Annotated in this window: 35 protein-coding genes and 1 pseudogene; 16 read left to right on the top strand and 20 right to left on the bottom strand. The window is 73.7% G+C overall.

The genetic code is table 11. The features are described from left to right. Positions 1–90 precede the first annotated feature (90 nt). On the bottom strand, positions 91–1,185 hold the full coding sequence (locus tag ABZ340_RS31370; protein WP_358785254.1) for a mechanosensitive ion channel family protein: 1,095 nt from the start codon (positions 1,183–1,185) through the stop codon (positions 91–93). A 305-nt stretch (positions 1,186–1,490) separates the two neighbouring features. Here ABZ340_RS31370 and ABZ340_RS31365 point away from each other — a divergent pair, with 305 nt between their 5' ends. Further along, a complete protein-coding gene (locus ABZ340_RS31365) occupies positions 1,491–2,027 on the top strand; it encodes an HNH endonuclease (RefSeq protein WP_358785253.1) in 537 nt (178 codons plus the stop codon). Positions 2,028–2,116: 89 nt separating this feature from the next. Here ABZ340_RS31365 and ABZ340_RS31360 read toward each other — a convergent pair whose 3' ends face one another. The 5 genes from ABZ340_RS31360 to ABZ340_RS31340 all read right to left on the bottom strand — a co-directional run bounded on the left by ABZ340_RS31360 (position 2,117) and on the right by ABZ340_RS31340 (position 8,653). Next, positions 2,117–2,701 carry a Uma2 family endonuclease gene (locus ABZ340_RS31360; protein ID WP_358785252.1) on the bottom strand — a complete coding sequence of 195 codons (585 nt, stop codon included), beginning with the start codon at positions 2,699–2,701 and terminating at the stop codon, positions 2,117–2,119. A gap of 81 nt (positions 2,702–2,782) precedes the next feature. Then, entirely contained in the window at positions 2,783–4,153 is a 1,371-nt protein-coding gene (locus ABZ340_RS31355; protein WP_358785251.1) for an FtsX-like permease family protein, read from the bottom strand. Beyond that, on the bottom strand, positions 4,150–4,848 hold the full coding sequence (locus tag ABZ340_RS31350) for an ATP-binding cassette domain-containing protein (RefSeq protein ID WP_358785250.1): 699 nt from the start codon (positions 4,846–4,848) through the stop codon (positions 4,150–4,152). Before ABZ340_RS31350 ends, ABZ340_RS31355 begins: the two co-directional genes overlap by 4 nt. A gap of 49 nt (positions 4,849–4,897) precedes the next feature. Beyond that, positions 4,898–5,431, bottom strand: coding sequence for a PadR family transcriptional regulator (locus ABZ340_RS31345; protein WP_358785249.1), 534 nt, complete (start codon positions 5,429–5,431; stop codon positions 4,898–4,900). Positions 5,432–5,572: 141 nt separating this feature from the next. After that, positions 5,573–8,653, bottom strand: a complete 3,081-nt coding sequence (locus tag ABZ340_RS31340) for a beta-N-acetylglucosaminidase domain-containing protein (protein WP_358785248.1) — start codon at positions 8,651–8,653, stop codon at positions 5,573–5,575. 461 nt (positions 8,654–9,114) lie between these two features. On the opposite strand from ABZ340_RS31340, the gene ABZ340_RS31335 reads away from it, so the two are divergent. From ABZ340_RS31335 to ABZ340_RS31325, 3 genes are all read left to right on the top strand, one after another. Continuing rightward, positions 9,115–9,399 carry a hypothetical protein gene (locus ABZ340_RS31335; protein ID WP_358785247.1) on the top strand — a complete coding sequence of 95 codons (285 nt, stop codon included), beginning with the start codon at positions 9,115–9,117 and terminating at the stop codon, positions 9,397–9,399. Further along, on the top strand, positions 9,400–11,520 hold the full coding sequence (malQ, locus tag ABZ340_RS31330) for a 4-alpha-glucanotransferase (RefSeq protein ID WP_358785246.1): 2,121 nt from the start codon (positions 9,400–9,402) through the stop codon (positions 11,518–11,520). It abuts the gene before it with no gap. Positions 11,521–11,634: 114 nt separating this feature from the next. Further along, a complete protein-coding gene (locus ABZ340_RS31325; protein WP_358785245.1) occupies positions 11,635–11,910 on the top strand; it encodes a hypothetical protein in 276 nt (91 codons plus the stop codon). 301 nt (positions 11,911–12,211) lie between these two features. On the opposite strand, the gene ABZ340_RS31320 is transcribed toward ABZ340_RS31325, so the two are convergent. Beyond that, positions 12,212–12,823, bottom strand: coding sequence for a TetR family transcriptional regulator (locus tag ABZ340_RS31320; protein WP_358785244.1), 612 nt, complete (start codon positions 12,821–12,823; stop codon positions 12,212–12,214). A gap of 328 nt (positions 12,824–13,151) precedes the next feature. Between ABZ340_RS31320 and ABZ340_RS31315 the strand changes: the two genes are divergently transcribed. After that, positions 13,152–14,705, top strand: coding sequence for an FAD-dependent monooxygenase (locus ABZ340_RS31315; RefSeq protein ID WP_358785243.1), 1,554 nt, complete (start codon positions 13,152–13,154; stop codon positions 14,703–14,705). 145 nt (positions 14,706–14,850) lie between these two features. Here ABZ340_RS31315 and ABZ340_RS31310 read toward each other — a convergent pair whose 3' ends face one another. Beyond that, a complete protein-coding gene (locus ABZ340_RS31310) occupies positions 14,851–15,360 on the bottom strand; it encodes a MarR family transcriptional regulator (RefSeq protein ID WP_358785242.1) in 510 nt (169 codons plus the stop codon). Between the two features lie 156 nt (positions 15,361–15,516). On the opposite strand from ABZ340_RS31310, the gene ABZ340_RS31305 reads away from it, so the two are divergent. From ABZ340_RS31305 to ABZ340_RS31295, 3 genes are all read left to right on the top strand, one after another. Continuing rightward, the gene (locus ABZ340_RS31305) at positions 15,517–16,518 is read left to right on the top strand and encodes an EamA family transporter (protein ID WP_358785241.1); all 1,002 of its coding nucleotides are present in this window, start codon (positions 15,517–15,519) and stop codon (positions 16,516–16,518) included. Between the two features lie 38 nt (positions 16,519–16,556). Further along, a complete protein-coding gene (locus tag ABZ340_RS31300; RefSeq protein WP_358785240.1) occupies positions 16,557–17,489 on the top strand; it encodes a DMT family transporter in 933 nt (310 codons plus the stop codon). A gap of 148 nt (positions 17,490–17,637) precedes the next feature. Beyond that, the gene (locus tag ABZ340_RS31295) at positions 17,638–18,582 is read left to right on the top strand and encodes a LysR family transcriptional regulator (RefSeq protein ID WP_358785239.1); all 945 of its coding nucleotides are present in this window, start codon (positions 17,638–17,640) and stop codon (positions 18,580–18,582) included. Here ABZ340_RS31295 and ABZ340_RS31290 read toward each other — a convergent pair. The 3 genes from ABZ340_RS31290 to ABZ340_RS31280 form a co-directional block, all read right to left on the bottom strand. Continuing rightward, positions 18,558–18,842, bottom strand: coding sequence for a putative quinol monooxygenase (locus ABZ340_RS31290; protein WP_358785255.1), 285 nt, complete (start codon positions 18,840–18,842; stop codon positions 18,558–18,560). The genes ABZ340_RS31295 and ABZ340_RS31290 overlap by 25 nt on opposite strands. 201 nt (positions 18,843–19,043) lie before the next feature. After that, complete coding sequence (locus ABZ340_RS31285; protein WP_358785238.1) at positions 19,044–19,331, bottom strand: winged helix-turn-helix domain-containing protein; 288 nt, start codon at positions 19,329–19,331, stop codon at positions 19,044–19,046. Between the two features lie 12 nt (positions 19,332–19,343). Next, entirely contained in the window at positions 19,344–19,649 is a 306-nt protein-coding gene (locus ABZ340_RS31280) for a helix-turn-helix domain-containing protein (protein ID WP_358785237.1), read from the bottom strand. Between the two features lie 51 nt (positions 19,650–19,700). On the opposite strand from ABZ340_RS31280, the pseudogene ABZ340_RS31275 reads away from it, so the two are divergent. Then, positions 19,701–20,029, top strand: a pseudogene (locus ABZ340_RS31275) (DUF4158 domain-containing protein); the annotation flags it as partial. 1,137 nt (positions 20,030–21,166) lie between these two features. On the opposite strand, the gene pepN (ABZ340_RS31270) reads toward ABZ340_RS31275, so the two are convergent. Continuing rightward, on the bottom strand, positions 21,167–23,743 hold the full coding sequence (pepN, locus tag ABZ340_RS31270) for an aminopeptidase N (protein ID WP_358785236.1): 2,577 nt from the start codon (positions 23,741–23,743) through the stop codon (positions 21,167–21,169). Between the two features lie 272 nt (positions 23,744–24,015). Continuing rightward, positions 24,016–24,882 (bottom strand): LysR family transcriptional regulator, encoded by an 867-nt coding sequence (locus ABZ340_RS31265; protein WP_358785235.1) that lies wholly within the window; start codon positions 24,880–24,882, stop codon positions 24,016–24,018. Positions 24,883–24,987: 105 nt separating this feature from the next. Between ABZ340_RS31265 and ABZ340_RS31260 the strand changes: the two genes are divergently transcribed. After that, positions 24,988–26,202 carry an MFS transporter gene (locus ABZ340_RS31260; protein ID WP_358785234.1) on the top strand — a complete coding sequence of 405 codons (1,215 nt, stop codon included), beginning with the start codon at positions 24,988–24,990 and terminating at the stop codon, positions 26,200–26,202. Between the two features lie 22 nt (positions 26,203–26,224). Here the strand turns inward: ABZ340_RS31260 and ABZ340_RS31255 are convergent, their stop codons facing one another. Then, positions 26,225–27,244 (bottom strand): aspartate-semialdehyde dehydrogenase, encoded by a 1,020-nt coding sequence (locus ABZ340_RS31255; RefSeq protein WP_358785233.1) that lies wholly within the window; start codon positions 27,242–27,244, stop codon positions 26,225–26,227. A 340-nt stretch (positions 27,245–27,584) separates the two neighbouring features. Here ABZ340_RS31255 and ABZ340_RS31250 point away from each other — a divergent pair, with 340 nt between their 5' ends. Continuing rightward, positions 27,585–28,118 carry a sigma-70 family RNA polymerase sigma factor gene (locus tag ABZ340_RS31250; RefSeq protein WP_358785232.1) on the top strand — a complete coding sequence of 178 codons (534 nt, stop codon included), beginning with the start codon at positions 27,585–27,587 and terminating at the stop codon, positions 28,116–28,118. A 1-nt stretch (position 28,119) separates the two neighbouring features. Continuing rightward, positions 28,120–29,031 (top strand): hypothetical protein, encoded by a 912-nt coding sequence (locus ABZ340_RS31245; RefSeq protein ID WP_358785231.1) that lies wholly within the window; start codon positions 28,120–28,122, stop codon positions 29,029–29,031. Between the two features lie 143 nt (positions 29,032–29,174). On the opposite strand, the gene ABZ340_RS31240 is transcribed toward ABZ340_RS31245, so the two are convergent. Further along, positions 29,175–32,498, bottom strand: a complete 3,324-nt coding sequence (locus ABZ340_RS31240; RefSeq protein ID WP_358785230.1) for a S8 family serine peptidase — start codon at positions 32,496–32,498, stop codon at positions 29,175–29,177. Between the two features lie 253 nt (positions 32,499–32,751). Here ABZ340_RS31240 and ABZ340_RS31235 point away from each other — a divergent pair, with 253 nt between their 5' ends. Continuing rightward, positions 32,752–32,883 carry a hypothetical protein gene (locus ABZ340_RS31235; protein ID WP_358785229.1) on the top strand — a complete coding sequence of 44 codons (132 nt, stop codon included), beginning with the start codon at positions 32,752–32,754 and terminating at the stop codon, positions 32,881–32,883. A 178-nt stretch (positions 32,884–33,061) separates the two neighbouring features. Beyond that, entirely contained in the window at positions 33,062–34,210 is a 1,149-nt protein-coding gene (locus ABZ340_RS31230; protein WP_358785228.1) for a serine hydrolase domain-containing protein, read from the top strand. Positions 34,211–34,291: 81 nt separating this feature from the next. Here the strand turns inward: ABZ340_RS31230 and ABZ340_RS31225 are convergent, their stop codons facing one another. Together ABZ340_RS31225 and pepN (ABZ340_RS31220) are read right to left on the bottom strand one after the other, a co-directional pair. Continuing rightward, complete coding sequence (locus ABZ340_RS31225) at positions 34,292–35,341, bottom strand: hypothetical protein (protein WP_358785227.1); 1,050 nt, start codon at positions 35,339–35,341, stop codon at positions 34,292–34,294. Between the two features lie 195 nt (positions 35,342–35,536). Then, positions 35,537–38,113 (bottom strand): aminopeptidase N, encoded by a 2,577-nt coding sequence (pepN, locus tag ABZ340_RS31220; RefSeq protein ID WP_358785226.1) that lies wholly within the window; start codon positions 38,111–38,113, stop codon positions 35,537–35,539. A gap of 149 nt (positions 38,114–38,262) precedes the next feature. Here pepN (ABZ340_RS31220) and ABZ340_RS31215 point away from each other — a divergent pair, with 149 nt between their 5' ends. Then, positions 38,263–38,895 (top strand): DsbA family protein, encoded by a 633-nt coding sequence (locus ABZ340_RS31215; protein ID WP_358785225.1) that lies wholly within the window; start codon positions 38,263–38,265, stop codon positions 38,893–38,895. Between the two features lie 30 nt (positions 38,896–38,925). Here the strand turns inward: ABZ340_RS31215 and ABZ340_RS31210 are convergent, their stop codons facing one another. From ABZ340_RS31210 to ABZ340_RS31200, 3 genes are all read right to left on the bottom strand, one after another. Next, positions 38,926–39,147, bottom strand: coding sequence for a hypothetical protein (locus ABZ340_RS31210; protein WP_358785224.1), 222 nt, complete (start codon positions 39,145–39,147; stop codon positions 38,926–38,928). Between the two features lie 355 nt (positions 39,148–39,502). After that, entirely contained in the window at positions 39,503–40,150 is a 648-nt protein-coding gene (locus ABZ340_RS31205; protein WP_358785223.1) for a superoxide dismutase, read from the bottom strand. 155 nt (positions 40,151–40,305) lie between these two features. Beyond that, positions 40,306–41,685, bottom strand: a complete 1,380-nt coding sequence (locus ABZ340_RS31200) for an amino acid permease (RefSeq protein ID WP_358785222.1) — start codon at positions 41,683–41,685, stop codon at positions 40,306–40,308. Positions 41,686–42,093: 408 nt separating this feature from the next. On the opposite strand from ABZ340_RS31200, the gene ABZ340_RS31195 reads away from it, so the two are divergent. Further along, entirely contained in the window at positions 42,094–42,678 is a 585-nt protein-coding gene (locus tag ABZ340_RS31195) for a biotin transporter BioY (RefSeq protein WP_358785221.1), read from the top strand. Positions 42,679–42,801 lie beyond the last annotated feature (123 nt).

The following is a 42,801-nucleotide window of genomic DNA, read 5'->3' as shown; positions in this document are numbered from 1 at the left end:
GGCGGGGCGCGCCGGGGCCGCACGGGCGTCACGGGCGGGGACGGGCGGGAGGGGACAAGCGGGCGGGAGGGAGCGGGCGGGAGGGGACGGTTACTTGGTCGTGCTCGGCGGCGACAGGGGGGAGGCCGTCAGCGACTGCGGGGACGTCGTGCTGGCGTAGGCCGACGGGGGCGCGACCGCCGCCGCCGGGTCGGCGGCCGGGGTCTCCTCGGCGGGGGCCGTGGCGCCGCCGACGATGGGGATGTCGGCCGCGTCGAAGGCGCGCTTGATGCGCCAGCGCAGTTCGCGTTCGACGGTCAGGGACTTGCCCGGCATCGTCCTGGCGGAGACGCGGACCACCATGGAGTCGAGCAGGACGCTGTCCAGGCCGAGGACCTCGATCGGGCCCCACAGCATCTCGTTCCAGGGCTCCTCCTTGCCCATGCGCTCGCCGACGGCGCCGATGGTCTCCTTGACCTTGTCCAGGTCCTCGCCGGAGCGGACGGTGACGTCCACGCCGGCCGTCGACCAGCCCTGGGAGAGGTTGCCTATGCGCTTGACCTCGCCGTTGCGGACGTACCAGATCTCGCCGTTCTCGCCGCGCAGCTTGGTCACGCGCAGACCGACCTCGATGACCTCGCCGGTGGCCACGCCCGCGTCGATGGTGTCGCCGACGCCGTACTGGTCCTCCAGGATCATGAAGACGCCGGAGAGGAAGTCGGTGACCAGGTTGCGGGCGCCGAAACCGATCGCGACGCCCGCGACACCGGCGGAGGCCAGCAGCGGGGCCAGATTGATCTGGAACGTGGCCAGGACCATCAGGGCGGCGGTGCCCAGGATCACGAAGCTCGCCACCGAGCGCAGGACCGAGCCGATGGCCTGCGAGCGCTGGCGGCGGCGCTCGGCGTTGACCAGCAGGCCGCCCAGCGCGGTGCCGTCCACCGCCTGGACCGTGCGGTTCATGCGGTCTATCAGCTTGGTGATCCCCCGCCGCACCACCGCGCGGAGCACGGCGGCGATCACGACGATCAGCAGGACGCGGAGACCGATCGCGAGCCACGTCGACCAGTTCTCCTCCACCCAGCTCGCGGCGTTCGTCGCGCTCTCCTGGGCGTCCTGGAACGTGGGGACCGACGGGCCCGTCGTCCCGGAGGGCGACGGCGACGGCGACGGCCCGGCGGCCGAGAGGACGGCGGACAGGGACACGGCGGATACCTCCAGGTACGGCGGTCTGCCTCCGGCTCGGAAGCCGAGATCACGAAAAGGTCACCGGAAGGGCAGAAACACCACACTAACGGGGCATCGTGCGCGGGTCGGCCGGTCCGGAGAAGGAGAGACACTGCTCACGCGCGCTTGAACGGGGCGGGGCGCGGGGGATGAATGCGGGTGTGGTCGAAAACACTCTCAGCCCGTTACCGGGACGTGGTGGCGCGTTCACCAGGCATGAGGGGAGACTGACTACGGATCGTCCCGGCGCGAGCCACGCGCCGCCGGCGTACAAGGAGGCACCCGTGCCGCATGTCCTGGTCCTCAACGCGTCGTACGAGCCGCTCGGCGTCGTACCGCTCCGCCGCGCGCTCGTCCTCGTCCTCGAGAACAAGGCCGTCTGCCTCGAGGAGACCGGCGCCTATCTGCACAGCGCGACCGTCACCGTCCCCGCACCCAGCGTGGTCCGGCTCAAGCGTTTCGTGCGGGTCCCCTACCGGGGCCCCGTCCCCCTGACCCGGCGGGCGCTCTTCGCACGCGACGGAGGCCGGTGCATGTACTGCGGGGGCGTCGCGACCAGCGTCGACCACGTCGTCCCGCGCAGTCGCGGGGGCAAGCACGTCTGGGACAACGTGGTGGCCTCCTGCCGCCGCTGCAACCACGTGAAGGCCGACCGCCACCTCGGTGAGATCGGCTGGCGGCTGCGCCACAAACCGGCCCCGCCCACCGGCCTGGCCTGGCGCATCATCGGGACCGGCCACAGGGACCCGCGCTGGCTGCCGTACTTGCAGCCCTACGGCGCGGACGACGCCCTGGCCCGGATCGACGGCATCTCAGCCTGACGGTCCGGGCCTTCGTACGTCCGGGCGGGAGCCAGGGAGCCAGGGAGCCAGGGAGCCAGGGAGGCGGGGGCGGGGGACCGGGTCCGGTGTCAGCGGACCCAGTTCTTCAGCGGTTCGGTGTCGAGGGTGATGCCGACCGGGTCGGGCAGGGCGACCTCCTTGCCGAAGGGCAGCGTCTGCACGGTTTCGTAGCGGACGCCGTCCGGGCGGCTGTGCACCTTGACCTCGCAGGTGTCGCGGTCGATCAGGAGGTAGACCGGGATGCCGGTCTCGGCGTAGACCCGGGGCTTGTCGACGCGGTCGCGCCGGTCGGTGTCGGAGTCGTAGGAGGTGACTTCGACGACCATGAGGACGGGGGTGGGGTCGGCCCATTCGCCCTGTGCCACGAACGCGTCGGCGGGTGCCAGGGAGCCGTCCGGGCGCGCGCGGCCTTCCCGGTACGTCTCGATCCGCAGCCCCTGCGTCGGGTCCAGCCACAGGTCGGGCCGGTGCTGCATGCAGATGCGTGTGAGCCACTGGATGACACGTCCGTGATCGCCGTCGGGCACGGCCTTCCCCCCCAGATGTCCGTTGATGAACTCCAGCCGCGCGCCTTCTATGGTCCGGGCGGCGTGCCGGGCGAGTTCCTCGAACTCGGTGACGAGCATCTGGGGCCGGTCGGCGGTCACGGTCACAGGGTCCTCCTGCTCTTGCGGGGGTCCACGAACCTCAGCGTAGGGGAAGGCCGTCTCGCGGGGGACGGCTTCGGAGCCGGGTCAGGCGTACCGCAGCTCCGCGGGGCCCGCCGTGCGGCGCAGCAGGGGCAGGGCCGTGGCCGCGGCCAGCAGGGAGCAGGCGTAGACCGCCGGCGGGACCAGCAGGGCCCCGTACGGTACGGCGAAGGCGGCGCCGTCGGCGGTGAGCGTGCCGTACCAGACGCCGACCGCCATTCCCCCGGTGCCCGCGAGCAGCAGGGCGGGGGCGAGGGGCAGGGCCGTCTCCAGCAGCAGGGCCCGGTTCAGCACCGCGCGGGGCACTCCGGCGGTGGCCTGGGTGGCGAGGGTGCGGCGACGGGTGGCCAGCGACTCGGCGGTGCCCACGGCCAGGCCGGACAGGGTGACCGCGAGGGCGACGAGGACGGCGCCGCCGGCCAGGTTCAGGCCGGTGGTGTAGTAGGCCATGTCGGCGGCCGGGTACTGCTTGCCGCGCAGGTCGGCGAGCAGGGCCTGCCGGATGCCGGCGAAGCCGGTGCCGGCGACCGTCACCAGCAGGACGGCGGCATGGGTGCGGGCCGCCGCCCACGGGTCGTCGCGCAGCCGTTCCGCCGCGATCAGCACCGCCGCCGTGCGGGCCCGCCGCGCCAGCAGCCGCCCGGTGCGGCGGGCGGTCGCCCCGGCCAGCCACACCGCGCCCGCGCCGACCGCCAGGACCAGGCCGAACACGGTCAGCGGCCCCTGCCAGTGGTTCCGGCCGCCCGAGCCGGCGGCGGTGGCGGTCACGGCCGCCGGGGCCGCCACCGCCACCAGCAGCAGGGCGCCCAGGAACAGCAGTCCCGGGCCGCGTCCCGTGCGCGGGTGCGTCCGCCGTACCCAGCCCAGCGGGGAGGCCACCACCCGGCGCAGCGCGAGCGCGCCCGCCGCCGCGCCCAGCACCGGCACGCCGACGGCGACCAGGGCGATGCCCGCCCAGGCCAGGGCGGTGGGCCGGCTCCACAGGCGCAGCAGGAACAGGACCGCGCCCACGGTGGCGACCGCCGAACCGAGCAGACAGGCCAGCCCGGTCTCCAGCGCGGCGATCCGCCGTACCTGCCAGGGTGCGGCACCGGCCAGCCGGAGTCCGGCCAGGCGCCGGTCGCGGTGCACGGCGCCGATGCGGGTGCACTGGCCGAGGAAGCCCAGCACCGGGACCAGCAGGAGCAGCAGGCCGACGATGACCCCGGAGCGGGTGCCGGGCTCGTCCAGCAGGCCGTGGGCGACGGGGATGGCGTAACCGCCCTGGAGCGAGGCCAGTGCCGCGGCGGGCAGGGCGAGCCCGGTCGCCAGGGCCGCGCCGGCCGCGGTGAGCGCGATCCGCCACCGCTCCCGGCGGTCGGAGCCGCGGGTGAGCTGCCAGGCCAGCCGCAGGTCGGTCTGTACGGGCACGCTCATGCCTCCACCCCCAGCGGGGCCACGGCGCCGTCCCGCACCTGCACCTCGCGGTCCGCGTACGCCGCCACCCGGGCGTCGTGCGTGACCAGCAGGACCGCCGTGCCCGCCTCGCGGGCCGTGTGGGCGAGGGCCGTCATCACCTGTTCGCCCGCCAGTGAGTCCAGCGCCCCGGTCGGCTCGTCCGCGAAGACCACCTTCGGCCCGGTGACCAGAGCCCTGGCCAGCGCGGCCCGCTGCGCCTGGCCGCCGCTCATCTCGCCCGGCCGCGACTCCTCCTGCCCGCGCACCCCAAACCGCTCCAGCCACTCGGCGGCCCTTCGGCGGGCGTCGGCGCGGGCGGTGCCGGCCAGCATCAGCGGCAGCGCCACATTGTCCAGGGCCGTCAGTTCCGGGATCAGCTGCCCGAACTGGAACACCACCCCGAAGTCGGTCCGGCGCAGCTCGCTCAGCCGCTTCTCGGGCAGCTCGTCCAGCCGCTGCCCGCCGTAGGTCACCGACCCGCCGTCGGGGCGGACGATCCCGGCCAGGCAGTGCAGCAGCGTCGACTTCCCGCTGCCGCTGGCGCCGGTGACGGCGAGGATCTCACCGGCGCGCAGCTCCACCGAGGCGCCGCGCAGGGCCTGGGTCCTGCCGTGCGCCTTGGTGAGGTCGCGGGCCGTGAGAAGCGGCTCCGCGGTGTCCCTTGGGCGGGTCATCGGTCTCCCTTGGTGGGCGTCGGTCTTCTTCGGGCGCTCGGCGGGGTCTTCATGCCGCGTCGACCTCCGCGGTCAGGGTGGTGAGCCGGGCCGCCGTCGTGGTCATCCAGCGCAGGTCGGCGTCGAGATGGCTGAGGGCGTAGTCGGCCGAGAGGACGGTCGCCAGGTCCGTGCCCGGGGCCGTCTTGACGGCCGTGAGCTCCCGCATCCGCTCCATGTGGGCGGCGCGCTGGGCGCGCAGGTAGGCCGCCGGGTCGCCGCCTGACAGGATCGCGACGACGACCTTGGCGAAGATCTCGTTGGTGACGAACGGCGCCGGCGGCGCGATCTCGGCGGCCCACCGGGCCAGTTCGCGGGAGCCGTCGTCCGTCATGCGGTACGTCGTCCGCTCGGGGCCGCCGTCGGAGTCGGTGCCCTCGACCTGCGCCAGGCCGTCCCGGACCAGGCGCTGGAGGGTCGTGTAGACCTGCCCGTAGGCCAGCGGACGGGCCTGCGGGAAACGTTCGTCGTGGCGTCGCTTGAGGTCGTAGCCGTGGCTCGGCCCGGAGGCGAGCAGTCCCAGCAGGATGTGGCGGGTGCTCATGGAGATCAGTATGCACTGGCTACATGTACTGAGTGAATAGTGGAGGGCGGGAAAGTACGGGGACTTTTTGGGGGCGTGCGGGGGAGCAGTGGGGGCGTGTGGGGACTTTCGGGGGCGTGGGGGGACGTGCGGGCCGGCCGGTCAGTCCGCGACCGCGTACGCCTCCACCGACCACAGCGAGTATCCGTACCGCGTGGCCCGCTTCTCGCCCTCCACGCGCACGTACCGCACGTCCCGCTCGTCCATGCGGACGGTCTCCCGCCCGCCGCGGCCGTCCCGCACCGTCGCCGCCGTGCGCCAGCGGCGGCCGTCCGCCGAGACCTGGACGCGGTACGCCGACGCGTACGCGTCCTGCCAGTGCAGCACGACCCGCCCCAGACGCACCGGGCGGTCCAGCTCCACCTGCCACCAGGCGCCGTCGTCCGCCGGGGACGACCAGCGCGTCCGGGGGTCGCCGTCGTTGGCGGCCGGTGCCGGGAAGTCGGGTGTCTCGTCGCCGGAGGAGCTCGCCGTGCCGGTGCGGGCCAGGTCGGGCCCGGCGGTGCGCGGGAAGGCGCGGACGGTGAGGGTGCGGCTCGTCCCGCCGAAGGCGAGCCGCACGTCGTACGACCGGGAGGGCGTCCCCGGCGCGACGCTCACCTCGACCGGGACCTCCAGCGCCTGGCCGCGGTGGAGGACCAGCGGGGCCTGCGGGACGCGGACCCGGACGCCCTCGGGGGCGTCGGCGGTGAGCGTGCCCCGGACGTCGGACGGCCGCAGCGCGCCCAGCCGGACCGTCAGGCGCCCGGTGCCGCCGATCTCGGCGTCCGTCTGTGCGCGGTCCAGGTCCAGGGAGGCGTCGGCCACGTCACCGAACCAGGGGACGACGTGACGTACCCGGGACGCGTCCGGGCCGGTGACGCGGACGGCGTCGGCCCGGGTGGCGGAGGTGAGCGGGGCGCCGGCGGGGCGGGCGGGCGCGGTGCCCGGCGTCCGGCCGGGGCCGGGCGGGGTGAGTTCCGTGGCGCCGCTCGGGTGCAGGGGACCGAGGCGCCGCCAGCCCTGGCCGGGGACGTGGACCTCCACGTCGCCGCCGGTGCCGGGGTCGGCGAGCACCGTCACGGCGGCCAGGGGGCGGGCGTGGGGGAAGCGGACGGACGTGCGATCGTCCGTGCGGTCGTCGGCCTGGCCGTCCGTGGGGTCGTCCGCCCGGTCGTCCGCGCGGCCATCGGCTTGGTTGTCCGTCTGGTCGTCCGCACGGCCGCCGGATCGGCCGTCCGCCCGGTCGTCCGCGCGGGCGGCGGGATCGCGGTCCAGGCCCGCCCACGCCTCGTACGCCTGCTGCGCCCGCCGCAGGAACACGTCCAGCACGCCCTTGCCGACCGTCACCCGGGCCGCCGACAGCCGCTCGCGCAGGCCGGCCAGGTCCCGGTACGCCGTCCAGGCCGCAGCCGCGTCGCCCGCGCGTTGCGCGCGCAGCATGTCCAGCGCCCTCGTGCCCGCCTCGCCGTAACGGGCCAGCTGCTGCGACCAGGGGGCGATCTCGCTGCCCAGGCCGCCCCGCCCGAGCCGGCGCGGCAGCTCGCGCAGCAGCGCGAACTCCTCGCGCAGGCGCACGGCGGACCCGTCGTCCGTCCCGGCGGCGGCGTGGGCCCGCCAGAAGCCGTCGATCAGCGGGCGCAGGTACGCCGACTCCTCGGTGCCCAGGACGGAGGACGCGTCGTTGCCGGCGAGGGCGGACAGGGCCTTCTCGCGGGCCGCGTTCCCGCCCGCGAGGTCGCCGATCGCCGCCCGCCAGGACTGCGCGGGGCGGTAGGCGCGCGGGTTCCAGGCGTAGTCGGCGGCGGTGAACAGCGGGATCCGGGACGCCTCCGCCTGCTCCATCGCGTTGGCCAGCAGGGCGGCCGAGCCGGTGGCGACGGCCGGTTCGCGGCCCTGGTAGGGGCCGAGGAAGACCCGGCCGGGCGCGTAGTCGTTGACGGGGTAGTTGTCCATCGTGACCAGCGGATGCCCGAACACGTCCCGGGTCCGCGCCAGTTCGCGGCCGGTGATGGTCCGGGGGACCACGCCGACGCCGGTCCACGCCACCTGCACGTCCGCGTCCAGGGCCGAGGCCAGCGCCCGGCGGTAGGCGGTGGAGCCGTCCTGGTAGTACTCGGTCGGCATCACCGCCAAGGCGGCGGCCCCGGGGTGGCGCTCCGTCAGGTGCCGGGCCACCGCGTTCACCACGTGCGCCTGCGCGCGCGCCGCCGCCTCGGGGCCGGAGCCGAACCGCTCCGCGTCCACCTCGCAGTGCCACTCGCTGTAGCTGACGTCCTGGAACTGGAGCTGGAAGGCGCGGAAGCCCAGCGCCCACATCGCGTCCAGCTTGCGCGTCAGCGCCCGCACGTCCTCGTCCGACGCGAAGCACATCGCCTGTCCCGGCGCCACCGCCCAGGCGAGCGTGACGTGGTTGCGCCGGGCCCGCTCGGCCAGCTCCCGGAACTCCGCGCGCTGCGCGGCCGGGTAGGGCTCGCGCCAGCGGGCCTGCCGGTAGAGGTCGTCACCGGGGGCGTACAGGTAACGGTTCTGCTTGGTGCGGCCCATGAAGTCGAGCTGGGCCAGCCGCTGCGCGTGCGTCCACGGGGTGCCGTAGAAGCCCTCGGTGACGCCGCGCACGGCGGTGCCGGGCCAGTCGCGGACGTCGACGGCCGTGATCGTGCCGTCGGCGCGCACCAGCTGGCGCAGCGTCTGCACGGCGTGGAACAGGCCGTCCTCGCCGGTGCCGGTGAGCGTGACGGCGCCGCGGCCGACGGTCAGGCGGTAGCCGCCGGAGGGCAGGCCGTGCCGGGTGCCGTCGCCGGACGGCTCCGTCCGCGCGCGCACCACCAGGGCCCCGGCGGGGGGCTTCTCGCCGGCGTGGAGAGAGGTGACCGTGCGCGCCCCGGCCCGGCGCAGCAGTGTGCTCAGGGCGGTGAGGGCGTACGGGTCCGCCGCCGGGTCGGCGATCAGGGCGACTTCGTCGGTTACGGGGACGGGCGTGCCGTTCGCCCGCAGGGACTGCGGGCGCGGCCAGACCGCGACGCCGCCGGACTCGGACGCGTCGGGCGTGCCTGGTGTATCCGGCGTGTCGGGCGTGTCGGGTGACGTGGTCGCCGTACCCGGGGACGGCGGGGCCGCCACGGCGGCGGGCGCGGCCCCCAGGGTTCCGGCGAGGACGGCGAACGCGAGGGCGGCCGCCCCCTTTCTGCGCCGTGGCTGCACGGGCCCCCTCCTGGTCGCTGGTCCTCCGCTCCGCTGGTGGAGCACACCGGTGTCGTACGTCCGTCGTATCGAGGGATCGAGCCCACCATCCCTGCGGTGAACGTGTCAACGACAGTGGCCGCAGTGACTGAATTGCCGGGAAACATTGCCGGGTGCCCGACAGGGCTCACGAGGTCCCGGGCCGGGAATCCGTGCCGGGTGTGGCGGTCGGGTGGGACGGCCGGGGGTGACGGTCGGGCAGGACGGTCGGGCAGGACGGCGGGGCGGGACAGCCGGGTGGGACAGCCGGGTGTGACCAGGAGCACGTTGTCCGTTCGGGGGCGTCTGGCCGCGCGCCCACTGGGTAGGGCTGCCGTAACCCGCAAAGTCACGCCGACACACGCTCAGCCGTGAGACACAGGACACGTCCAGCCGTACGACACGCCCAGGCACGCCCCGCCGTGCCCGACAAGGAGGCCCCCGTGGCTGCACCGGCACACCTCAGGCTCCCGTCCCCGTCCAAACCCGTGGCGGAGCCCTCCGCCGAACCCGGCATCCCCCACCTGTGCGCCTTCGGCGCGGAAGGCGGCTGCGCCGAGCCCCCGCTGACCAGCGAGCCGCCGCTGCCCGACGCCGAGCCCCTCACCAGTGAGCCGCCGTTCGCCGACGCCACGCCGCTGACCAGCGAGTCCTCGCCCGAGCTCACGGCCTTCGTGCCCGAGCAGGGCGGCCCGTCCTTCGCCGTCCCGGAACCCATGGGGCGCTAGATGACCGCGCCCCGGCCGGCCGAACCCCCCACCGAGGACCTGTCGCGCCTCGCCGAACTGCACGGCGTCGCCCCCTCCTACAGCCCCTCACCGGGCCGTACGGTCACCGCCTCGGCCACCGCCGTCACCCTCGCCCTGGCCGCCCTCGGCGTCGACGCGGGCACGCCCGGGGCCGTACGCGCCGCGCTCACCGCCCGCGAACGGCACCTGCGCGAACGGCTGCTGCCGCCGACGGTGGTGTGGTGGCACGGCGGCGGCACACCGGCCGCCCTGGCCGCGCTGCCCGAGGGCACCCGGCTGCGCGTCACCACCGAGCAGGGCGAGACCCGCGCCGGCCCCGAGGGGCTCCCGCCCGGCGTCCACCGGCTGACCGCCACCGCCCCCGACGGGCGGACGGCCGACGTCCACCTGATCGTCGCCCCGGCCCGGCTGCCCCTGCCCGAACACCGTTCGTACGGGCTGCTCGTCCAGCTCTACTCCCTCCTGTCCCGCCGCTCCTGGGGCATGGGCGACCTGGGCGACCTCGCCGAGCTGGCCTCCTGGGCCGGACGCGCCCTCGGCGCCGGGTTCGTCCAGGTCAACCCGCTGCACGCGGCCGTGCCCGGCGCCCCCACCGACCCCTCCCCCTACCGGCCCTCCTCCCGCCGCTTCCCCGACCCGGTCCACCTGCGGATCGAGGACGTCCACGAGTTCGCCCATGTCACCGGCGACGAGGCGGCGCGGTCGCTGGGGGCGCTGCGGGAGCGGGCCGCACGGCTGCGGGAGGCCGTGCTGGACAAGGGCGCCCTGATCGACCGGGACGCGGTGTGGGAGCTGAAGCGGCAGGCGCTGGAACTGCTGGACGAGGTGCCCCTCGGGCCGGGCCGGCGCGCGGCCTACCGCGACTTCCTCGCCGAGCAGGGCCAGGCGCTGGAGGACCACGCCACCTGGTGCGCCCTCGCCGAGGTGCACGGCTCCGACTGGCACCACTGGCCGGCCGCCCTGCGCGACCCCCGTTCGAGTGAGACGGCCCGTGCCCGCGCCGAGCTGCAAGGCCGCGTCGACTTCCACCGCCGGCTGGCCTGGCTCACCGACGCCCAACTGCGCGCCGCCCAGCGCGCCGCCCGGGAGGCGGGGATGCCGGTCGGCGTCGTGCACGACCTCGCGGTGGGCGTGCACCCCCAGGGAGCCGACGCCTGGGCCCAGCAGGACCACTTCGCCGCCGGGATGTCGGTGGGCGCCCCGCCGGACGCCTTCAACGCCCGCGGCCAGGACTGGGGGCTGCCGCCCTGGCGCCCGGACCGGCTGGCCGCCTCCGGCTACGCGCCCTTCCGGCAGCTCCTGCGCGCCCTGTTCCGCTACGCCGGCGCCCTGCGCATCGACCACGTGATGGGCCTGTTCCGGCTGTGGTGGGTGCCGCGCGGCCACCCGCCGACGGAGGGCGCCTACGTCCGCTACGACGCCGAGGCCATGCTCGCCGTCCTGGTGCTGGAGGCCACCCGCGCCGGGGCCGTGGTGATCGGCGAGGACCTGGGGACGGTGGAGCCCGGCGTGCGCGAGGCGCTGCGCGAGCGCGGGGTGCTCGGCACGTCGGTGCTGTGGTTCGAGCGGGACTGGACGGGCGACGGCCGCCCCCTGCCCCCGGAGCGCTGGCGCGCCGACTGCCTGGCCACCGCCACCACCCACGACCTGCCGCCCACCGCCGCCCGCCTCACCGGCGAGCACGTCGAACTCCGCGACCGCCTCGGCCTGCTGGCCCGCCCCCGGGAACGGGAGGCGGCGGAGGCCGCCGCCGACACGGGGGAGTGGCTGGCGCTGCTCGCCCGGCTCGGCCTGCTGCACGGCACCGGCGGGGACGCCGGGGCCGCCTCGGAGGAGGCCGGGATCCAGGCCGTCCACCGCTTCCTGGCGCGCACCCCCGCCCGGATGGTCGGCGTCTGGCTCCCGGACGGGGTCGGCGACCGCCGCCCGCAGAACCTGCCCGGCACCTGGGACCAGTACCCGAACTGGCGCCTGCCGGTCGCCGACGCCGAGGGGCGCCCCGTGACGCTGGAGGAACTGGCGGCGTCCCCGAGGCTGCGGGCGCTGATCGGCGCCGTCCGGGAGGACGCCGGCGGCTCCGCCGGCCCGTCCGGTGGCTGAGATGCCGCCGCCCGGTCCGGAGCGGTGCGTTCCGGGGGCGGCGGCACCACGGCACGGTCCCCGTACGGCACCCCGGGCGCGCGGCCCGTCCGGCCGTTCGCTAACTTGGGCACCGTGGACAAGAAGAACGCCCTGCGCGCCGGCACCCTGGCCGCCGGTACGACGCTGATGATGCTGCTCATGTCGTCCCCCGCGCTCGCGCTGACCCGCGACGACGGTGACGACCCCGGCACGGGCCTGAGCGTCATCGAGACGCTGGGCCTGTTCGTCTTCGCCCCCATCGTGCTCTTCCTGGTCATCGCGGGCCTGGTCATGGTCCTGGACCGGTCGCAGGAGAAGCACCGGGTGACCAGCCGGAACGTCAAGACCAAGGCCACCGCCAAGGCCTGACCGGTTCTCACCGGTCCTCATCGGTCCTCATCGGTTCTTATAGGTCTTTACCGGTTCTCATCGGTCCTTACCGGCTCTCACCGGGACGTTCCGCGCCGGGCCGCCCGCCACCCGCGGATTCCGCCGAGGGCGCCGGCCTCGCCGCACGTACATGCATCCGCCGTACGGTGACGAGGCCGGCGCCCTCGGCGTGTTCGCGTCCGGTCGGGTCAGGGGTCCGGAGCCGGTCGTGTGAGGAGTCCGGCGCGAGTCGTGTCAGGTGGCCGGCGTGAGTCGTGTCAGGTGACCGGAGCGGGGCGTGTCAGGGGCTCGGAGAGGTCAGGTAGCGCTGCAGGGTGGGCGCCAGCCACGCCACCACCTCCTCGCGGGCCAGCGCGACGGTCGGCGGGAGCCGCAGCACGTAGCGGGTGAGCGCCAGCCCGAGCAACTGCGAGGCGACCAGCGCCGCACGCGCCGGCGCCTGCTCGGGGTCCGGGCACGCCTGGCGGGCGACCGGCAGCAACTGGTCCCGGAAGACGCCCTGCATGCGCTCGGCCCCCGCCTGGTTGGTGACACCGACCCGGAGCAGGGCCGTGAAGACCTCGTTGTTCCGCTCCCACAGGCTCAGGAAGTGCGTCACGAGGGCGTGGCCGACCTCGTGCCGGGGGAGAGGGGCCAGATCGGGCAGCTTCAGGTCGACGGCGACGGCCGCCGCGAAGAGGCCCTCCTTGCTGCCGTAGTAGCGCATCACCATCGACGGGTCGATCCGCGCGTCCTTGGCGATGGCGCGGATGGTGGCCCGCTCGTAGCCATCGGTGGCGAAGCGCTCGCGGGCGGCGTCGAGGATGGCGGCGCGGGTGGCGCCGGAGCGCTGGGTGGGCGCCGGTCGGGCGGGAGCTGGTCGGGCGGTAGCTGGAGGCTTGGCATCGGGCATGGCGACAAGCCTAGGTGAGTCTGCCAACGGGTGTGGGCCAACATTGGTGGGCCAACGCCGGTAGGTCAACGTCGACAGGCCCACACCGGTAGGCCAACGTCAGTCGGCCAACGCTTGCAGGCCAACACCGGTAGGCCAACGTCGACAGGCCCACATCGGTAGACCAACGCTCGCAGGCCCACATCGGTAGGCCAACGCTCGCAGGCCAACAGTGGTATGCCAACGCCCGCGGGCCAACAACCGTTGACCTCTTCCCCCGGCACTCCCTACCCTTGTCTACAAGCGTTGGCAAACACCTGTTGGCGCGCTGGGACCCAGGGAGGCCACCATGAACGGCACCACCCACCCCGTCCTCGTCGTCGGCGCCGGCCCCACCGGTCTGCTCCTGGCCGGCGACCTCGCCGCCGCGGGCGTACCCGTCACCGTCCTCGAAAAGCGCCCCCGCAAGATCAGCAACCTCTCCCGCGCCTTCGTCCTGCACGCCCGCACCCTCGAACAGCTCGACGTCCGTGGCCTGGCCGACGGCCTGGAAGTCGTGGGCCGCCCCCTCGACCGGCTCCGCCTCTTCGGCCGGCTCACCGTCGACCTCACCGCCCTCCCCTCCCGCTTCAACCACCTCCTCGTCATCCCGCAGTACGAGGTCGAACGGGCTCTGGCGCGGCGCGCGGCGGACGCGGGTGCGCGGTTCCGGTACGAGACCGAGGTGACCGGGCTGGCCCAGGACGCCGACGGCGTGACCGTGGTGGTCCGCGGGCCCGGCGGGCAGCGGGCCGAGGAGCTGCGGGCGGCGTACGTCGTCGGCGCCGACGGGATGCGCAGCACCGTGCGTACGGCCGTCGGCCTGTCCTTCCCCGGCCGTCCGGTCATCCGCTCCGTCGTCCTGGCCGACGTACGGCTCGCCGAGGAGCCCGGGTCGCTGCTCACCGCCGACGCCGTGGGCGACGCCTTCGCCTTCCTCGCGCCCTTCGGCGACGGTTACCACCGGGTGATCGGCTGGCACCGCGGCCGGAACGTCCCCGACGGCGAGCCGCTCGACCTGGCGGAGGTCAAGGAGATCACCCGGCTCGCCCTCGGCCGTGACTTCGGCATGCACGACGCCCGCTGGATGTCCCGCTTCCACAGCGACGAGCGCCAGGCGCCCGCCTACCGCGTGGGCCGGGTCTTCCTCGCCGGGGACGCGGCGCACGTCCACACCCCGGCCGGCGGGCAGGGAATGAACACCGGCCTGCAGGACGCGGCCAACCTGAGCTGGAAGCTGGCGGCCGTCCTCCACGGGCACGCGTCCGACGGGCTCCTCGACACCTACCAGGCCGAACGCCACCCCGCCGGCAGGACGGTACTCCGCAGCAGCGGCGGCATCATCCGCCTCGCCATGGCCAAACGCCCCTGGACGCTGGCGCTGCGCGCGGCGCTCACCACCGCCTTGGACCACGTCGGCCCGGTCCGCCGCGCGGTGGCCGCCCAGGTCACCGGCATCGGCTACAAGTACGCCGCTCCCCGGGGCTCCCACCCCCTGACCGGCCGGCGCGTCCCGGACGTCGCCCTCGCCGCCGGCGGCCGGCTCCACGAGGCCCTGCGGGGCGGGCGGTTCGTGCTCATCACCCCGAAGTCGCACGGGTCGCTTGGATCACGCGAGGCGCAGAAGTCGCACGAGCCGCACGAATCACACGGGCCACACGAGTCGCACGAGTCGCACGAGTCGCACGAGCCGCACGGGCCGTACGAGGAGTGGGGCGGGCGCGAGGGGCGGCTGGCCGTGGCGCGCTGGGCGAGCGACCGCCGTACGGCCGTCCTGGTGCGGCCCGACGGATACGTGGCCTGGGCGGCGGAGGCCCCCGACGCGCGGTCGGTCGAGGCGGCGGTCGCCGCCCACGTGGGCTGAGCGGTCACACGGATCGAGTGGCCGAGCGGATCGAGTGGCCGAGCGGATCGAGTGGCCGAGCGGATCGAATGGCCGGGCGGATCGAGTGGCCGGGCGGATCGAATGGCCGGGCGGATCGAGTGGTCACGCGGGCTGAGTGGCCCGGCTACCGCTCCGTCGCGGCCAGCAGTTCGCGCAGCAGTGCGGCCAGCTGGTCCGCCTTCTCCTCCTCCAGGGCGGACAGGGCTTCCGTCTGCACGGCGAGCCCCGTGCCGACCGCCTCGTCGACCAGCTCCAGCCCTCGCCCGGTGAGCGTGACCTGGAGTCCGCGCCGGTCGTGCGGGTCGGGGGAGCGCCGCAGCAGTCCCGCCCGCTCCAGCTTGTCCAGACGCCCCGTCATGCCGCCGGTGGTGAGCATGAGCGTCGCCGAGAGTTGCCGGGGAGAGAGCGTGTACGGCTCACCCGAGCGGCGCAGCGTCGCCAGGACGTCGAACTCCCCGCGCGAGATCCCGTAGCGGGCGTATGCCTTCTCGATCCGGTCCCCCATCGCGCGGGAGAGCCGGTGGATGCGGCCGAAGACCTCCATGGCGGCGGTGTCCAGATCGGGGCGTACGGCCGCCCACTGGCCGACGATCGCGTCGACCGGGTCCCTGTGCCGTTCGGGGCGTTCGCTCATGGCACGAGTATCGGCCGCGTCCCGGTCGGCCGCAAGAAAGTAGCTTGACGGAAACTTGCTTAGAACTAAGCTACTTAATGCCGACCTTCCTGGTCGGCCCTCTGTCCGGACGCCGGGCACGGACACCTGCCGCTTCGGATCCCGAAGGGTGCCCCCATGGCCACCGCCCGCACCGCCCGCACCGCCCGCACCGACCGTGCCGCCCTCATCGCCCTGACCGCCCTCGCCCCGGTCTCCTGGGGCACCACCTACGCCGTCACCACCGAGTTCCTCCCGCCCGGCCGCCCCCTGTTCACCGGCCTCATGCGCGCCCTGCCCGCCGGTCTGCTGCTCCTCGCCCTGGCCCGGGTGCTGCCGCGCGGCGCCTGGTGGTGGAAGACGGCGGTCCTGGGTGCGCTCAACATCGGCGCCTTCTTCCCGCTGCTGTTCCTGTCCGCCTACCGGTTGCCGGGCGGCATGGCCGCCGCCGTCGGCTCGGCCGGGCCGCTGTTCGTGGTGGGCCTGTCGGCCGTACTGCTGGGCCGGCGGCCGACCCTCCGTTCCGTCCTCACCGGCGTCACCGCCGCGTTCGGCGTCAGCCTCGTCGTGCTCCGGGCGGCCGGGGAGCTGGACGCGCTCGGCCTGCTGGCGGCCCTCGCCTCCACCGCGTCCATGTCCACGGGCACCGTGCTCACCCAGCGGTGGGGCCGCCCCGACGGCGTCGGCCCGCTGGCGCTCACCGGCTGGCAGCTGACCGCCGGCGGCCTGCTCATCGCCCCGCTCGCCCTCCTGGCCGAGGGTGCGCCGCCCGCGCTGGACGGCCGGGCGGCCGGCGGCTACCTCTACCTGGCGCTGGTGAACACGGCGGTCGCGTACTGGCTGTGGTTCCGCGGCATCGGCCGGCTCACCGCCACGCAGGTCACCTTCCTCGGCCCGCTGTCGCCGCTGACCGCCGCGGCCGTCGGCTGGGCGGCCCTCGGCCAGGCCCTCACCCCGGCGCAACTGGTGGGCATGGCACTGGCGTTCGGGGCGACGGTGGCCGGACAGCTCACGCCGCGCGCGGTGCCACCCGCGACGGCACCCGTGGTGCCGGTACGGGAGGCCCCATCTTTCAGTTCCAGTGAAAGAAATGATCGAAAAGATTCGATGGACGTGACAGATCCGGCGCTGCGACGGTAGGGACACCGCTTTCCCCGCCTTCCAGTGAAAGGACATCCGTGGCCGTCGTCGCCGACCGGACACCCGCCCCTGCTTCCCCCGCCGTACCCGCCGCGCGGGCGTCGGCCCCCCTTCTCGGCATCGCGCTCGCCGCGCTCGCCACCCTCGTCTGGTCCGGCAGCTTCGTCACCTCCCGCGCCCTGGCCGACGACGTGCCGCCCATCCAGCACGCGTTCTGGCGCTGGGTGGTGGCGCTCGCCGCCGTGGCCCCGTTCGGCGCCCGCCAGGCCTGGCGGCAGCGGGAACTGATCCGCCGCCACCTCGGCTTCGTGCTCCTCGCCTCCCTCCTCGGCGTCGCCGCCTACAACACCCTCGTCAACCAGGCCGGACTCACCACCCCCGCCGCCAACATGGGCATGATCATGGCCGCGTCACCCGTGCTGATGGCGGTGTTCGAGCGGGCGGGCGGCGTACGGCTCGGCGGCCGTCGCGTCGCCGGGCTGCTGATCGCCTGCGGGGGCGTGCTGCTGCTGGTCGGCGGGGGAGGAGGCCGGGCCGCGTTCGGCGCCGGGGACCTGTGGATGCTCGTCGCCGCCTGCTGCTTCGGCTCCTACAGCGCGCTGCTGCGCCACCGGCCCGCCGAACTCGGCGGCGCCGCCTTCCTCTTCACCACCTTCCTCACCGGCGCCCTCATGCTGCTGCCCGTCCAGGGCGTCAGCCTCGCCGTCCAGGGCGGCTTCACACCCACGCCCGGCACGGTGCTGCCGCTGCTGTACGTCGGTGTCGCCTCCTCGGCGGTCGCCTTCTTCGCCTGGAACAAGGCGATCGCCCTCGTCGGGCCGACCCGCGCGGGCGTCGTCTACTACCTCCAGCCGGTCTGCGTGTCCCTGCTGTCCTGGGCGCTGCTGGCCGAGCCCACCGGCTGGGCGCAGGCGCTGTGCATGGCGCTGATCCTGGGCGGAGTGATGCTGGGGGCCGGATCCCGCCGGTGAGCCGGGTCCGCCGGTGAGCCGGGTCTGCCCGTGAGCCGGGCCTGACGGTGAGCCGGGCCCCACCACCGCCCGGGCCCCATCACCGCCCGGAGCGGGCCACCGCCCAGGGCGGGCCACCGGCGGGATGCGGCACCGATAGGTTGCGGCCATGCCGTCACGAAGGCCCGAGTGGGACATCCGGAAGCTGCACATCCTGCGGACGCTGCGGGAGCGGGGGACCGTGACCGCGACGGCCGAGGCGCTGCGCATGACCCCGTCGGCCGTCTCCCAGCAACTGACGAACCTCTCCCGGCAGCTCGGGGTCGAACTCCTGCGGGCCCAGGGCCGCCGGGTGCTGCTGACGGACGCCGCCCGGCTGGTGCTGCGGCACGCCGAGGCCGTGTTCGAGCAACTGGAACGCGCGGACGCCGCGTTGGCGGCCTACGTCGACGGCGAGGCCGGCGAGGTCCGGGTGGGCGCCTTCTCCACCGCCGTACCCGCCCTCGTCGTACCGGCCGTGACCGCGCTGCGGGCCACGTACCCCGGCATCGAGGTGCGGGTGCGCGAGGCGGAGGCGCAGGAGGCGTACGAGCTGCTGGCCGCCGGGGAGGCGGACCTCGCCCTGTCCCTGGCGGCCCAGGCGCCCAGCGCCGCCGACCCGCGCTTCAGCCGGGTGGTGCTGCTCGCCGATCCCCTGGACGTCGCCCTGCCCCACGACCACCCGCTGGCCCGCGCGGAGCGGCTGCGGCTGGCCGACCTCGCCACCGAGCCGTGGATCTTCGGCGGCAGCGGGCCCTGGTCGGACATCACCCGCGCGGCGTGCGAGGCGGCCGGGTTCCGGCCGTACCAGGGGCACGCGGCGGTCGGCTGGACGGCGATCCTGGCGATGGTCGAGGCGGGCATGGGCGTGGCGCTGGTGCCGCGGATGGCGGCCGAGCGGCGGGACGGCGTGGTGATGCGGGAACTGTCCGCGGACCGCCCGGTCCGGCACGTGGTCGCGGCGGTCCGCAAGGGGGCCGGGGAGGGCACGGCGGTGGGGAGGGTGGTGGCGGCGCTGCGGACGGCCGCGGCCTCCGCCCGGGGCGGCCCTCAGGCCCCGCCGGCCGCGGGGTAAGGGCTCAGCATGGTGTCGAAGTAACCCTCGGGAGCGCCTTCGAGGTAGTCCGGCAGACGGTCCAGGAAGGCCCGCAGGTGCGGGAGCGCGTTGTGCCGGTCCAGGTCCTCCTGGGAGCGCCAGACCTCGTAGAGGAAGAACCGGCCGTCCTCGTGCTCGTGCAGGTGGTACTGGAGGTTCCCCTCCTCCCGCCGGGTGGGTTCCACGAAGGAGGAGAGGATCCGCCTGACCTCGTCGGCGCGCTCCGGCCGGGGGCGCAGGAACGGGTAGAGGGAGACGGCCTACTGGTGGGCCCGCGTATTCGACTGTCGCCAGTTCTCGACCTGGGCTGGGGTGGGTGACGCTCCGTGGCTGAAAAGGTCTACCTCTTCGGAAGACGCCTCGACGGCGTGAGCGCTGCTGTTTAGGATCATGCGCACGCATCGCGTGTCGGTCACCGGCTGAGTGAGGCATGGAGATCATTACCCTCGATTCGTCAGCGGGTTTCGGTTGCTGAATGGTGCGACTGTTCGCCCGTAATGTCCTCTGTCAGCGGAGGGCGGGCCGTCGCGTGACGCCGCGGGGTGCGCCGGGTTCCACGGGCCCGGAGACTGCGGGTTCTCCTCCTTCCTGGCGGTCACAGCCTGCTCGTCGCGTTCGGCGACCCGCCGCGCGGGGACCTGCAGGCTGAAGCCGAGCCGGTGCATCAGCCTCGTCGCGCCCGAGACGCTGGAGGAGAGGTGGAACGTCCTGCCGGTCAGCGTGGCCACCTCAGCGGCGGTTCACACCTGGTCCTCCACCCAGCCGTGCGCGGCCGGGCCCTGCTCGAGATACCCGGCGAGCTTTTCCAGGCAGCGCGGCGACAGACGGCACCGCGACCCGCTCGGGCCACGGGAGGCCAGAGCCTGGCGGCCGCCGTCCCGCCACGACTGGCGCCACTGGCAGGCCGGTATCAGGCTCACCCGCAGACGCCTTGCGGCCTCCGGCGGCTTGATCTCCTGCTCGGACAGCTCGGCCGCCGGCATCCGTACCGCTTCCCGGCGCTGCCGCCCCGCAGAGGTCAGCCCGCCCCCATTCGCATACCTCACACAGCACGGGATGCAGCCACCACTCCAGGCCCTTCAGGGATTTCGCCAAAGATTCATCCTGACGAGCCGAAGTCAGTAACTGATGAGCAGGCTGAGGCATACGGGAGGTTCGCCGAGGAGTCACGCGTCCGGAGCTGGAGCGGTCCTTCTGCCTAGACGACGCCGACCGTGACCTGATCGCGCCGCGGCGTACGAAGTACCACCAACTTGGCTTCTCCCCCCAGATGCGCACGGTGCGGTACATCGGGCTGTTCCTGGAGGACCCGCTCGTGGTGCCGTGGCCGGTGGCCGAGCACCTGACCGCACAGCTCGGTCTCGAGGGCCCGTCGCGCGTGAAGCAGTACACGGAGCGGCGGCAGACGCTGTACGGCCACGCCTTCCCGACCGCCCTCGCTGCCATCGAGTACTTCGCCGGCCAGAGCCCGAACGGGCTGGTCCCCCTTACCTGCAACGAGCTCCAGCACCTGTTCACGACCCTCACCGCGAAGCCGCGCACCGGCTCTGCTGGTCCCTCTGGCGACGACGCCAGGCCGCAGCCCGGACCTGCCGCTACCAACGGCAGACCCCCGATCGACATGAAGACCAAGATCTACGGCCGGAATACCAAAGTCAGCCAGAGATTGGCTGACTTCTTATCGGACTGGGCGATCACTCCCGCTGTAGAGTCGGAGCGATATTTGCCGGGTCAACTAGCCAGGGGGACAGTGTGAAGAAATCGGTAGCATCCGTACTTTCTGTGGTAGCCGCTTCCGCTGCTCTTGTCGCAGTTTCCGTAGCTCCGGCTCAAGCAGACGAAGGTAACTGGCGCCTGACGGGCAGCGGGCTCTTTTTCGATACGGGTAACGGGGACCGGAAGAGCCCGTACGGATATTCCTATGGTGGCGACTTCCGAACCTGCGTCACAACCAGCTCGAACACTGCCAAGACGTATAAGTTGTACGAGTGGGACTCGACTAACACGGACGACTTGGTGGACTCGGTCTTCACCAACCTTGGCGATTCTACTAACTGCATCGTCTGGTCAAACATCGGCGGGTTCGTGGATGGATCAGACGGCACAGCGGAATTCTATCTAGTCGCAGTGGACAGTGGTGCAGATTCAGCCAGGCTCTACGACTGACACTCAGCCCGAATCCACCGTCCTGATTCACGGGTGACCGTTTCGGTCTCCCGGGTGCCGGTAGTCGGCACGAGGGCGTGCGGCATCTGCTGGTCTGCCCAGCTCTTCCGCGGTCGCACGAAGGAGGAAAAACCTCCCGGCCACGCGCCCAGGGGTTCAGCGGGGCTCAGCGGAACTCACGGGATGCCGCAGAAGAGGGGCGTTCGCGGTGTCGTCATGCTCCGACGCCAGGAGCTGCCACCCGTGTGAGGTTCAAGCCCGCCGCGCGTGAGGCACGTCACGCAGGGCCCGTGAGCCGGCGCGGTGACGGGCGGGTGCCTCCGGGACCCGCTGCGGCGGCCTCCCGGACGCGAGCGGGGGCGCCCGGCACGACACCGGACGCCCCCGCTCCAGGCATCTACTCGGCCGCAGCCGCCGCGTCCGCCGCCTGCGCCTTCAGCGCGCGCTCCACGCCCGCGCGGGACTCGGAGACGAGCCGCCGCAGGGCTGCGTTCGGCTCGGCGGCGGCCAGCCAGGCGTCCGTCCGGTCCAGCGTGTCCCGCGTGACCTGCACCGACGGATACAGGCCGACCGCGATCTGCTGGGCGATCTCGTGGGACCGGGACTCCCAGACACCCTTGAGCACCTCGAAGTACCGCTCCGTGTACGGCGCCAGCAGCTCGCGCTGGTCGGTCTGGACGAAGCCGGAGATGACCGCCTCCTGGACGGCGTTGGGCAGCTTGTCGGAGTCCACGACCGACGCCCACGCCTCCGCCTTGGCCTCGGGCGTCGGACGGGCCGCCCGTGCGGTGGCCGCGTGCCGCTCACCGGCGGCCGTCCTGTCCCGCTCGTACTCGGCGGCGATGTCCTCCTCGCCGAACCGGCCCACCGCGGCGAGCCGCTGCACGAACGCCCAGCGCAGCTCGGTGTCGACGGCCAGGCCCTCCACCGACTGCGACCCGTCCAGCAGGCCCTCCAGCAGATCGAGCTGCTCCGGCGTGCGGGCCGTCGCCGCGAAGGCGCGCGCCCACGCCAGCTGGTGGTCGCCGCCCGGGGCGGCGGCGCGCAGATGGGCCAGCGTCGCCTCCGTCCAGCGGGCGAGCAGCGTCTCGCGGGCGGAGGGGTCGGCGTACAGGTCGATCGCCAGCTTCACCTGGCGGTGCAGCGACTGCACGACGCCGATGTCGGACTCCTTGCCGATGCCGGACAGCACCAGGGAGAGGTAGTCGCGGGTGGCGAGTTCCCCGTCCCGGGTCATGTCCCAGGCCGACGCCCAGCACAGGGCGCGCGGCAGCGACTCCGTGAAGTCGCCGAGGTGTTCGGTGACGGCGGCCAGCGACCGCTCGTCCAGGCGCACCTTGGCGTAGGACAGGTCGTCGTCGTTGAGCAGCACCACGGCCGGGCGGCGCTTGCCGGCGAGCTGCGGTACGGCCGTCAGCTCGCCGTCGACGTCCAGCTCGACCCGCTCGGTGCGCACCAGCTTGCCGCTCGCGTCGAGGTCGTAGCAGCCGACCGCGATCCGGTGCGGGCGCAGCGTCGGCTCGCCCTTGGCACCCGCCGGGAGCGCCGGGGCCTCCTGGCGGATCGCGAAGGAGGTGACGACACCGTCGGCGTCCGTCTCGATCTGCGGGCGCAGCACGTTGATGCCGGCCGTCTCCAGCCACGCCTTCGACCAGGTCTTCAGATCACGCCCGGAGGTCTCCTCCAGGGCGCCCAGCAGGTCCGACAGGCGCGTGTTGCCGAACGCATGGCGCTTGAAGTACGCCTGCACGCCCCGGAAGAACTCGTCCTCGCCGACGTAGGCGACGAGCTGCTTGAGCACGGAGGCGCCCTTGGCGTACGTGATGCCGTCGAAGTTGACGAGCACGTCGTCCAGGTCGCGGATGTCCGCCATGATCGGGTGCGTGGACGGGAGCTGGTCCTGCCGGTACGCCCAGGTCTTCATGGAGTTGGCGAACGTGGTCCACGAGTGCGGCCAGCGCGAGCCGGGCGCGGCGGCCTGGCAGGCGATCGACGTGTAGGTGGCGAACGACTCGTTCAGCCACAGGTCGTTCCACCACTCCATGGTGACCAGGTCGCCGAACCACATGTGGGCCAGCTCGTGCAGGATGGTCTCCGCCCGCATCTCGTACGCCGCGTCCGTCACCTTCGACCGGAACACGTACTGGTCGCGGATGGTCACCGCACCGGCATTCTCCATCGCGCCCGCGTTGAACTCCGGCACGAAGAGCTGGTCGTACTTCTCGAACGGGTACGCGTAGTCGAACTTCTCCTGGAACCAGTCGAAGCCCTGCCGGGTCACCTCGAAGATCGCGTCCGAGTCCAGGAACTCCGCGAGCGAGGGACGGCAGTAGATGCCCAGCGGGACGCTCTGGCCGTCCTTCTCGTACACGCTGTGCACCGAGTGGTACGGGCCGGCGATCAGCGCCGTGATGTACGTCGAGATGCGCGGCGTCGGCGCGAACTCCCAGACGTTGTCCTTGGGCTCGGGGGTGGGCGAGTTGGAGACGACCGTCCAGCCCTCCGGCGCCCTCACGGTGAACCGGAAGGTCGCCTTCAGGTCCGGCTGCTCGAAGCTCGCGAAGACCCGGCGGGCGTCCGGCACCTCGAACTGCGTGTACAGGTAAGCCTGGTCGTCGACCGGGTCGACGAACTTGTGCAGGCCCTCACCGGTGTTGGTGTACGCGCAGTCGGCGACCACGCGCAGGATGTTGCGGCCCTGGAGCAGGCCCGGCAGGGCGATCCGGGAGTCCCGGAAGACCTCGGCGGGGTCGAGGGAGTCCCCGTTGAGGGTCACCTCCCGCACGGCCGGTGCCACCAGGTCGATGAACGACTCCGCACCTCCCTCGGCGACGTCGAAGCGCACGGTGGTCACGGACCGGAAGGTGTCCCCCTCCTGCGCGCCGGAGAGATCGAGCTCGATCTCGTACGAGTCCACGGTGAGCAGCTTCGCCCGCTGCTGCGCCTCTTCGCGAGTCAGGTTTGTGCCAGGCACGCGGTCATCTCCTCGTTATGGGTGGGTCTGCGTCATCCTTCCACGGCAGGGGCGCGCGACGCGATGTCCGTCTCCGCCACGGGAGCGCCCACGCGGGCGAGCGGTGCGGCGCCCGTCCGATACGGCGCCCGCCCGATACGGCGCCCGCCCGATACGGCGCCCGCCCGATACGGCGCCCGCCCGATACGGCTCCCACCAGATACGGCGCTCATCCAATGCGGCTCCCACCAGATGCGGCGCTCATCCGGTGCGGCGCCCGTCCGACGCGGCGCTCACCCGATCGCCGCCACCTCCTTGGCGAAGGCCCGCACCCGCTCGGTCTCCCCGTCCCGGTGCCACACCAGGCCGAGGGCGGAGTCGGGCAGCCCCTCGACCGGTACGAACACCACGTCCTCGCGGCGGTGGTGGGCGGCCGTGGGCCGGCACAGCAGCAGCGCGGCCCGGCCGGCGGCGACCAGGGTGAGGCCCTCCTGAAGGGTCGTCACCCGTGGGCCGGGCGTGCTGCCGGGGGCGTGCGCGGCCCGCCAGTAGGCGGGGGCCGGGGGCGCGGCCTCGACCAGCGGGACCTCCGCCAGCTCCGCGGCGGTCACCGAGGCGCGGGCCGCGAACGGGTGGCGCACGGAGACGGCCACCGTCTGCTGCTGGAGGGAGAAGACCGGGCCCAGCACCAGGTCCGGTTCCTCGACGGGCAGCAGGACGACGGCGGCGTCCACCGCCCCCTTGCGGACCGCGCCGAAGGGGTCGGCGAACGGAATCTCCACCAGGTCCGCCACACATCCCGGATGCGCCTCCTGGAACGCGGCGACCGCCCGCAGCAGCCGTACGTCCGACGTCCCCTGGAACCCGAGCCGCAGCGTGCCCGTGACGCCCCGCGCCGCCGCCCGCGCGTCCGCCACCGCCGCCCGCAGCGCGCCGTACGCCGGGCGCAGGTCCGCCAGGAAACGCTCGCCGAGCGGGGTGAGCGCCACCCGGCGGCTGGTGCGGTGCACCAGCCGGGCGCCGATGCGCTGCTCCAGGGAGCGCAGCAACTGGCTCACCCGGCTCTGCGACACGTACAGCCGCTCGGCCGCCCGCCCGAAGTGCAGTTCCTCGGCGAGGACCAGGAAGCACTCCAGCTCCCGCGTCTCCAGCCCGGCCACGGCGGTCACCCTCCCTCTCGGGACGATCGGATCGATGAGCCCCGCTCATGGAAGGGTGAGGAGTTCGCCGTTGTTCCCGGCCCGCCCGCGCCGAAGGGTGGAGGCATGTCCTCCACGACACGGAACACCGCCTCCGCGAACCCCCCGGCCGTGCCGCCCCGCCACCCGTGGGCGGCGGTGGGCGCCGTCACCGCCGCCACCTTCGCCGTCGTCACCACCGAGATGCTCCCCGTCGGCCTGCTCACCTCCCTCGGCGCGGGCCTCGGCGTCTCGGCCGGCACCGCCGGACTGGCCGTCACCCTGCCCGGGCTGGTCGCCGCGGGCGGCGCGCTGCTGCTGCCGGTCGCCATGGGCCGCACCGACCGGCGCACGGTGCTGTGCGCGCTGCTGCTCCTGCTCGCCACCGCCAACCTGCTGTGCGCGCTCGCCCCCGGCTTCGGCGTCCTGCTCGCCGCCCGCGCCCTGGTCGGCCTCTGCATCGGCGGGGTGTGGGCGGTGGCCGCCGGACTGGCGGTACGGCTGGTGCCGGCCGGCTCGACGGGGCGGGCCACCTCGCTGATCTTCAGCGGAATCGCGGTGGCGTCCGTGCTCGGCGTGCCCGCGGGCACCTTCCTCGGCGCGGTCGCGGGGTGGCGCTGGGCGTTCGCCGCGCTGACCCTGCTGGCCCTGGCGGTGGCCGCCGCGCTGCGGGCCGCGCTGCCGCCGCTGGCGGGCGAGCGGCCGGTGCGGCTCCGCACCTTCGGGCGCCTGCTGCGCGTGCCCCGCTTCTCCCGCGGCCTGACGGCGGTGGCGCTGCTGGTCACCGGCCACTTCGCGGCCTACACCTACGTCCGCCCCCTCCTGGAACGCGTCCCCGGCACGGGCCCCGGCCTCATCAGCGCCCTGCTGCTCGGCTACGGCCTCGCGGGCATCGCCGGCACCTTCACCCTGGGCGCCCTCGCGGCCCGCGCCCCGCGCCGGGCTCTGCTGGTGGTGTCGGCCGGGATCGGCGCGGCCGTCGCGCTGCTGGCCCCGGCCGGCGGCTCGCTCACCGGCTCGGTGGTGCTGCTCGTCCTGTGGGGCCTGCTGTACGGCGGTGTCTCGGTGTCCGCCCAGAACTGGCTGTCGGCCGCCGTCCCCGACGCCCGGGAGGCGGCGTCGGGCCTGTTCGCCGGGGTGTTCAACGCGGCGATCGCCCTCGGGGCGTTCACCGGCGGGCGGGCCGCGGACGCCCTCGGCCTGCCGTGGGTCCTCGCGGTGGGCGCCGGGCCGGCGCTGCTCGCCCTGCCGGCCGTGGTGTCCGCCCACCGCGCGCCGGGGGCGGCCCCCGGTCTCCGGTGACCGCCCCCGCGCCGCTCACGGCCTACGCGGCGGACAGCTCCGCCGCCACCAGCTCCGCGATCTGCACGGCGTTCAGGGCCGCGCCCTTGCGCAGGTTGTCGTTGGAGATGAACAGGGCCAGGCCGTTGTCGACGGTCTCGTCCCGGCGGATGCGGCCGACGTACGACGGGTCCTGGCCGGCGGCCTGGAGCGGGGTCGGCACGTCGGTGAGGGCCACGCCGGGGGCACCGGCCAGCAGCTCCTTGGCACGCTCCACGCTGATCGGGCGGGCGAAGCGGGCGTTGACCTGGAGGGAGTGGCCGGTGAAGACCGGCACGCGCACGCAGGTGCCGGAGACCTTCAGCCCGGGGATCTCCAGGATCTTGCGGGACTCGTTGCGGAGCTTCTGCTCCTCGTCGGTCTCGTTCAGCCCGTCGTCGACGATCGAGCCGGCCAGCGGCAGCACGTTGTACGCGATCGGCGCGACGTACTTCTGCGGCTGGGGGTAGTTGGCCGCCGCACCGTCGTGGGTCAGCTTCGGCGCGTCCTCGCCGACCTTCGTCACCTGCTCGAACAGCTCGTCGACACCGGCGAGGCCGGAGCCGGACACGGCCTGGTAGGTGGCGACGACGAGGGCCTCCAGGCCCGCCTCGGCGTGCAGCGGCTTCAGCACCGGCATCGCGGCCATCGTGGTGCAGTTCGGGTTGGCGATGATGCCCTTGGGGCGGTCCGCGATCGCGTGCGGGTTCACCTCGGACACCACCAGCGGCACCTCGGGGTCCCGGCGCCAGGCGGAGGAGTTGTCGATCACGACGGCGCCCTGCGAGGCGACCTTTTCGGCCAGCGCCTTGGAGGTGGCGCCGCCCGCGGAGAACAGCACGATGTCCAGCCCGGTGTAGTCGGCGGTGGCTGCGTCCTCCACCGTCACCCCGTCCAGCTCCTTGCCCGCGGAGCGGGCGGAGGCGAACAGGCGCAGCTCGGTGACCGGGAAGTTCCGCTCCGTGAGAATCCTGCGCATGACCGTGCCGACCTGACCGGTGGCTCCGACGATTCCGACCCTCACGGTGACTCCTCTGACGTCTCTTTACGTGGCCGTTGCCTGGCCGAGGTCTTTCCATCATGCGGCCCGGCCCGGCCCACCTGTCCACTTCTTTGCCCGGGCTGCCCGGGCAGTGGGACGCGCCGCCCCGCCGGGCGGTTGCGGAACTTCGGCCGCCACCCCCACTGAGCTGCAGATATTCAGCCCTACGGGGCGCTGGGCCGCAAGCTGTGCTGCCGCGCGCCTGCCCAGGGGCCGACGGCGCACACGGTGATGTGACGTACGCCTCCCGGTGACGATCCGCACCCGGACCGAACGTTTCCGCCCCGTCGGGCGTCCTAGGGGAAACGCGGCGAGGGGAGGGGTGGCTGTGCTGCGCGGAAAGCTCCGCCGCGCCCGGAGGGACGTCGACGACGATCCTCTGGACGCGGCGCAGGAACGCCGGGTGCGGGCGGTGCTCGCGCTCGGCGGGGTGCCGCAGGCGGACCTGCCGGACGGGGTGCAGCAGGTCCGCCTGCGGCTGCTGGAGCGGGCCGCGAGCGGGCGGGAGGCACCGCGCGACGTCTCCGCGTGGGCGGCGGTCGTCGCCTCCAACCTGGCCATGGACTGGCACCGGGCCAAGCGCCGCCAGGAGCGGATCGGCGAACGTCTGGCCGCGCTGCGTCCGCCGGAGCACCCCTCGGGGGAGGACACCAGCCTGCTCTCCCTCGCCGTCGCCCGGGGCCTGGACCACCTGCCCGATGCCCAGCGTCAGGTCGTCGTCCTGCGCTTCTACGCCGACCTGCCGGTGCGCGACATCGCCGAGCAGCTCGGCATCCCCGAGGGCACGGTCAAGAGCAGGCTGCACACGGCGGTACGGGCCCTGCGCGCCCGCCTGCACGAGGACGAGGTGGTGTGACATGGCCGCCGAACACGACAAGCGCGGCGGGCACGGCGGGTACGACAAGCACGGCGGGCACGACGGGTACGACAAGCACGGCGGGCACGACGGGTACGACAAGCACGGCGGGCACGGCGGGCGCGGCGGGCGCGGCGGTGCCGCCGGGGCGGACCCGCTGATGGCCGCGATCACGGGCGAGCCGCTGCCGCCCGGGGCCCGCGCGGACGCCGCCCTGCTGGCCGAGCACCGGTCGGCGGTGGCCGACGTGGCGCTGCTGCGGGAGCAGCTGGGGATCATCGCGGGGGCGCTCTCGGAGCCGTCCGGACCGGACCGCGCCCCCGAGCCGGCCCCTGAGCCGGCCCTCGCGCCGGCAGCCTCCGCGCCGGCAGCCCCCGCGCCGGTCCGGGCACGGCCGGCCCGTCCCCGCCCCCGTCCCCGGCGCCGTCCGCTCGCCCTCGCCTTCGGGGCGCTCGCCGTGGCCTGCGCGGGCGTGGTGGTGGCCGGTCTGGGGTGGCTGCTGGTCCAGGCCGGCGGTGGCACCGGCGACGCGTCCGGCGGCAGTGCCGCCGACGCCGGCGCCAAGGCGGAGACCCCCGCCGGGTCCGCCTTCGGCGGCCCCGGCTACCTGGCCTGCGCCGGCCTGGTGGCCGAGGGCACGGTGACCGCGGTGGAACGGGTGCCCGGCGCGGACCGGTACCGGGTGACGCTGCGCGTCACGCGGTCGTACCGGCCGGCCGCGGGGGACGACCGGGCCGTCTTCGAGCTGGACGGCTCCTCCGCCCGGCTCCGTACGGGCGACAGGGTGCTCGTTGCGATCCCGCGGCACGGGTCCGTGCCGGACGCCCTCTTCGTCGGGGAGCGGGAGATCGCCCCCGAACGCGCCGCCCTCACCGCCGCCCGGTCCGCCTCCCCCGGGCCCTCCTGCGCGTAGGGACGCGCGGGGAGGCGCACGGCAAAGGGGCGGGCGCCCCGAAGAGCGCCCGCCCCGATGCCGTACCGGACCTACGGACCTACGAGCCTATGGACCTGCGGACCCGCGGGTCCGCAGGTCCCGGGCCCGTGGACCCCGCGGACCTACGGCACGACCTTCCCGATCTTCACGCTGCCGGTGCCCGCGACCGTGCCGCGCGCGTTCACCAGCTGCACCCGGCCGAAGAACTCCCGGCCCTCCGGCGCGGCGGCCAGCGCGGTGACATCGGCGGAGACCGACGCGGACGCGCCGGTGCCGAGCTTCACCGGCGCCGTACCGTCGACGGTGACCGTGCCGAGCGAGGCGGCGAAGTACACGTCCCGGTAGTCGTAGGCGGTGGAGCCGGACGGCACCGAGTAGCCCACGACCTCGACGGTGTACGTGCCGGCGGCCGGCTTCGGCACGGAGACCGACTCCTCCGAGTCGCCGTCGGCGGACTGGCCGACGACGTTGCCGTCCTTGTCGTAGACCGTCAGGTCGAGGTCGGCGGCGGTGTCGGAGACGCCCCCGATGGCCACGTCCAGCGAGGTCGCGCCCGCGGGCACCTCGACCGTGCCGGTCCGCGTCTGGCCCTGGCCGATCGTCGGCCGGGCGGTCGCGGCCGAGCCGAGCGGGCCGCCCACCAGCTTGCCGTCGAGGGCGGCGAGGCGGTTGGTCACCGTCCAGGAGGCGGCGGCCGGGGTGCCCGCCTTCGCCTCGGGCACGGTCACGACCTCCGGGGCGAAGGCCGCGCCGAGGACGGCGACGTCGAGGGTGTAGGGGTTGTCGAGCAGCGGGGAGGTGCGGCGCGACTCGACCTCGATCTCCCAGACGCCCGGCTGCGGGTCGGCGTAGGAGCGCGCATCGGGCTTGCAGCCGTTGCCGTCGAGGTAGTTGTTGTAGCAGTACGGCGTGGAGGTGCTGTCGACCGGGACGCCGTACGGGTGCAGGGCGATGAACCGGGTCTGGCTCTTGTCCTTCAGCCCGCCGATCGCCACCTCCAGCGCCTTCGCGCCCTCGGGGACGGTCACGAAGTACGACCGGGTGCTGTTGCGCTGCACCGAACCGGAGACGGAGTGGGTGTACTTCTGCGACGCGTCCAGCGGCGCGGCGACCACGACCGTGGACAGGACCTGCTTGTCGATGCCCTCGGTGCGCGGGTCGTCGACCTCCAGGATCGCGCTCTTGAGCCCGGCGCTCCGCGGCGCGGCCTCGACCTTCACCGTCACCGGCCGGTTCAGCGGCAGCCGCACCTCGTCGGAGCCGGCGATCCGGAAGGTGCCGCCCGCGTTGTTCTCGAAGTGCAGCTCGTGGCGGATCGCCTTGTCCGCGCCGGAGGTACGGGTGAGCGTGATCTCGTACGTCTTCTTCTGGCCGGCCTTCAGGCCGCCCTCGCGGTCGTACAGGCCGGTGCCGTACCCGGGCTTCTTCAGGAACTCGTCGATGGCGGTGTCCACCGGGGCCTCGACCGTGTAGGTGTGGGCGGTGGCGCCGTCGCGGATCGCCTCCCAGGCGTCCGGAATGTTGATCAGGCCCGCGCCCTCCTCGTACGCCTGCACCCCCTTGATGTGGTCGGCGGTGGAGGTCAGCGCCGTGCGCAGGGTGGCGGGCGTCAGCTCGATGCCCTTCTGCTTCGCGGCGGACAGCAGCAGCGCGGAGGCGCCGGCGGCCTGCGGGGACGCCATCGAGGTGCCCTGGAGCATGCCGTAGCCGGCCGGGAGGGAGTAGCCCGCCTCGGTGACCGGGGCGCCCGGCAGCCAGGTCTGGATGGTGTTGATCGCGGCGCCCGGGGCGACCAGGGTGGGCGCGAAGCCGCCGTCCTCACGCGGGCCGCGCGAGGAGAACGGCATCATCGCGTACTCCTTCTCCACCACCGAGCCGTAGTTGGCGGCCCAGGTCTCCTTGGAGATGGAGGCGCCGACCGAGATCACCTTGTCGGCCAGGGACGGGTCGCCGATGGTGTTGGCGCCGGGGCCGGAGTTGCCCGCGGAGATCACCAGCTGGACGCCGTAGGTGTCGATGAGCCGGGTGTACAGCTCGGCGCGCGCGTTGTTGCCGTCGTTGAGGGCCGGGAGGCCGCCGATCGACATGTTGACGATGTCGACGCCGCGGTTGACGACGAGGTCGATCATGCCCTCGGTCAGCGCGACGTTGGTGCAGCCGCCGGACCAGGTGCAGGCGCGCGAGGAGACGATCTTCGCGCCGGGGGCGGCGCCGTTCATCTTCCCGCCGAACAGGCCGTTGGCGGCGGTGATGCCGGCGACGTGCGTGCCGTGCTCGGACTCGATGACGCCGATGTTGACGAAGTCGGCCTTGGCGCCCGCGGAGTTGTAGACGACGTCCTTGCGGATCTCGACCACGAACGGCTGGCGCTCGGCGACGTCGGTCGCCGGGTCGTCGGTGCCGAACCACCCGATCTGGAAGCCGTCCTTGTACGGCTTCATCGGCTCGTCGTCGCCGAAGTCCTGGTTGTTGTTCAGGTCGACGCGGACCGTGCCGGACGCCGCGTCGTACAGCACGCCCCAGGAGTCGGTGGTGTCGCCGTCCCGGTTGGCGTCGCCGGCGGCGTCTCCGCCGGTGGTGTACGACTCCAGGAAGGTGCTGACCCGGTAGGAGCCCGCCGGGGCCCGCCAGCTCTTGCCGCCGTAGGTGAAGGCGGGCCCTGAGACGGAGGTCAGCATCGGGCGCCAGGTCCGGTCGCCGTCGACGACCGGGTCGGTGGCGGTCACCCAGTCGACGATCTTCCGCTCGCCGGTGGTGGTCTTCTGCAGCGCCGGGTGGGCGAGGTCCACGCCGGAGTCGAGGATGCCGATGGTGATGCCGCGGCCGTCCGCCTTCGGGTGGTCCTCGACGAAGTCGACGGCGCCCGTCTCGAAGGACGGGTTGTACGGGTTCTCGGCGGGGGTCCGGCGGTCCGGGGCCGGGTACGTCGCCGTGCCCTGGGCGCCGGCGGCCCCGGCGGTGTCCGCGGCCGGCGTCGGGTCGTCCAGCGGGATCTCCTCGCGCAGGTCGATGCCGTGCACGGAGGAGAGCTTCACGGCGGCGGCGATGGCCGCGTCCGCCTTGCCGGTGGGGACGGTGGCCCGGACGTAGCCGAGCTTGTCGTAGGTGCGGCCCACGGTGCCGCCCTGGACCGCGTCCAGCTGCCGGGCGACCTGCTCGGTCTGCCCGGGCGCGGTGGCGACCATCATCGTGACGTTCTTCTCGCCCTCGGCCTTCGCCTCGGCGAGCAGGTCCGCGTCGTCCGAACCGAGCTTGTCGTGCGCCGACTTGGCGGCGTCGTCGGCCGGGCTGGAGGCGGCCGGGCCGGAGGCGGCCGGGGCGTCGGCGGCGAAGGCCAGGGGTATCGGCCCGGCGGTGCAGAGCGCGGCGACGATGCCCGCGGCCACGGCGGTGCGGGCCAGGCGTCTGGCGCCCGGTATCGGTTCGCGCTGGGGGGTGTGGGTCATCGGCATCCCTTGGAGGTAAAGGAACGATCGGGTGCGACCGGGACCGATCGGCCCTGGCCGCGGAAGTCCGGAATGCGATCCCGGATGACCGCTCAGCCTGACGCAAGGGGTGGATGTTTGGGGAGAGTTGATGGAGGCGGGATGGGGCCGTGGCGTAATTCCGCCATGCGCCACCGGGAATGTATGGGGCGAACCAGGGCATTCCCGTGCGCGGACCGGTCGTACCGGACGCCGCGCGGGTTAACGTCACGGCGTGCGCAGGAAGGTCCGGGCGGCGGCCTACGCCCTCTGCGTCCGGGACGGCCGGGTGCCGTTCGTCGACACCGGGCTGCGGCTGTGGCGCGAGCGGCCGGTGACGGGACGGCTCGCGCGGGCGGAGGAGTAGCGCACGGCCCCGGGACGCGCCCGCCGGTCGGTCGCCCAAGTCGGCCGGAACACACTCAACCACCGCAACACCACGCAACCTTCCCTCCACCCCCGGTGGTCTCTCCGCCCGACCGGGCTCGACGGCCACCGGCATCGAGCGGAGCAGCACGAGGACCACGAGGACCAGGGGGAACCCCATGACCGCACGCATACGGACCGCCCTCGGCACGGCGACCGCCGTGGCGCTCACGGCCGCGCTCACCGCCGGACTGGCGGGCACCGCCACCGCGGCACCGGCCACGGACGGCCACGACGCGACCCGCCGCGCCCTCCGGGCCGCCGTCGAGGACGGCGTGCCCGGCGCGGTGGCCACCGCCCGCGACGGCCACGCCACCTGGTCCGCGACCGCCGGCGTCGGCGACCTGCGCACGGGCGAGCCGCGCTCGGCGCAGGACCGGTACCGGGTGGGCAGCATCACCAAGACGTTCGTGGCCACCGTGCTGCTCCAGCTGGAGGCCGAGGGCCGCCTCTCCCTGGACGACACGGTGGAGAAGTGGCTGCCCGGCCTGGTGCGCGGCAACGGTTACGACGGCACCCGCATCACCCTGCGGCAACTGCTGAACCACACCAGCGGCATCTCCAACTACACCGCCGACAAGGAGTTCGCCCGCACGTACTTCGCCGCGGACGGCTTCCTGCGGCACCGCTACGACACGGTGCCGCCCGAGCGTCTCGTCGCCGTCGCCCTGTCCCACCGGCCCGACTTCGAGCCGGGCGCCTCCTGGAACTACTCCAACACCAACTACGTCCTGGCCGGCCTGGTCGTCGAGAAGGCCACGGGCCGCCCCTGGGGCGAGGAGGTCCGCCGCCGCGTCATCGACCCGCTGCACCTGCGCGCCACCTCCGTCCCCGGCGCCCGGGCCACCGTCCCCGGACCCAGCAGCCGCGCCTACTCCAAGCTGGCCGAGACGGCGACGGGCCCCACGTACGACGTCACGAAGCTCAACCCCTCCATCGCCGCCGCGGCCGGCGAGATGATCTCCAGCTCGGCGGACCTGAACCGCTTCTACACGGCCCTGCTCCGCGGCCGGCTGCTGCCGCCGGCGCAGCTGGCCGAGATGACGGACACGGTGAAGACGGGCGAGGCCTTCGACTACGGCCTGGGCCTGATCAAGTCCGAGCTGGACTGCGGCGTGACCGTCTGGGGGCACAGCGGCGGCATCCACGGCTCCTCGTCGGAGGCGGTGACGACGCGGGACGGCCGCCACGCGCTCGCCCTCAACTTCAACGGCGACTGGTCCGGCGACAGCGGGGCGGTGATCGAGGCGGAGTTCTGCGGGAGCTGACCGCGGCAACGAGGAGGGACCGGCGGGCGGTTCACCCCGCGGCCCCTCCTCTCCCCTCCTGGTGCCGCCCACGGTCCGTCACTACCGGGGCAACACCACGACGTATGCGGCGGGTTCCCTGTCTTCCGCCGCCATCAACGCGGTCCTCACGACGGTCGCCTGCTGTTCCGGCGCGTCGCGGAGCTTCTTGGGGGTGAGGTGCACGACGGTGATGCCCAGCCGCTCCAGGTGCTCGCGCTTGCGGACGTACTCCGACCACACCGCGTCCTCGTCGTGGGGCTGCCCCCGCCGGTGGGCGCGGGTGTCCAGCTCCACCGCCACCGCGTGGTCCGGCCAGTAGGCGTCCACACCGCCGAGGAGCGGACCGCCGGGCAGGCGCAGATCGACGTTCCACGCCGGGTCCGGCAGGCCGTACTCGCGCACCAGTCGGTACAGGCGGTCCTCCGCGATCGCCCGGCCCTCGGCCAGCAGGGACTCCACCGCGTCCACCACGTGCGGGCGGCTCAGCAGCCGCGCCCGCTTCAGCTCCCGGACCACCGAGGCCGGCTCGCAGTACCCGCCGCGCACCGCCTCCGTCAGCAGCCGCTGCACGGCGGCCGCGTCCGTCAGCTCCGCCACCGTGTCGGCCAGGGCCCGCGCCACCGGCGCGACCGGGAGCCCGGTGACCTGCTCGGGCACGGGCAGGTCGGCGGTGCGCAGGATCCGCGCACAGCCCGCCGAGCGGAGCCGGCGCAGCCGGGGGACGAGGACGTCGATGGCGTCCAGGGCCGGCAGCGGGGGAGTGGAGGTGAATCCGTGCAGGGTCAGCGCGGCCAGTCCGGTGATCACCGCTTCCGCCGGGCCGGTCCCGCAGGCCGCCCGGGCGCCGGGCTGGGAGGGGACGCCGGCGGTCCGCTCGCGCGCCGCGTACAGCAGCACCGCGTGCAGCCGCTCCTCGCTGGTCGGCGGCCCGGGATGGAGCAGGACGACACCGGGCAGGAGCTGCCGCCAGGGACCGCCGGGGCGGCACTGTGCGTTCGTCTCGGCGGCCGGGACGCCGTGCGCGCGGAGCTGGGCCGCGGTCAGGACGCGGCGCGGGCCGGCGACGAGCTGCTGGAGGGGGCGCGGGGAGAGCGGGGTGTTGTGGTTCATGCCCCGGGAACTTCCCTCATTCCCCCCCTCTTTGAACCCGTGTTACGCGTCCGTCGACAAACACGGACAAGAACGCCCTAAAGGACGGGTGTTCGGATGCCGAAAACCCCTGGTCCGTTCGGGTCGGGACCAGGGGTTACGGGGTGATTGCCTGAATTCCGTAACGGTTACTCAGCGCACATCTCGGGGGTGTGGTCAGCCGGCCGCCGCGTCGCACGCCTGACCGCGCAGCGCCCGCGCCAGGTCGTCCCGCGCCTCCAGCACCAGGCGGCGCAGGGCGGGCGCGGCACCGGCGTGCGCCGCCAGCCACGCGTCCGTCGCGTCCAGCGTCTCCTGCGAGTCCTGGAGCGCCGGGAACAGGCCCCGGACGACGTCCATCCCGATCTGGATGGACCGCTCGCTCCACACCCGCTCGATCGCCGCGAAGTACTTCTCGGCGTACGGCGCGAGCAGCTCCCGCTGCGAGGGCTGCGTGAAGCCCGCGATCGTCGCCTCCACCAGGGCGTTCGACAGCGCGTCCGACTCCACGACCTGCGCCCACGCCTGCGCCTTGACCGCCGCCGAGGGGCGGGCGGCCAGGCAGCGCACCTGGTGGCGCTTGCCGGAGGCGGTGTCGTCCCGGGCCAGCTCGGCGGCGATCACCGTCTCGTCGGCCACGCCGTGCGCCGCCAGCGGCTCCAGGAACGCCCAGCGCAGCTCCTGGTCCACGTCCAGCCCGTCGATCTTCCCGGTGCCCTCCAGCAGGCCCCGCAGCAGCCGCAGATCGGCCTCCGTACAGGCCGTCCGCGCGAAGAAGCGGGCCCAGGCCAGCTGCTGCTCGCTGCCCGGCTCGGCGTCCCGCAGCTCGCGCAGCGCGCCCTCGGCCAGCAGCCGTTCGCCGGTCTCGCGCCACGCGGGTGCCGCGTAGTGCACCAGCGCGGAGTCCGCCCACGCGTGCAGCATCTGCAGGACGCCGATGTCCGACTCGCGGCCCGCGAACCGCAGCACCAGGTCCACGAACTCCCGCGCCGGCAGCAGCGCGTCCCGCGTCATGTTCCACAGCGCCGACCAGCACAGGGCGCGGGCCAGCGGGTCCGTCATGCCGCCGAGGCCGGCGCGCAGCGTGGCCAGCGACGTCTCGTCGAAGCGGATCTTGCAGTACGTCAGGTCGTCGTCGTTGACCAGCACCAGCTCCGGCGCGTCCGCCCCGGCCAGCTCCGCCACGACCGTGCGCGGCCCGTCCACGTCCACCTCGGCGCGCGCGTACCGCTCCAGGGCGCCGCCCCCGGTCCGCCGGTACAGGCCCACCGCCACCCGGTGCGGGCGCAGCTCGGGGTGCGACTCGGCGGCCTCCTGCACCACCGCCAGCTCGTCGATCCGCCCCTCGGCGTCCAGCAGCACCTGCGGGGTCAGCGCGTTGACGCCGGCCGTCTGGAGCCACGACCGCGCCCAGGCGCCCATGTCCCGCCCGCTGGTCTCCTCCAGCACCGACAGCAGGTCGCCCAGGCGCGTGTTGCCGTACGCGTGCCGCTTGAAGTACCGCCGCGCGCCCTCCAGGAAGGCGTCCTGGCCGACGTACGCCACGAGCTGCTTGAGCACGCTGGCGCCCTTGGCGTAGGTGATGCCGTCGAAGTTGAGCTTGGCGTCCTGGAGGTCGCGGATGTCGGCGGTGATCGGGTGGGTGGAGGGGAGCTGGTCGGCGCGGTAGGCCCACGCCTTGCGGCGGTTGGCGAAGGTGATCCAGCCGTCGGTGAAGCGGGTCGCGCCCACCAGCGAGAAGGCGCCCATGAAGTCGGCGAAGGACTCCTTCAGCCACAGGTCGTCCCACCACTGCATGGTGACCAGGTCGCCGAACCACATGTGCGCCATCTCGTGCAGGATCACGTTGGCGCGGCCCTCGTACGACGCCCGCGTCACCTTCCCGCGGAAGATGAACTCCTCCCGGAACGTCACCAGCCCCGGGTTCTCCATCGCGCCCAGGTTGTATTCCGGCACGAACGCCTGGTCGTACTTGCCGAACGGGTACGGGTAGTCGAAGTGGTCGTGGAAGAAGTCCAGGCCCTGCTTGGTCACCAGGAACACGTCGTCGGCGTCGAAGTGCGGGGCCAGGCCCTTGCGGCACATCGCGCCGAGCGGGATCTCCAGCGTCGTGCCGTCGTCGAAGGTCCGCGTGTAGGTGTCGGTCACATAGTGGTACGGGCCCGCCACGACACACGTGATGTACGTCGAGATCGGCTTGGTCTCCGCGAACCGCCACACCCCGTCGGCGCGCTCGCCGACGCCGTTGGACCACACCGTCCACTCCTCGGGCGCCCGCACCTCGAAGCGGAACGGGGCCTTGAGGTCCGGCTGCTCGAAGTTGGCGAAGACCCGGCGGGCGTCGGCCGGCTCGTACTGGGTGTACAGGTACACCTCGCCGTCCTCGGGGTCGACGAAGCGGTGCAGGCCCTCGCCGGTGCGGGAGTAGGCGCACTGGGCGTCGACGATCAGCTCGTTCTCGGCGGCGAGGTCCTCCAGCGCGATCCGGGAGCCGTCGAAGACCTCGCCCGGGTCCAGGTCGCGCCCGTTGAGGCTGACCGCCGTGACGCTCGGCGCGATCAGGTCCGCGAACGTCGACGCGCCCGGCTCGGCGCAGCGGAACCGGATCGTGGTGACGGAGCGGAAGGTGCGCGGCCCCTCCCGGTGCTCGTCACCGACCGCGGAACGCACGTCGAGGGACACCTCGTACCCGTCGACGGACAGCAGGGCGGCCCGCTCCCGGGCCTCGTCGCGGGACAGATTCTCACCGGGCACGGGCGGCACTCCCTCGGCTCGTGATCAGGATGTGGACAGCCCTGATCCTGCCATGCGCCCCTGACGGCGGACAGCCGGGAATGGGCGGGGCGGGCCTGCGCGTTCCCCGGGGGATCGGCTGCCGAACCGCTTGCCTCACGAGGAGAGACATGTCCGAGAAGACTCCCGTCGACTTCTGGTTCGACCCGCTGTGCCCCTGGGCCTGGATGACCTCCCGCTGGGTGCTGGAGGTGGAGAAGCTCCGCGACATCGAGGTCCGCTGGCACGTGATGAGCCTGGCCGTCCTCAACGAGGACAAGCTCGACGAGCTCCCCGAGGAGTACCGCGAGATGCTCGCGACCAAGGCGTGGGGACCGGTCCGGGTCGTCATCGCCGCCCAGGAGGAGCACGGCGCCGAGGTCCTCGGCGACCTCTACACCGCGCTCGGCACCCGCATCCACAACCAGGGCGGCGGCCTGGAGAAGGAGACGGTCGCCGCGGCGCTGAAGGACGTCGGCCTGCCCGAGTCCCTGATGGACCACTGGGACGGCACGCCGTACGAGCCGCAGCTGCGCGCCTCCCACAAGGAGGGCATCGACAAGGTCGGCCAGGAGGTCGGCACCCCGGTCATCGCCGTCCCCGGCCCCGACGGCGAGCAGATCGCCTTCTTCGGCCCGGTCGTCACCCCCGCCCCCAAGGGCGAGCAGGCCGCCAAGCTGTGGGACGGCACCCTCGCGGTCGCCTCCGTCCCCGGCTTCTACGAGATCAAGCGCACCCGCACCCAGGGGCCGGTCTTCGACTGAGCCTCGGGCGGGCGGCCGGCCCGCGACGGCTCAGCCGCCCGCCGCCCGGAACGACTCCGGCAGGCTGAACCCGGACTTCCAGTTGAAGTACGACTGCACCCGCAGGCACCCGTCGCGGGCACAGCGCCGGTAGGTGCCGATGTCCGCCCTGGGCACCTGGGTGAGGGCGTAGGCCCTCTCCTCGTCGGTGAGCGGCCGGAAGTCCTGGTCGGTGTCCCCGCAGTTGGGGCACCGCCTGTTCGGAAGACCCATGCGGGCCACTGTCCCCCGGAGGCCCCCGTACCGGAAGCGGCGCACGGCCGTATCCGCCGCGCGCACCGGCGCGCCCCGGGCGCCCTCGGGCACCGGCCGCGTCGGCCGCGCCCCGGCGCGCGCCCCTGCGTGAGGCGCCCGGCCCGCCGCGCCGCCCTGGCCCCCGGCGGCCTCCCGCGCCACGCCCTCGGCCACGATCTGGCCCGGGATGCCCCGGCCCGGGATGCCCCGGCCCGCGCGGTCCCCGCATGCGGGAAGCCCCCGTGAGTCACGTCCTCACGGGGGCTTCCCTCTTTTCCGCCCGCCGCGCGAAAGGTGAGAAGACGATCACGAGGCAGGACGTCTCACGGGCGCGTCAGGGCGCCGGCAGCAGCGCGTTCGCGCGGGACTTCGCGGCCTCGTAGCGCCGCGCCACGTCCTGCCAGTTGACGACCTGCCACATCGCCTCGATGAAGTCCACCTTCTGGTTCTTGTACTGGAGGTAGAAGGCGTGCTCCCAGGCGTCGAAGACCAGGATCGGGGTCGAGCCCTGGCCCACGTTGCCCTGGTGGTCGTAGACCTGCTCGACGATCAGCCGCCCGCTCAGCGGCTCGTACGCCAGGACGCCCCAGCCGGAGCCCTGCGTGGTCGCGGCGGCCTTGGAGAGCTGGGCCTTGAAGCCGGCGAAGGAACCGAACGACTCCTTGATCGCCTCCGCCAGCTCGCCCACGCCGTCCTGGGCCAGCGGCTCGCCGCCGCCGTCCTTCGGGCCGGTCATGTTCTGCCAGTAGATCGAGTGCAGGATGTGCCCGGACAGGTGGAAGGCCAGGTTCTTCTCCAGGCCGTTGACCGAGCCCCACGCCTCCTTGTCCCGGGCCTCGGCGAGCTGCTCCAGCGTGTCGTTGGCGCCCTTCACATAGGCCGCGTGGTGCTTGTCGTGGTGCAGCTCGATGATCTCCGGGCTGATCACGGGGGCCAGCGCGGAGTAGTCGTACGGCAGTTCAGGCAGCGTGTAGACGGGCATGGCGGATCCCCTCCGACCTCTTATTGCAAAAGGCTTGCAAGTGCACGCTAGCAGCAAGAGGGGGGCGCGCGCGTGCCCGGGCATGCGAAAGGGCCCCCGTCCGGACTCCCTTGTTCCAGGGGTCCGGGCGGGGGCCCTTCGGGCACCGGCCGCCGTCAGCGGCGGGCGCGGGCCCTCTGCCAGGCGTAGCCGACGGCCGCCAGGACCAGCGTCATGCCGCCCGTCGAGTACAGCTGCACGCGCGTGTCCGGCTCGCGGGCCATCAGGACGAAGATCGCCGCCATGCCGGCCAGCGCCAGCCACGTCAGCCACGGGAACGCCCACATCCGCACCACCAGCTTCTCCGGCGCCTCCCGCTCCAGGCGGCGGCGCAGCCGCAGCTGCGAGACGGCAATGAAGATCCAGACGACCAGAATCACCGCGCCGATCATGTTCAGCAGCCAGGAGAAGACGTCGTCGGGCCGCCAGTAGCTCAGCAGCACGCAGCCGAACCCGAAGACGGAGGAGGCCAGTACGGCCACCCGCGGCACCCCGCCCGACACCCGGCCCAGCGCCTTGGGGCCCTCGCCCCGCTCGACCAGCGAGTAGGCGATGCGGGAGGCGCCGTAGATGTTGGCGTTCATCGCGCTCAGCAGTGCGACCAGCACGACCACGTTCATCAGCTGGCCGGCGCCGGGGATGCCGAGGGTGTCGAGGGTGGCGACGTACGGGCCCTTCGCGACGACCTCCGCGGAGTCCCACGGGACGAGGGTGACGATGACCGCCATCGAGCCGACGTAGAACAGCGCGATCCGCCACATCGCCGTCCGTACGGCGCCGGCCACGCCCTTGACCGGGTCCTGCGACTCGGCCGCGGCGATCGTGACCGTCTCCAGGCCGCCGTAGGCGAAGACGGAGGCGAGCAGGCCGACGATCAGGCCCTCGCTGCCGTTGGGCAGGAAGTCGCTCAGGTGGGAGGTGCCGGGGGAGTCGGTGCCGGGCAGCACGCCCGCGATCGCCAGCACGCCGAGCGCCAGGAACAGGACGATGGCGCCGACCTTCAGCGCCGCGAACCAGAACTCGAACTCGCCGAAGTTCTTCACGGCGGCCAGGTTGGTGCCGCAGAAGACGACCATGAACAGCGCGACCCAGGCCCACTCGGGCGTCCCCGGCAGCCAGCCGGACACGATCTGCGCGGCGCCGATGCCCTCCAGGCCGACCGCCGTGCACAGCAGCACCCAGAACGACCAGCCCGCGGTGAAGCCCGCCCAGGGACCGATGGCCCGCTCGGCGTGCGCGGAGAAGGAGCCCGACGACGGATAGGCGGCCGACATCTCGCCCAGCATCCGCATCACCAGCATCACGAGGATGCCGGAGAGGGCGTAGGCGATGACGATCGAGGGTCCGGCGGCGGCGATGCCGGCTCCGGATCCGACGAACAGGCCGGCGCCGATCACGCCGCCGAGGGCGATCATCGACAGATGGCGCTGCTTGAGGCCGTGGGAGAGGGAAGCGCCGTCCGTGGCCGGCGGCTTCTCTGTGGTGGTGCTGGGCATGGGCGCGGCTCGTCCAGGGGGTGAGGCGGTGGCGGGCGTAAAACGCCCACAGTCTGGGCGGTCGCCCCGCTCGCGGGCAGGGGGTTCCCACCATACGGACGCCGGAGACGCGGAGCGTGAGGGGCCGGTCACCCGGCGGGGATGCGCGGTGCGAGGCGCGCGGTGCGAGGCCGGGCAGGCGTCTCCGGTTTGGTGGAAGTCTACAGTCGCGGCCAGTGGGGCCGGAGTGGGGGAAACGTCTCTTCGCCCGTGACCGGTATCACGCCGTACTTGGTGTAACCGGCAGCCTTTGTGCGGAGTGCACCAAGCCGCCGCTCGACCCTTTGTCGGGCGCTGACGGTGATCGCCACCAGCGCGCTGGGATAGCGTCGCATCGTCCCGACATGTCCACACCACCGCGGAGTCCCCATGAGCACCGCTGCCGCAACCCCCACCCGCACCGGCCAGGTCCTCGCCGACCTCCTTCCGGCCTCCCGCGTCCGCGACGTCGCGCTCGTGCTCGGCGGTGCCGCGCTCACCGGCCTCGCCGCCCAGATCTCCGTCCCCGTGCCGGGCTCCCCGGTCCCGGTGACCGGCCAGACCTTCGCCGCGCTGCTGGTCGGCACGTCCCTCGGCGCCCGCCGCGGCGTCCTGTCGATCGCGCTGTACGCGCTGGCCGGCATGGCGGGCGTGCCGTGGTTCGCGCAGGGCGCCTCCGGGACGGCGGCCCCCTCCCTCGGCTACGTCTTCGGCATGCTGCTCGCCGCCGCGGTCGTGGGCGCGCTGGCCCGCCGCGGCGCCGACCGCTCCGCCTGGCGCACGGCCGGCACGATGGTGCTGGGCGAGGCGGTCATCTACGCCGTCGGCGTCCCGTACCTGGCCCTGGCGACCGGCATGTCCGCCACCGCCGCGATCGCGGCCGGCCTCACGCCCTTCCTGATCGGCGACGCCCTGAAGGCGGTCCTGGCGATGGGCCTGCTGCCGGCCGCCTGGAAGCTGGCCGGCAAGCGCTGACCCGCGGCGAGAACGGGGAAGGGGTCCTGCGGCACACGCCGCAGGACCCCTTCCCCGTTCTAAGCGCCACCGCGCAAGCGGGGGGGCGGGATTCCCCCCGGACCCCCCCCGCCGTACGCCCCC

The sequence above is a fragment of the Streptomyces sp. NPDC006134 genome, assembly GCF_040628835.1.
Classification (GTDB): domain Bacteria; phylum Actinomycetota; class Actinomycetes; order Streptomycetales; family Streptomycetaceae; genus Streptomyces.
The sequence above is the reverse complement of the archived record's forward strand: the minus strand, read 5'-3'. Positions and strand labels throughout refer to the sequence as shown.

Excerpts from the sequence above, each read along its gene's own strand:
- ABZ340_RS31355 (WP_358785251.1), bottom strand. The coding sequence starts at position 4,153 with ATGAGCGTGCCCGTACAGACCGACCTGCGGCTGGCCTGGCAGCTCACC.
- ABZ340_RS31350 (WP_358785250.1), bottom strand. The coding sequence starts at position 4,848 with ATGACCCGCCCAAGGGACACCGCGGAGCCGCTTCTCACGGCCCGCGAC.
- ABZ340_RS31345 (WP_358785249.1), bottom strand. The coding sequence starts at position 5,431 with ATGAGCACCCGCCACATCCTGCTGGGACTGCTCGCCTCCGGGCCGAGC.
- malQ (WP_358785246.1), top strand. The coding sequence starts at position 9,400 with ATGACCGCGCCCCGGCCGGCCGAACCCCCCACCGAGGACCTGTCGCGC.
- ABZ340_RS31320 (WP_358785244.1), bottom strand. The coding sequence starts at position 12,823 with ATGCCCGATGCCAAGCCTCCAGCTACCGCCCGACCAGCTCCCGCCCGA.
- ABZ340_RS31315 (WP_358785243.1), top strand. The coding sequence starts at position 13,152 with ATGAACGGCACCACCCACCCCGTCCTCGTCGTCGGCGCCGGCCCCACC.
- ABZ340_RS31310 (WP_358785242.1), bottom strand. The coding sequence starts at position 15,360 with ATGAGCGAACGCCCCGAACGGCACAGGGACCCGGTCGACGCGATCGTC.
- ABZ340_RS31305 (WP_358785241.1), top strand. The coding sequence starts at position 15,517 with ATGGCCACCGCCCGCACCGCCCGCACCGCCCGCACCGACCGTGCCGCC.
- ABZ340_RS31295 (WP_358785239.1), top strand. The coding sequence starts at position 17,638 with ATGCCGTCACGAAGGCCCGAGTGGGACATCCGGAAGCTGCACATCCTG.
- ABZ340_RS31260 (WP_358785234.1), top strand. The coding sequence starts at position 24,988 with ATGTCCTCCACGACACGGAACACCGCCTCCGCGAACCCCCCGGCCGTG.
- ABZ340_RS31245 (WP_358785231.1), top strand. The coding sequence starts at position 28,120 with ATGGCCGCCGAACACGACAAGCGCGGCGGGCACGGCGGGTACGACAAG.
- ABZ340_RS31240 (WP_358785230.1), bottom strand. The coding sequence starts at position 32,498 with ATGACCCACACCCCCCAGCGCGAACCGATACCGGGCGCCAGACGCCTG.
- ABZ340_RS31230 (WP_358785228.1), top strand. The coding sequence starts at position 33,062 with ATGACCGCACGCATACGGACCGCCCTCGGCACGGCGACCGCCGTGGCG.
- ABZ340_RS31225 (WP_358785227.1), bottom strand. The coding sequence starts at position 35,341 with ATGAACCACAACACCCCGCTCTCCCCGCGCCCCCTCCAGCAGCTCGTC.
- ABZ340_RS31215 (WP_358785225.1), top strand. The coding sequence starts at position 38,263 with ATGTCCGAGAAGACTCCCGTCGACTTCTGGTTCGACCCGCTGTGCCCC.
- ABZ340_RS31210 (WP_358785224.1), bottom strand. The coding sequence starts at position 39,147 with ATGGGTCTTCCGAACAGGCGGTGCCCCAACTGCGGGGACACCGACCAG.
- ABZ340_RS31205 (WP_358785223.1), bottom strand. The coding sequence starts at position 40,150 with ATGCCCGTCTACACGCTGCCTGAACTGCCGTACGACTACTCCGCGCTG.
- ABZ340_RS31200 (WP_358785222.1), bottom strand. The coding sequence starts at position 41,685 with ATGCCCAGCACCACCACAGAGAAGCCGCCGGCCACGGACGGCGCTTCC.
- ABZ340_RS31195 (WP_358785221.1), top strand. The coding sequence starts at position 42,094 with ATGAGCACCGCTGCCGCAACCCCCACCCGCACCGGCCAGGTCCTCGCC.